The following is a 55,369-nucleotide window of genomic DNA, read 5'->3' on the forward strand; positions in this document are numbered from 1 at the left end:
GTTGCACGAATTGCTCCCGTGGAATTGGAAAGCCGCTCAAAATATCAGGAAAGCAGCCTGACCGCGTCACTCGCCGGATGGTTACGCTGAAGCGCGAATCCAACCACCTGCACGCCTTCGAAAGCGAGGCCGCCTGTCCGGGAAACGGGGACCCGTTTACTGGGCTGGTTTACTGGGCTGGACGACCGGATACGGCGCAGGCCACGCCTTGGGCGATGCTGCGTTGGCAATGATCGGCCAGGGCCTTGCGGTTGGGAAAGCCGTCGATCGTCACCGGCGGGTGGAACTCCACCTCCACCGTCATGCCCCCCAGTTGGAAGACCTGCCAGAGATGGGGGGCGAGGTCCATGTCGCCGTACCAGGCGTAGAAGGGGCGGAAGGCCACTCCCATCGGGATGCCGTCCAGGCGGGTTGGGGTGACGCTGATCGGTTGGACGGTCAGGGGCTGGTCGCCGATCCGCCGGGAGGCCACGGCGAACAGGGCCGATTTGAAGGGCAGGGTGCGGTTGCCGTCGCTCGACGTGCCTTCCGGGAACAGGATCAGGCTGTCGCCCGCCTCCAGACGGTCGCCGATGTCGTCGCGCTGCCTGCCCACGCTGGACCGCGCCCTGCGTTCCACGAACACCGTGCGTGACAGCTTGGCGAGCAACCCGAAAAAGGGCCAGCCCGCGACCTCCGACTTGGCGACGAAGGAGGCGGGCAGCAAGGCCCCCAACACCGTGATGTCGAGGTAGGAGGAGTGGTTGGACACGAACAGCACGGGGCCGCTGCCCATCCGCTCGCCCCGGACCACCAACTCCAACCCCAGCAGGCGGGCGCACAGGCGGTGATAGAGGATGGGCAGGCGGCGGGAGAGCGGCGAGCGCAGCCCCACCGCCACCCCCTGGACCGGGATCAACAGCAAGGTCAGCAGGAGGTACAGCGTCAGGCGCAGCGCGCCACGCCCCACTGATCCCAACGCGCGCGCGGTGTCGTCCGTCGTCATGCTGTGTGTTCGCCGTTCTCTGTTCACCACATCGGGGCGCGCGTCGGATGAGTGGGGCCGCATCGGAGGGGCGACGCACCCTCAACCGGGCTGGCTCAACCGGGCTGGCTGTCGCGGTTGCGCCGCTCGTAATGCTTGAAATATTTGTCGGTGATGAGGTCGGTCTTCACCACGATGCAGACGTCCGTGGTGTTGAACTGATGGTCGATCACCCCGCCGTCGCCGACGAAACCGCCCAGCCGCAGATAGCCCTTGATGAGCGGCGGCAGCACGTTCAGCGCCCGGCGCGGATCGATCCGGTCCTTTTCCATCAAATTCATCGACACATAGCGGTCGGGCAACGCGGTGGCGCGCAACTCCGGCGGGGCCAGATGATGGTGATGCAGATAGGCCAGCGGTTCGGCCAGAGCCGCCGGGTCGGTGCCGGGCAGGCTGGCGCAACCGAACATCAGGGCGATGTCGTGCTGGAAGACGTAAGACGCGATGCCCCGCCACAGCAACTGCATGCTGCCGCGCGTGCGGTATCCGGCGTCCACACAGGACCGGCCCAGTTCCAGAACCTCACCGGGGTAACTGGCCAGGGGGCTGATGTCGTATTCGTCGCTGGAGTAGAAGCGCCCGACCTGTTCGGCCGCAGGGCGGCGGATCAGCCGATAGGTGCCGACCACCATCTCCGGCCCATTGCCGCGCGCGTGGTCGATCACCAGAAGATGGTCGCACAGCGCGTCGAACGGATCGAAGTCGCGCAGGCGCGCCTTCATCGCGTCGGACGGGATGGCCGCCATTTCGTCGTAAAACACGCGGTAGCGCAGCGCCTGCGCCCAGTCGATTTCAGCGGCGGTCTCGGCCAGCCGCACTTCCAGGGATCCCATCCGAAGATCGGAGGATTCGCCCTGGTCCACGCTCGTATCAGCCATATCGAGGATTCGCTGCTGTGGTTCGCGAGGATGCTGCGCGCCATCGATTCCCATCACCAGGAGCAAGTGACCGGTCACAGGGAAGCGGGCGCACAGACAGCGCAAGCCATATCACAGAGCGGCGGGCGATGGTCAACCGACATTGTCCGGCGGGCACCATTGCCCCGTCAGGCAAACCCGGAAAACCATCGGCCTGAGCGATGGCTCAGGCGGCCCCGCGACGGGCGCGCGTGCCCAGGCCGATCTGCTTGGCCAGGGAGCTGCGTTGGCGGGCGTAGTTCGGAGCGACCATCGGATAGTCGACCGGCAGCCCCCAGCGGTCGCGGTATTCTTCCGGCGACATGTTGTAGGCGGTCTTCAGATGGCGCTTGAGCATTTTCAGCTTTTTGCCGTCTTCCAGACACACGATGTAATCGGGCGTCACCGACTTCTTGATGGGAACGGCGGGCTGCGGGCGCTCTTCCGTCACCACCGGCTCGGTGCCAACGGTGGCCAACGACTTGTAGACCTGTTCGATCAAGGTCGGAAGATCGGTCAAGGCCACTGTATTGTTCGAGACATGCGCGGCAACGATCTCTGTGGTCAGAGACAACAGCGCGTTGGAAGGGGACCCGGTGGTCATGTAAGCTTGCTCCAGAACATTCGTTCCTCTCCATATAAAGAGGTTTTTCGTAAGGTGCAATATCCATCCTTTGCTGTCAAAGAGGAAGATGTGAGCGAAAAAATCCCTGCTGACTTGTTTATCGACATCACGACCCAGGTCTGTCCGTTGACCTTCGTCAAAACCAAGTTGACGGTCGAACGAATGGCGGTTGGGCAGACCCTTGAAGTCCGCCTGAACGCTGGCGAACCCTTGGAAAACGTCCCCCGTTCCTTGGCTGAACTGGGGCACAGCATTTTGTCTCTGGAGCGGGAGAACGCGGTGGAACCGACCAGCATCCACCGCCTGCGGGTGCGCAAGAATTGACGCCTACACCCCTGGGATGGTGCGGCGCATCACCACAGCGGCCACGGCTCCGCTGGGACGTGTGTAGTAACCAGGGCGTCGCCCGACCGGCTCGAAACCATTGGCCATGTAAAGAGTCCGCGCCGGGCTGTTGTCTTCGGCGACTTCGAGAAAAAGCGCCTCGGCCCCCTGGTCTTGCGCGGTGCCAAGGACGGCCATGACCAGACGGCGGCCGACGCCACCGCGCCGGTCGGCGGGCAGGACGCCGATGGTCAGAATCTCTCCCTCGCCCGCCGCGACCCGGGCCAGAGCGAAGCCGACCGGCTCCTCCCCGCGCAGGGCCAGCAGAGCAAAACCCTCCGGCGGGCTGCACAGGCTGGCGATGGCGGCGGCGTCCCACGGCTCGTCGGGGAAGCACAGCGCGTGCAGGGCGGCCAGCGTCTCGGCGTGCAGCGGCCCGGCGGTTTGCAGATGAACGGCCTCGTCGGTCGTCATGCCTTGGCCTTGGGCAGGCTGACGTCGGGCGGGCGCAGATAGAAGGGATCCACCGGGTGGCCCGGCTCCCGCTCCGCGCCCAGCCGGGCGACCACGGCGGCGTCCGGCACGCCGTCGCCGCTGGCGACGGCCAGGTCGGTGCGCACCGCCAACGCCGCCCGCAGCAGCCCGGCCCCGTCGCCGGCCAGCAGCAGCGGCCCGGTCGGCCACAGGCCATCCAGCCAAGCAGGCACGTCCGCCGGTTCCAGCATCGCCGCGTCGCCGATGGGGGAGCGGTCGGGGGCGAAGAGCTGGAGGTAGGGTTCGGCCCGGCGGCTGTCCACCGCGACCAGAACCGCGCGCCCGGCGCGTTCGTCCTCCGGCAGCCCGTGCAGGATCGCTTCAAAGCTGGTGACGCCGACCACCGGGCATCCATAGGCCACGGCGAAGCCGCGCGCCGCCGCCAGCGCGATGCGCAGGCCGGTGAAGGCCCCCGGCCCGACCGTCACCGCGATGCGGTCCAGATCGGCGAAGGCAACCCCGGCGTCCGTCATCACCGCGTGGGCCATCGGCACCAGGGCTTCGGCCTGTCCGCGCGCCATCGGCGGGTTGCGGCGCGCGACGACGCGCCCGTCCTCCGGCCCCTCGTCCCGCCACAGCGCGGCGGAGCAGCCCGACGTCGCCGTGTCCAACCCCAAAATCTTCATCGCCCCGCCTTGCCCGTGCTAGACAGCACTCTCCATCCCCTCTGTTCGCAGTCAAACGGCGTTCCAAACCATGCTGATCGAGATCGCGCCCCCGGCGTACGACGTCGAACTGAACCTTCTTTACGCCACGGCGGACAATTTGTCCGGCGCGCCGATCTACCGCAACCCGGTGTGCCTGCTGCACCCGGACGCTGCGGCCCGTCTGAAGACCGCCATCGCGCTGGCGCGGGGCATCGGCTGCCGCTTTCGCGTCTACGATGCCTTCCGCCCCGCCGAGGCGCAATGGAGGCTTTGGTATGCCTTTCCCGATCCCGCCTACATCACCGATCCGCGCCTGGGATCCAGCCACACGCGTGGCGTCGCCATCGACCTGACCCTGATCGATTCGACCGGCCAGCCGCTGGACATGGGAACCGGGTTCGACGCGATGATCGAACGCTCCCACCACGGCTGCACCGATCTGACCCTGGAGCAGCAGCGCAACCGCGCCCTGTTGCTGGGGGTGATGAGCGCGGCGGGGTGGGACCATTTCGCTACGGAATGGTGGCACTATCAGTTGCCCGACCCGGAGCGCTACCCGCTGTTGACCGACGCCGCCATCGGCGGCCGGATGATGTAACGCCATCGGCGGCCGGATGATGGGATCGTCGGGGGGGGCACCGCGTTCGGGTGGTGGGCAAGGGAGCGGGCGGGTTGTTGCACGCGCGCATCGCAACCCACCCCTTTTGTGGATGGGCATGGTTGTTGCCTTGTTCCGGTGCGGCGGACTGTGGCACACCACCTGCGTTGATCGGGGCTGTGCCCGATTCTGTTTGACCATGGGCTGACATGCCGTTCCGCCGCGCCGCTCGGGTGCTCGTCACCGCCGCTCTGACCGTCTGGACCTCCCTGGTTCCGGCGTCGCGCATGGCTGTGGCGGTGGAAGCATCCGCGAGCAACAGCGCGGTCGTCTTCGCCTATGACCGCTTTGGCGAGGATCAGAATCCGTCCCTCAGCATCCGTCTGGACCAGTTCGAGTCGCATCTCGATGAGCTGACCGACGGGGATTACGCGGTTCTGCCGCTGCCCAGCATTCTGGAGGCGCTGCGGTCGGGCAAGCCTTTGCCGGATCGCGCCGTCGCCATCACCATCGACGAGGCCAGCCGGTCCGCCTACACCGAGGCGTGGCCCCGGCTGAAGGCCGCCGGTCTGCCCTTCACCCTGTTCGTCGCCACCGATGCGGTGGATCGCGGGTCGCCCGCGCACATGACCTGGGCCGAGATCCGCCAGATGGCGGCGGCGGGCGTGACCATCGGCGGCCTGGGCGGCTCCACCCAATCGCTGGTTCCCCGCACGGCGGCGGAGGTCGCGGCGGAGCTGCGCCGCATGTCCGACCGCTTCCAGGCGGAGCTGGGGCAGCGTCCCACCCTGTTCGCCTACCCGCAGGGGGAATATTCGCTGGCGGTGCGCAAAATGGTGGCCGAGCAGGGCTTCGTCGCCGCCTTTGGCCAGCAATCGGGGGTGCTGCACCCACAAGCCGACCTGTTCGGCCTGCCGCGCTTCCTGATGAACGAGGCCTATGGCAGCGTCGACCGCTTCCAACTGGCGGCCAACGCGTTGCCGTTGCCCGTGTCGGACCTGACGCCGGACGACCCGCTGTTGACCGTCAACCCGCCGCCGCTGGGCTTCACCATCGCCGACAGCGTGGGCGACACCGCCAAGCTGGCCTGTTTTGCCGCAGGCCAGGGCCGCACCGCGCTGGAGCGGATCTTCGACGACCGGATCGAGGTGCGGATCAAGGACCCGTTCCCGCCGGGCCGCGCGCGCGTCAACTGCACGCTGCCCGCGCCGGATGGCCGGTGGCGCTGGCTGGGCATGCAGTTCCTGATTCCCGAGTGATTGTGCGCGCCTGTTCCGTGATGGCGTGTGCCCCGTCGCGGCGGGACCGGGCTTGTGACCCGGCTCCGCGCGTTTCGGGGGCGGCCCGTCACTGGACCGCGCGGACCTCGACCACTTCGGGAATGTAGTGGCGCAGCATGTTCTCGATGCCGTGCTTCAGCGTGGCGGTGGAGCTGGGGCAGCCGGAGCAGGCCCCCTTCATCGCCAGATAGACCACGCCCTTGTCAAAGCCCTGGAAGGTGATGTCGCCGCCGTCCTGCGCCACCGACGGGCGGACGCGGGTGTCCAGCAGCTCCTTGATCTGTTCGACGATCTCGTCGTCGTCGCTGTTGGCGCTGGCGGCGTGACCGTCCCCGGCGTCGGACAGCAGAACCGGGCGGTCGGCGGTGAAATGTTCCATGATGACGCCGAGGATCGACGGCTTCAGCAGAAACCATTCCTTGGCGTCGGTCTTGGTGATGGTGACGAAATCCGCGCCCAGGAACACGCCGACCACGCCGTCGATCTCCAACAGGCGCTGGGCCAGCGGCGAGCGGGCGGCGTCCGCCGCGCTGGTGAAATCGGCGGTGCCGCGTCCGAGCACGTCACGCCCCGGCAGGAACTTGAGAGTCGCCGGGTTGGGCGTCTGCTCGGTTTGAATGAACATGGTGCTATCCTCCATCGACGCCGCACGGGACCTAGCGGCGTTCCAGAAATTTGGGCAGAATCCCCGCCGGGATCAAGCACCGGATTGGTCCGATTTCCGCATTCCCGACCCTCATGTGGTGCCGATGACCGCCGATCCGTCCCCCCATCCGCCTCTCTTCCCCGATTGCCCGCCCCACCTGCTGTACGACAAGGGGCACGATGTCGGCGCGATTCTGGGCTGGCTGCTGCAAGAGGGTCGGCAATGCACCGAGGCGGAAACGCTGGTGGACGAGTTCGGGCGGCGTCTGAACGCCATCGGCGTGCCGCTGGCGCGCAGCGTGCTGGTGCTGCAACTGCTGCACCCGCAAATCCGCTCGATGATCCACATCTGGCGCGACGACGGTGAACCGGTGGAGACTGTGCTCTCCAACCACGGCGACGAGCAGACCGAAACCTATCTGAAAAGCCCCTTCGCCACGCTGGTGGAGGATGGGGCGCAGGGGTTGCGCTTTCGCCTGGACCGGATGAGCGCGCCGTGGCCCTACCCGATTTTGGAGGATCTGGCGGCGCAGGGGATGACCGATTACGCGGCGATGGCGGTGCTGTTCACGGGTGGGCGGCGCAACGCCATCAGCTTTGCCACCGGACGGCCCGGCGGCTTTTCGGTGGCCGATCTGGCGCTGCTCGACGCGGTGCTGCCCGCCCTGGGGGCGGTGCTGGAAACGCTGGCGCTGCGCCATCTGGCGGCGACGGTGCTCGACACCTATGTCGGGCGCAAGACCGGGGCGCGCATCCTGTCGGGCGACATCCGGCGCGGGACCGGGGCGAACGTCCGCGCCGTGCTGTGGTACTGCGATTTGCGCGGCTTCACCCCGCTGGCCGACCGTTTGCCGCGCGAGGAGTTGATCGCCCTGCTGAACGGCTATTTCGAGTCGATGGGCGACGCGGTGGAGCGCCACGGCGGCGAGATCCTGAAATTCATCGGTGACGCCATGCTGGCGATCTTTCCGCTGACGGAGGCGGACGAACGCGGGACCGCCGCCGCGAACCGGGCGCTGGCCGCCGCCACCGACGCGCTGGCGACGATGAGCGCCCAGAACGCCGAGCGCGCCGCCTGGGGCCAACCCACCCTGCGCTGCGGCGTGGCCCTGCATGTGGGGGAGGTGATGTACGGCAACATCGGGTCGACCGAGCGGCTGGACTTCACCGTCATCGGTCCGGCGGTCAATCTGGTCAGCCGGATCGAAGGGTTGTGCGGGCGGCTCGACCGCACCGTGCTGACGTCCGCCGACTTCGCCGCCCTGGTCCCGCCCGACGCCCCGCACCGGCTGGAGTGCATCGGAACCCACACGGTCAAGGGGCTGGTGGAGCCGGTCGAGGTGTTCGAGCTTCAACTGCGCCCCTGGGTGGCCGCCGGGGCGACGCCCCCCATCACATGATGGCTTTCGTCAGGTGATGGCCTCCAACGCGTCGTTGCTCAGGCCGCCGGGGACGATGGTCAAGGGGATGCGCAGGCGGGACAGGCCGCGCCCGGTGTAATAGGAGATGAGCGGCCCCGGCCCTTCCGGGTCGGTGTCGGCGGCCAGGACCAGGATGGAGATGCTCGGCTCCTCCGCGATCAGGGCCAGCACCTCTTCATGGCGTTTGCCCTCGCGCACATAGAGGACGGGGAGGGAGCCGGTGAGCCGCACCACCTCGCGCGCCAGCTTTTGCAGCGTGCGTTCGGCCTCCTCCCGCTTTTCCTCGCGGATGAGGTTTTCCATGGCCAACCAGTGCTGCATCTCCTCCTTCTCGATCACGGCGAGCAGGGCAACCCGTCCGCCGGATTTGCGGGCGCGCAGGCAGGCGTAGCGCAAGGCCACCTTCAGTTCGGGGCTGTCGTCCACGACGACCAGGAAGATGCGGACCGGCGGAACGGCGTCGCCCGGCGGCGTGGTGTGGCCCGTGGTGTGGCTGGTGTCGGTCATCGCGGTCTCTCCCTTTCCTCGCCCGGTGCCCGGGGTTGCCCTTTGGTTACACGCGGCGGAAGGCGGCCCCGGCCGTCCAACCCGCCGCCACCGCCCCCAGCACCGCCAGCACGCCATAGGTGATCGGGCGGTGCCGCGCCATGTCATAGACCTCGGCGCTGAAGCCGATCTTGGACACCACCAGCGGCGTGGTCTGGGCGCTGACCACCTCGCCGTTGCGGATCAACAGGGCTTCGACGTTGTACAGCCCGGTCGGCACGTTGGCCGGAAAATACAGGTTGGTGCGGAACAGCCGGTCGCCGAGAAAGGACACGGTCCCGGTGGTGGGGGTGTAGACCCCGGCGCGTTGCTTGTTGCGGATCAATGCCTCGCGAAACTCCGCCTGCTCCCGGCTGTCCAACGCGCTGTCCTGCGGGGCCAGCGTCAGTTGCGGCACGCCGATCTGTTGGCGTTCCAGCAAGGTCCTGCTGACGATCTGGTCGAGCGGGCGGCTGGTCGCCACGCTGTAGAAGCTGGGGGCCTGGGAGAAATGGACGGTGCGGGTGTTCATCCACATGCCCAGCACCCGTTCCTTGCGGCGGACCAGGGCGGGCATCTTTGGGCCGGTGACGACGATGGCGACGTCGCCCGCCCCGTCGGTGGTCCCGAACAGCACGACCTCCGTCCCGGTGAAACCGGTGGTGATGGCGATCAGATGGCTCGACAGGTCGGCGACGAGCTGTTGCGCCCAGACGGTCGTCGCCAGCGTCACCGCCAGGACCCCGGCCAGCGCCAGCCCGGCCACCCCGCCCAGGCCCCGCGCCACCCACAAGCGCCCAGCCCCCAAACGCGGCACCCGCATCACACCACCCCCATGGTCAGGCTGTGGACGTCCAGCGGCGGGGCGAACAGATCCCAGGCCAGCTTCAGCGCCACGGCGACGACGATGGTGGCCAGCATCAGCCGGGCCTGTTCGCCGGGGATGCGGCTGCCGATCCGCGTGCCGAACTGCGCGCCGATCACGCCGCCGACCAGCAGCAGCAGGGCCAGCATGGCGTCCACCGTGTGGTTGGTCGCCGCTTGCAGCAGGGTGGCCGCCGCCGTGGTGAAGATGATCTGGAACAGCGAGGTTCCGGCCACCAGCCCGGCGGGCATGTTCAGCAGATAGATCATCGCCGGAACCAGCAGGAAGCCGCCGCCGATGCCCATGATCGCCACCAGAATCCCGCCGACCACGCCGATTCCCGCCGGCAGCAGGGCGGAGATGTAGAGCTTGGAGCGGTGGAACCGCATCTTGAAGGGCAGGCCGTGCAGCCAGATGTGGCGGTGCAGCTTGCCGCGTTTGGCGGTGGGGGCGCGGCGGCGGATGATGGCGCGGGCGCTTTCCAGCATCATCATCCCGCCGATGGTCCCGAGAAAGAAGACGTAGGACAGGCTGATGGCGATGTCGATCTGGCCCAGCCGCTGAAGCACGCCGAAGATCCACACCCCCAGCGCGGTGCCGATGACGCCGCCGATCAGCATCACCACCCCCAGCTTGACGTCCACGTTGCCGCGCCGCCAATGGGCCAGCACACCCGACACGCTGGCCGCCACCAGCTGGTTGGCCTGGGTCCCGACCGCCACCGCCGGGGGGACGCCGATGAAGATCAGCAGCGGCGTCATCAGAAAACCGCCGCCCACCCCGAACATGCCGGACAGAAAGCCGACCAGCCCGCCCATGCCCAGCACGAGGAGCGCGTTGACCGACATTTCGGCGATCGGCAGATAGACTTGCATGGTGGGGGCAGCCGCCGCAGCACAGGGGCCGTCAGCTTACCCGAGCGACCGCAGCGGCGAAAGCGTTGGCGAACCGTGGCAGGGCAATCGCTTGAAGCATCGCGAGCCTGGCCGGAACACGAATGGACAGGGATTTCTTGGCAAAGCTTGCTCCGGTGGGAGCGAGGCTTCAGGCGATTGCCCTGGGGCGGTGGCCTGCGTCTATTGGCGGTCGTCCAGCGGTCGTCAGTGAACGGTCGGGCTTTGGGTGGCGGCCTGGGTGGCGGCGGCCTGGACGGTCCCGGTGAACAGGCTGCGGGTGTAGCCGCCCTTTTCCGGGAACATGCGTTCGGCCTCGCGCTTGGCCGAATCGATGTCCGGGGCGTAGACCAGCAGAAGGTTGGTGTAGTGCCAGGCCGGGCTGACCGGTCGCCCGGCGGCGCGCGCGGCCAGACTGTCGAACATCACCTCGCCGTGGAAGGGGCGCACGCTCGACCCCGGTTGCCCGACGGTGTGAAGGAAGGTGGGCGGGGTGCGTTCCAGCGCCGCGATGTCGCGTTTGAGCTGGTGCAGCCGGTCCTCCTGCTTGCCGGTCTGCTGCTTGACCCTTTCCACCCGCGCGTTCAATTCGTTGAAGGTTTCCTTTTCCGCCAGCCATTTGTCGTGCAGTGGGGCCAGTTCCCGCCGCAACTGGTTGACGCCGATGATGCCGGTCCAGCCGCGCCGGATGCCCCAAAAAGCCAATTGCGCCATCACCCCCAAGGCGAAGGCCCCCGGCAGCAGGCCGATCAGTGTGTTGTACATGGCGTCCCTTTTCTAAACCGCAGCGTTTGGCCGGGCGTCAATCTGGCACAGCGCTTGCTGCACCCGCGTCCACACGCAGGAAGGGCAGCAAGGATCATGCCGAACGCGATCCTGAAAGAGGCCTTCGCCGCAGTCGGCGGGGCGGACGAGGTGTTGGAGGAACCGTTCCACGGGGCGGCGCTGGATTTCGGCGCGCTGCCGCCGTTGACCCGTCGCGAGCGCTGGTCGCTGGCGCTGGCGCGCTTTGGCCTGACCCGGGTGACTCCGCTGTTGCGCGACAAGCTGCGTGTGCGCCGGACGTTGGACGAACTGCCCGCGCGCTTCGGCCCATCGGGCGCTGGTTTGACCCATCCGACCCAGCTTGCCCCTTATCTGGAGTTGCTGACCGCCCTGCCTGAAGAGCTGTGGGACGAGGAAAATCGCCTGGAATCAGCCATCGCCGCCCTGTTGATCGAGTACCGGTTCAAGCATTCCGTCAAACGTGGCCTGATGTGCTATTATTCAAAAATGGCCAAGGTGGCGTTTTCGGACGGCCACAAGAGACAGAAGATTGTCGGAAAGATCGACAGCCCGGATGAGTTGTCACAAGTTTTGACGAATATCCGGGAAAAATACCTGATCTTCATTCGGAATTACGTCTACGCGATTGTGACGCGTGAGGATGTGTTGAAGGGGAAACCCCTGTTTCTCGACCTGCTGACCGCCGTTCTGTTTCTCAGCCGGATCGGGGAGGGTGGGGTGTTGGGCAAGGAACCGGATGGGCGGCGTCTGCCCGACCGGTCCGATCTGCTGTTCATCGCCCTGCGCGATCCGGTCCTGTTGAAAGCGGCGGAGGACATGACGTTTCAAAAGACCTTGTCGCGATCGATCAAGGAGTTTCCAGTGGGGGAGGCGGCGTGATGATGGGGTTTTCCGGTGGTGAGGACCTGTCAAACGGGATCATGGCCATCGGCGTGGTCGGCGTGCTGCTGCTCGCCTGCCTGATGTGGATCGGCGCGTCGGTGTTGCGGTCGCTGCGTCACATCGCGGGCGTGCGGCGGCGCTTTTCCGGGCTGATCAAGCAGCACGCCACGCTGGAGCGCGATTTGTCCGCCATCCAGCAGGCGATCCGCCACGAACAGGACGCCTTGATCAAGGCCGAAGAGGCGCTGGACGGGCGGCGTCAGGAGGTGGCGGCGGCGGAGGAGCGGTTGCGCAAGACGCGCGTGACCTGCGTCAAGGTCTATGAACTGCTGCACGAGCGCTACAGCGAAAAAGACCGCTTGTGGCTGGTCGCCGACGGTGAAAACGGGACCGCCGGGCGCTGGGCCGTCGCGGCCCCCGACGAGAAGACGGCGACGGAGCTGGTGCGCAAAAAGGCCGACAAGCCATCGGTCGAGGGCAAGCTCTGACCCGCGTCGCCGGGCGCTGGCGTGGTGTTGGCGCGGTGGCGGCGTTGCCAAAATGCAAAAAGCATCGTGGGCAAATTGCAAAATGGGACGCAAGACGCGTCGGCTGCCGCGCCGGGTTGCGGTGCGGCGGTGAGGATGGCGTGGGTGTGTTTGGGGGGAAAGAGGAACGAGGTGGTGTCCGCGGCGGGATTCGAACCCACGGCCCCAGGATTCATACCACTTCGGCTTTCGCCGCCGCCGGTACCGGCGTTCGTGGTCTGGACTGTCCCTTCGTCCTAGGCCGACAAAGGCCCTTAGACGCCGCCCGTCCAGTCTCTACACCTTCCCCCGTTGGGCGGGGGCTTGGCTCGGGATTGGCATGACGCGCGCACGCGCCGCAGCGTTCCCCGACTTTGAGCGGATCCACTGCGTTGTTTCCAAGCGCAGCGCCCAATTTGGTTGTTTAGGAATCCTGTGCTCTATCCTGCTGAGCTACGCGGACCTAACCTCGTTCGCCTTCTCTGTACCCTGAACCGGCCGATGGGGCAACACCCGTTGCCACGCGGCAGCGCCACCGTGGGCGGTCCATCGCTGCGGTCAGTCGCTGTAACGCTCCTCGGTCCAGGGATCGGCGTGGTTGTGATAGCCGCGCACCTCCCAGAAGCCGGGATGGTCGTCGGCCAGCAGTTCGATCCGCTTCAGCCATTTGGCGCTTTTCCAGAAATACAGCTTGGGCAGGACGATGCGGACCGGGCCGCCATGCTCCAGGCTGATCGGCTGGCCCTGCCAATGGGTGGCCAGCAACACGCCCTCCTCGGCGAAATCGGACAGGGCGACGTTGGTGGTGTAGCCGTCGAAGGAATGGAAGACGACGAAGCGCGCCGCCACCTGGGGGCGGGCGAGCGCCAGCAGATCACGGGCGCTGACCCCGCGCCAGTCGTTGTCGTAGCGCGACCAGGTGGTGACGCAATGGATGTCCGACCGGGCGCTGGTCTGCGGTGCGGCCTGAAGATCGGTCCAGCGCCAGGACAGCGGCGCGTCGACCAGACCATCGACGGTCAGCGACCAGTTGCCGACGTCCAGCCGGGGGGTGATGCCGAGATCGAGCACCGGCCAATCCTCCACCAGCCGTTGGCCGGGTGGCAGCCGGTCGCGGGCGGGGAGGGCTTCCGCGCCAGTCAGGCCGCGCCCGTCGCGCGCCCATTGCTCCTTGGTGGCGATCAGCTTTGGGCGGATGGCCCCGTCCTGCTCCGGGGGCGGGCTGGGGCGGTCGGCGTTGGGATCGGTCATGGTCGGGCCTGTTCGGGTGGCGGGGGTTCGGGTGGCGGGGGTTCGGGTGGCGGGGGTGGGCCATGTCCACCGAACACAAACCCACCGATCATAAAAAGGATTCGGGCAACGGGTTGGCAAGCGGGAACGGGGGGGCTACCTTCGCAGAACTCCAATATGACAGTTCCTGGTGATGGTTTGATGGATCGGTTTGCACCGCACGCCGCGCGTCGGCGCGGGTTGGCCCGCCTGCTGGCGGCGCTGGCAGTTTTCACGCTGATGTGGGGCGGGCCTGTGACCGCCGCCGCCCCGGCGGGTGGGGCGGCCCCCGCCGCTCCGGTTGCCGCCCCCGCCAGCCCCGCCCCGGCGGCGGTGGCGGCCGGGGAGCCGACGATCCAGCAGCTTGAGGCCATGGTCTCCACCCTGGAGAACCCGGAGGCGCGGGCCAAGCTGGTCGAGCAGCTCCGCGCCCTGGTCGCCGCGCAAAAGGGCCTGACCCCGGCGAAAGCGGCGGAGGCCGAAGCCTCGCTGCCGCAGACGCTCGGCGCGCGGGTGCTGGGCTTCCTGGCCGATCACATGGATCTGGTCAGCCGTCAACTGATCCAGGTCGGCAACCTGTTCGCCGATCTGCCCTCGGCGGTGGCCTGGGCCGACCGCCAGATGTCCGATTCCTCGGCGCGCGACCGCTGGGCGCAGATCGGCTATGAACTGCTGCTGATCTTGGGCGTCGGCGGTTCCCTGGCGTGGGCGACGCTGTGGGCGGTCGGGCGTCCGCACCGGGCGCTGGCCGCCCGCCCGGTCCCGTCGGCGCTGATGCGGGTCCCGCTGCTGCTGGGCCGCGCGCTGCTGGAGCTGGTTCCGGTCGCCGTCTTCGTCGTCATCGCCTACACCGTGCTGTCGGTGACGGAGCCGGGGACGCGGGTGCGGCTGTCGGTGCTGGCCATCGTCAACGCGTCGGTCATCGTGCAGATCCTGCTGATCCTGGTCGGGCTGCTGGTGGCGCCCGGCGCGCCCAATTTGCGGCTGATCCGGGCGGGAGAGGCCGGGGCGTGGCGCGCCTATGTCTGGAGCCGCCGCCTGATCGCCGCCGCCGTCTATGGCTATTTCCTGGCCGAGGCCGCCTATGTGCTGGGGCTGCCGCTGGGGGCCTATGGCGCGCTGCTGAAGCTGCTGGGCGTGCTGATCGCCGGGATGCTGGTCGTCCTGATCCTGCAAAACCGGGCGGGGGTGGCCGCCTGGATGCACGGCAACCCGTTGTCGGGCGACGGCGACCCCGACGCCACGGCGGTGCGAGAGGCCGAGGGGCAGGGGGCCGTCCTGCGTTCGGCCCGGCGGCGCTTCGCCGATGTCTGGCACGTGCTGGCCATCGCCTATGTCAGCGTCACGCTGGGCGTGTGGGTGCTGAACGTCTATGGCGGGTTCGAGTATCTGGCCCGCGCCACCGCCGTCACCATCCTGTCGGTGGTGGTCGCCCGCCTGCTGGTGACGGGGTTGAACCGGGCGTTGCGCCGAGGCCTGACCGCCAACCGCGACCTGCGCGGCAGCCTGCCGCAACTGTACGAGCGCGCCTTTTTCTACCTGCCGATCCTGCAACGGGTGGGCAAGAGCATCATCTGGCTGGTGGCGCTGGGGGTGGTTCTGGATGGCTGGGGCATCGACGCGCAGGGCTGGGTCGACACCGCGCTGGGCCGCCGCATCATCGGCAGCGCCCTGACCATCGCCATCCTGCTGTCCGGGGCCGTGCTGGCGTGGGAGGTGGTGAGCGCGCTGATCGAGCATTTCCTGACCTCCACCGACCAGGACGGGACCCGGATCGAACGCAGCGCCCGCGTGCGCACCCTGCTGCCGCTGCTGCGCAACGCCTTCCTGATCCTGCTGGTGACGATGGTGTCGCTCATCAGCCTGTCGGAGCTGGGGGTCAACATCGCCCCCCTGCTGGCCGGTGCCGGTGTGGTCGGTCTGGCCATCGGTTTCGGTTCGCAAAGTCTGGTCAAGGACATCATCACCGGCCTGTTCATCCTGTTCGAGGACACGGTGTCGGTCGGTGATTCGGTGGATGTCGGCGGCGGCCACGCCGGAACGGTGGAGGCGATCTCCATCCGCTCCATCCGGCTGCGCGACAGCGCCGGGGCGGTGCATTCCGTGCCGTTCAGCGCCGTGACCACGGTCAAGAACATGAGCAAGGATTTCTCCATCGCCCAGTTCAACGTCTCCGTCTCCAACCGCGAGGATCCCGAGCGGGTCATCGCCGCCCTGAAGCAGGTGGGGGCCGAGGTGCAGGAGGACCGCCGCCTGGGTCCGGACATCCTGACCCCGCTGGAGGTGATGGGCGTGGACAAGCTGTCGGACACCGGCATCAACATCCTGGCCCAGTTCAAGACCCGACCGACCAAGCAATCGGCCATCATCCGCGCCTTCAACCTGCGCATGAAGAAGCGGTTCGACGAGATGGGCATCACCATGCCGACCCAGTCGATGCAATTGGTTGTCGGCCAGACCGCCCACGACCGCGCCATGGCCGAGGCGTTGAGCCAAGGCTCGTAAAGAGCCGGGGTGTCAAAGAACCGGGATGCCAAAGAACCGGGGCATCAGGGCGGCGGGCGTGTGGCCCGCCGTTCCGGTTCACACCGGCCCTGCTCCCAGGCCAGCAGGGCTTGTTTCAGGGGAACGCCGTAGCGGTAGCGGTGGATGACCCCGGATTTCTGCACCGCGCGGTGGCAGGGGACCAGCACGCAGACCGGGTTGCGCCCGCCCGCCGCTCCCACCGCCCGCAAGGCCGCCGGGTTGCCGACGGCGTGCGCCACGGCTTCATAGGACGCGACCGCCCCCGGCGGGATGCGCATCAACGCCCGCCAGACGGCGATCTGAAAGGCGGTTCCCTTCAGCAGCAGGGGCGGCGGCGGGGCGGTGGGCGCGTCGAACAGGCGGTCGGCCAACGGGCGGGTGGCCTGCGGATCGCTGACCCGCCGGGCGTCGGGCCAGGCGGCGGCCAACTCGGTCAGGCCGTCGCGCCCATCCTCCGCCCGTTCGAACCCCAGCCAGCACAGGCCCCGATCGCTGTCCGCCAGCAGGACGCGGCCAAAGGGGCTGTCGTGCCAACCCCAGCGGATCACCAACCCATCGCCCAGCGCGCGGGCGGCCTCCGGCGACAGGGGGGTGAGGTCCGGCGGTTGGCCGACCGCTTCGGGCAGGCGCGACAGCGGCGGAACGGGGGCGGTCGGCAGAAGTGTCACGATGGGGGCGCTCAACCGGCGGGTGCTGGCGGGCAGGGCGGGCGACGCCACGCCCGCAGCGCGTCGTCCAGCGCGGTGGCGAAGGCGGCGCGCTCGTCCGGCGACAGGAAGGAGCCGACGCCCACCGACCGGCCATGCGAGGACAGCGTGACCTCGCCCCCCGGCTCGTCGGGGTGGCTGTGGTGCACGCGCAGCCAATAGGGGTGAAAACGGGTCTGCCAGACCCGCGCCCGCGCGTCCACCCGCTTCACCATCAGGTCGGCGTCGGTCAAGCGGACCTGTTCGTATTGGTTCGCCGCGCGGGTGTTGATGCGCAGGGCCAGCCACAGGGCCAGCACGTCCAGCCCGCAAAAGGGAATCACCGGCCACGCCCCCAGCGCCCAGAACACCCCGCCGATCACCAGATTGGCGACGACGACCACGGCCATCAGCGCCCGGCGGCCACCGCGCCCAAGGCTGCGGTGCGGGTGAAGGATCGCGTCGAACAACACGCGGGACGCACCGCCGTCTGGGTCGTCGCTGGGCATCGGCTGAGCATAGCGCAGGGGATGGCGCGGGAGAACCGGGAGGTGAGGGAGCCGGGACGTGAAACGCCCACCCCAGGAGGGTCAGGCCGCTTCCGACACCAGAGGAACCGCGCCGCCGTGCAGAACCCAGGGCATGGCGATCTCGCACCCTTCATCCGCCCAATCGGGCAGCACGAAGATTCGGACCTGATCGTCGGCCCCGGCGGCGATCATGGTGTCGGCCATGGTCGAGGCCCATTGCCAATCGGTCAGCACGATGGCGCTGCGCAGATGGCCGCAGGATTTGGCCAGACGCACCAGCTCCACCACCCGTTCGGGGCGGAAATTCTCCGCCTGGAAATGATCGAACTCGATCAGGCTGGTCCAGCTTTTCCCGCGCAGGGCGTTGAAGTGACCGGCGATTTCAGCGATGGCGGCGTCGCGCTGGGTGATCGACAAATCGCCCTGCATCCGCACATGCAGCCCCCATTTGGTCGGGGTGACGGAGTAAGTGCCCATGATGATCTCTCCACCTTGTCTTTCGGCCCGCTGCGGTGCGAATCGTTGATCGGCACGGCTCCGGTTGGATCGTCTGTGCGGACGGGGACGGAAAACACCGCCACACCGATGCCATCAAAGACGATCAAGGAAAGACATACGTCTGCGGTATGAATACCAAAGTTCATCAGTGTCTGAAAGAATGAATTGTTAAGAAAATGCGACAATTTCATTCTTATATTGAGAGGCGTTTTTCAAAATGCAAATTCCGACTCGCAGTTTGCGAGGATGACGGAAGCCGTTCTCGTGCGGTCTCCGCAGGCCGGGAGGGGACGCCATGGCGGGGCTGGCCGGAGCCGGTGACTTGCGGCTATGCTGGACGCCATGAAGCCCGCATCCGTTCAGGAATTTTTCCGCCGCCTGTCCGCCGCCAACCCGGAACCCCGGAGCGAGCTGGAGTATGTCAACCCCTACACCCTGCTGGTCGCCGTCGCGCTGTCGGCCCAGGCGACCGATACCGGGGTGAACAAGGCCACCGGCCCGCTGTTCGCCCGCGTCACCACCCCCCAGGCCATGGTCGATCTGGGGGAAGAGGGGTTGCGCGGTTACATCAAGACCATCGGCCTGTTCAACACCAAGGCCAAGAACGTCATCCGCCTGTCGGAACTGCTGCTGGAGCGCCATGGCGGCGAGGTGCCACAGGATCGCGACGCGCTGGAAGCCCTGCCCGGCGTCGGGCGCAAGACCGCCAACGTCGTGATGAACGTCGCGTTCGGGGCCGAAACCATCGCCGTGGACACGCACATCTTCCGGGTCGGCAACCGCACCGGGATGGCCCCCGGCAAGACGCCGGACGCGGTGGAGGCCAAATTGCTGAAGGTGGTCCCCAAGCCATACCGGCGGCACGCCCACCATTGGCTGATCCTGCACGGGCGCTATGTGTGCAAGGCCCGCAAGCCCGACTGTCCGGCCTGCCCGGTGGCCGACCTGTGCGGCTTCAAGGAGAAGACTCCGGCCTGAGTGTGGATGCGCAAAAGGCCCGGCGCGGGGAAACCCGACCGGGCCTTTTGCGTGGTGTCCGCGCCGCGACTCGGGCGCGAGGGGGCGATCAGAGATCGCTGGTCTTGGGGGCGTCGGCGTAAAGCGCGATGCTGCCCGTCAGCTGGCCGCCCGGCTCGACCGTCAGCTCGCCATACTTGACCGATCCGTTGATCCGGCCGGTGGAGCGCACGACCAGACGGCCGCGCACGGCGATGTCGCCCTCGAACCGGCCGCCGATGTCAGCCTCGTCGATCTCGACCGATCCCTTGAACAGGCCGCCGTTGGCGACCTCGATGGAGCGGCCTTCGCGCAGCTTGGCCTCCACCGTGCCTTCGACGATCAGCACGTCGCAGGAGCCGATCTCACCCGACAGCGAGATGTCGCGGCCAACCGTGAGGCGGCGCTGGTCCGGCAGGGCCGGGGTCATCGGCGGCAGCGGGGCGGCGGGGGCGATGCCCTGCGGCGCGGGTTGGCGCGAGGTCAGGCCGGTTGAATCGACGACGCGGCGCGGCACGTCGGTCTTGAAACCGGCACCCGGAAGAGACGGAGCGGTCGGGGGCTTCGGGCTGCTGGTGTTCATCTCGGTTCCCTTGGCGGAAGGCGTCGAATCGGACGGGGTCGGGCGGGCGAAGCTCGGCACCGCGTAGGCTGGGGGTGGCGTGTCCGCCGTGGCGTTCAGCGAGGCCAGCGGCGACAGGGTGGTCCCCGCATCGTCCGGCCTGGCCGCCGGACCGCTGGCGTGGGCCGCTGCGGCGCTGTCGGGTTTGGGTGCGGCGGGCGGAGTCTTGCGTCCGAACAGCATGAACGATGATCCCCAATCAGGAAAGGCGGGTGGGCTGGACGGCATCGCCGCGCGGCAACAGGCGGCAACGGGCGGTGTGCCGACGGATCGTCCGGTGGCGACCGCGCCGCTTGCGGCGTAACACGGTCATCCGACCCGCCGCAAGGGGCCTGTCATCGATTGGAACACATGAACCATAAAGGCGCTGGCGACCACAGGAACCAGAAGATTGACCAGCGGGATGGTGGACAGGACGGTGATCACCACCCCGGCGGCGAATGGCCTGAACGGGCGGGCGCGGCGCAGCAACCGCGCCTCCCGCCAATCCATCCGGCGGTTGGCCACCAGCTCGAAATACTCGCGGCCCAGCAGATAGCCGTTCAGGGTGTAGAAGACCAGGATGTTCAGCCCCGGCAGGGCGATGTAGAGCGGCAGCACCAGCAGGTTGGCGGCGATCACCACGGCCAGAAACCGCAGCGCCGTCAGCACCTCCGCCGTCCAGCGCGACCGGCGCGGCGGTGGCAGATGGGGGTAGTGGCGCGCCTCCACCCGGTCCACCACCGTGTCCAGGAACAGGCTGGACACGGTGCCGACGGTGGCGGGAAACAGCAGCCAGGCCAGCAGCAGCACGACCAACCCACCCAGCAGATCCAACACGCCATCGACCCAGGCGTTGCCGGTCAACGGCGTGTGGTACAGCGCCCACCACACCGTGACCGTCAGCAGGCCATAGGCGGTGGCGGCACCACCCACCCCGATCCACACCACCCTGCGCGTGCGGGGATCGGACAATTGACCAAAGGCCAGGGACAGGGCGTGCAGCATGCGGGGTCCTGAGGATCGGGACGGGAACGGATCGCCTGACAGGTCGGGAGCGGCGGCGTTCTGTCAAGGGGGCAGGCGCGTCTGTCGCTGTGGTTGAATTGTGCGTGTCGGATCGGCCATGCTAGGGAGCACAAGGCCGAAGGCGCTGGGCGGCAGACATTGGCAGAGCAGATATAAACATAGCAGGTATAGGCAGGGCGGACGGAGGCAGGGACGGCATGCGGGTTCCCCGGCGCAGCGTGGCCTTTCGCATTCTGGCGGGATTGACGGTGATCGGCGGCTTGGCCGCCGTGACCAGCGTCGTCTCCGTGTCGTTGTTCTCCCGCTTTCACGAGGGGTTCGAGCAGATCGCCACGGCCAAGGTGCCGGGGCTGGTCGCGTCGTCCCAATTGGCCCAGCAGAGCGGCACGGTGGCCGCCATCGCCCCGGCGCTGGTCGCCGTCCAGGATCAGGCCGCGCGCGAGGCGGTGATGGCCCGGCTGGGCGACCAGATCGTGCTGCTGGAAGAGCTGATGGCCCGCCTGCTGTCGCGCGGCCAGGGCGAGGGCGTCACCGACCTGAGCGAGCTGGAACGCCGCAAGAACGAGCTGGTCGCCAATCTGCTGAACCTGAACGCGCAGGTCGACGCCCAACTGGCCCAGACCGCCGATCTCAACGCCCGCGCCCTGACGCTGACCGATCTGTCGGCCCGGCTGCACGCGGCGGCGGACGCGGCGGAGGCGGCGGACGCGGCGGAGCGCGACGCCGTTCTGCGATGGCAGCGCGACGCGGCGGAAACCGTGACGATCCTGCTGGCCGCGCTGCGGGCCGACCATGAAACCCGGCTGGACCGGTTGCGGGGCGACGCCCAGGTCGCGCTTGACCGTGCGGGCATGAGCCTCGCCGTTCTGCCGCCGATGGCGGTGGCGCGGTTGATGCCGCTTCAGCGGGAGCTGTCGGCCCTCGCCATCGCCAGCGGGCCGGTGTTCGGCGCGCGCGCCAACGAGCTGGCCTTGCAGCGCGCCATCAAGGGAGCGACGGCACGCAATCAAACCGTGTCGGACCGGCTGGTCGCCACGGTGTCCGATTATTTCCTGATGGTGGAGCGCGACATCGCCCGCCGCTCCGCCGATTTCGAACGGGTGATTGGTGACGGCAAACGGGCGATCATCGCCATGGCGATCCTGTCGATCCTGGGGGCGGCGGCGATCTTCGTCTACATGCACCGCAACGTCGTGCGGCGGCTGCGCGCGCTCCAGGCCGCGATGATGGCGTATGAGGCGGGAACCGCCGTGGTCGTTCCCGCCCAGGGCGACGACGAGATCGGCGAGATGGCCCGCGCGCTGGCCTATTTCGTTGGCGCGATCAGCGCGCGGGAAAGCGCGCTCAGCGACAGCGAACGGCGGTTGCGCGCGATCCTGGAGCAAAGCCCGGTCGGTGTGTCGATCGGGCGCGGCGACGGCCGGGTCGTGTTCGCCAACGCGCGCGCCGCCGAACTGGCGGGCGTGGCCCCGGAGGTTTTCGTCGGCGGTCCGCACCGGCTGGCCGCCCCCGATCCGGCGGTCCCGCTCCGCCGACCAGCGGCGCAGGGCGGAGGCGGCGTTGAGGGAAGCGGTGCCGAGGATGGGCGCGCCAGCGATGGCGACGTCGTCGCCCGCGACGTGGAGGTGGCGGTGGACCGCCCCGACGGCAGCCGGGTCTGGGCCTTGCAGACCTTGCAGCGCACCGCCTTCGAAGGGCAACCGGCGGTGCTGGCCTGGAGCTATGACATCACCGAGCGCAAGCGGGCGGAGGAGGCGTTGCGCGCCGCCAAGGAGCAGGCCGAGATCGCCGCGCGGTCCAAATCCGAATTCCTGGCGACGATGAGCCACGAGATCCGCACGCCGATGAACGGGGTTCTGGGCATGCTGGAGCTGACGGCGCTGACGCCGCTGGACGCCGAACAGCGCACGCTCGTCACCACCATGCGCGACAGCGCCACCTCGCTGCTGCGGATCATCGACGACATCCTGGACCTGTCGAAGATCGAGGCCGGCAAGCTTGACCTGGAGGAGCAGGACCTGCAACCGGCGGAGCTGGTGGAGGGGGTGGCCGATCTGCTGGCCCCGCAGGCCCACCAGAAGGCGCTGGCCCTGATCTGCGACATCGACGGCACGGTGCCGCCGCTGGTGCGTGGCGACTCGGGCCGCCTGCGGCAAATCCTGTTCAACCTGACCGGCAACGCCATCAAATTCACCGACCGGGGCCGCGTGGTGCTGCGGGTGTCCGCCCGTCCTTCGGAGCGGGGTGGGGAGGGTGGCTCGCGTGTCCATCTGCGATTCGAGGTGGAGGACAGCGGCATCGGCATCGGCCCCGAAGGGCAGGCCCGGCTGTTCCAGCCCTTCAGCCAGGCCGACAGCTCCACCACCCGGCGGTTCGGCGGCACCGGGCTGGGGCTGGCGATCTGCACCCGGCTGGTCGAGATGATGGGGGGGCGGATCGGCGTCGAATCGGCACCGGGCCGGGGGTCCAGATTCTGGTTCACGGTCGATCTGCCGACGATTCCGGCGGTGTCGGTCGAGCAGGCGGCGGCGTTGCGCGGGCTGTCGGTGCTGGTGGTCGACGACGACGAGGTGCAACGCGCGGTCCTCGCCCGCTATCTGGCCCAGGGCGGGGCCGAGGTCACGTCCGCCGGGTCGGTGGCCGACGCGGTCGGGCGGCTGCTGCGTCCGGGGCTGGATGCGCTGGTGACGACCGCCCCGCTGGCCGAGCGCATCGCCCCCATGGTCGCCGTGCGCGGCGCTGCGGTGCCGCGCCTGCTGGTGGGCGACGCGTCGGGCGGGCTGGGCAACGGCGCGATCACGCCGGGCGGCGGCTTGACGCAACCGGTGCACCGATCCGCCTTGATCAACGCGGCGCTGGTGCTGACCGGGCGCGGCGCGGGACTGGTTCCCCCCGTCGGGCTGACGCTGGGGCGCTATCCGGCGCTGCCCGACCGACCGGCCCCGGAAGCCCCCCCCCACCCGGCCCCGGCGGCGGGCGATGGCCTGATCCTGGTGGCGGAGGACAACCCGACCAACCAGCAGGTCGTTCTGCGGCAGTTGCGCCGTCTGGGCTTCCCGGTCGAATTGGCGGAGGACGGGGCGTCGGCGCTGGCGGCGTGGCGGCGCGGCGGCTTCCGCCTGCTGATCACCGATTGCCACATGCCGCGCATGGACGGGTACGAACTGGCGCGCAGCATCCGCGCGGAAGAGGCGGCGGCGGGCGACGGACGGCGGTTGCCCATCGTGGCGATGACCGCCAACGCGCTGTCGGGTGAGCGGGAGCGCTGTGCGGCGGCCGGAATGGACGATTATCTGGCCAAGCCGGTCAGCCTGACGCAACTGGCCTCCGCCCTGAACCGCTGGCTGACCGCGCCCTGCGCGCCATCCGTGGCGAACGCGCCCGTGGTGACGGAACCATGCGCGGCGGCCCCGTCTCCACCGGTTCCCGATCTTCCCGTGCTCGACCTCGACCATCTGCGGGACACCTTCGGGTCGCTCGATGGCGGGACGCTCGACATGATGGATTACTTCCTCGACACCACCCGGCCGACGCTGGAGCAGGCCCAGGCGGCGTTGGGCCAAGCGACCTTGAAGGGGGCGACCTTGAAGGAGGCGACCTTGAAGGAGGGGGCCTTGGAGGAGGCGCGCGCCGCCGCCCATTCCGCTGCCGGGGCCGCGCGCACCGCCGGGGCCAAGCGGCTCGCCACCCACTGCACCGCGCTGGAGCGCGCCGTCATCGACGGGCGGCTGGACGATGCCCAGCGCGCCGCGACCGCGCTGATGCCCGCCTTTGCCGAGGTGGAACAGGCGATCCGGGACCTGCGTCGCGCCGCCGCCGCCCCTGAGACCGCGTCGGCGGTGTGAGTGGCCCCAGCCCGTGGCTTGCTCTAGTCTCTCCGGATCGGTGGGGTGTGGGGGGATCGGGCGTGGCGGTGTGGACGGGCTGGTTCTGGAGCAAGGCGGCGCGGCGGCGCGCGGCGGCGGAGGCGGACGCCCAGCGCGCCGCGCTCGACCGTCTGACGGAGGACCGCGACCGGCTGGCGGCGTGGCTGGACAGCGCGCCGTGGCCCTGGTGCGCCTGGGACGCGGCGGGGGTGGGGACGCTCTCCGCCGAGGCGGTCGCGCTGCTGGGAATCGACCATCCCGACGCGCTTGTCCGCAGCGTCGGGGATCCGGAGTTGGCCGGGGCGCTGGCCGCGCTGAGGCGGGACGGGATCCCCTTCCGCCGCGTGGTCCCGATGGCCGATGGCCGGACCCTGGCCCTGACCGGACGGCGCGGCGGCGCGGGGGCGGCGCGCTGCGATGTGGTGTGGATCGAGGATGTGAGCGCCCTGACCGCCGCCACCGCCGCCGCGCAGGCTGAGGAGATCGCCCGCCGCACCGCCGAGGCCACGCTGGCGGACGCCCGCGCCGCGCTCGACACGTTGCCGATTCCCGTCTGGATGCGCGATGGCGCTCTCGCTTTGTGCTGGTGCAACCGCGCTTACGCGCGCGCGGTCGACGCCGATCCGGCGACCGTGCTGGAACGCCAGATCGAGTTGGTTCCGGGCGGTGGTCGGACGCTGGCGGCGCGGGCGCGGGCGGGCGGCTTCGCGCAATCGGAGCGGACTCCGCTGGTCATCGGCACCGAACGCCGCATCCTCGACATCACCGAAGCTCCACTGGCGGCGGTGACGGTGGCGGGCGGGGCGCGGCTTCTCGGTCACGCGCTCGACCGGACCGCGTTGGAGGAGGCGCGGGCGGACCTCGACCGCCATCTGGCTGCGCACGCCGAGGTGCTGGAACGGCTGGGCAGCGCCATCGCCATTTTCGGGGCCGACACCCGTCTGAAATTCTTCAACCAGGCCTACGCCCGTCTGTGGAACCTGGATGAGGTGTGGTTGCGTGGCGAACCGACCAACGCCGAACTGCTGGAGGAGCTGCGCAGCCGCCGCCGCCTGCCGGAATACGCCGATTACCAGACCTTCAAGCGCGAACGGCTGACCCGCTACACCCACCTGATGGAACCGGTGGAGGAACTGCTGCATCTGCCCGACGGAACCACCCTGCGCCACATGGCGGCCCCGCACCCGCTGGGCGGCCTGATCACCATCCTGGAGGACGTCACCAACACGCTGGCGCTCCAATCCTCCTACAACACGTTGATGGCGGTGCAGCGGGAGACGTTGGACAATCTGGCCGAGGGCATCGTCGTGTTCGGTGGCGACGGTCGCCTGAAGCTGTTCAACCCGGCGTTCGCCCGGCTGTGGGAACTGCGCGACGAGGATTTGCAGGGGGAACCGCACATCACCGACGTGATCGAGTGGATGCGCCCGCTGCTGCACGCCACCCCCGCCGCGCTCGGCACCGAAGAGGAGGCGGTGGATGCCGAATCGGCGGATGCGGCCCGCGAAGCCGATTGGGAGGCCCTGAAGGACGAGATGATCGGCGCGACGCTGGAACGCGCCGTCCGCTCGGGCCGGGCGGAGCGCAGCGACGGGTCGGTCGTCGAATTCTCCACCCTGCCGCTGCCCGACGGCGCGGTGCTGAACAGCTATCTGGACGTCACCGACGGCGCGCGGCTGGAACAGGCGCTGCGGGCGTCCAACGCCGCGCTGGAGGCCGCCGACCAGTTGAAGGGGGAATTTGTCGCCAGCGTGTCCCACCATCTGCGCACGCCGCTGACCGGCATCGTCGGGCTGGCGGAGAGCCTGGCCGCGCCCGCGTCCGGCGGGTTGAGCGCGGCGCAGGCCGCCTGCGTCCAGGGCGTGCTGGACACCGCCAAGCGGGCGCTGGACCTGATCGGCGACACCGCCGGGCTGACCAGCCTGGGGGTGGGCGTCACCACGCTGGAGCGCGGCACGGTCGACCTTGCCGAACTGCTGGACGGGGTGGCCGGGTTGACGCGGGAATGGGCACGCCGCGCCGGTCTGCGGCTGGAATTGCACGCCCCGGCCCGGCTGGGCAGCGTCGAGGGCGACGGCAAGCGGTTGAAACAGGCGCTGTTCACCCTGGTGGTCGCCGCCATCCGCCACCCGCCGCCCGACCGCCGCATCCGCCTGTCCGGGCAGCGCACCGAGGACCGGGTGATCCTGGCGGTCAGCGCCGCCGCCCGACCGCCGGGCGACGCCGCCCCGGCGGCGACGGTGGTGTCGGCGCTGTCGTTGGCCCGCAACGTCGCCGAACTGCATGGCGGGCGGTTGGAGCCGGGAAGCGGCGGCGGGCGCGGCGATCCGGTCCGCTGCGTTCTGCCGCTGCGCGCGCCGGTGAACGGGGTGCGCGGGTAGGCGGGGAAGGCGGCGCGAGGGCGGGAGCGGTCAGCGCGGCAGCGTCACCGTCACCCGCAAACCGCCCTCCGCCCGGTTGTCCAGCGCGATGTCGCCGCCATGGCCGCGAATGATGGTGCGGGCGGTGGACAGGCCCAGTCCCACCCCGCCGGTGTCGCGGGAGCGGGAGCGTTCCAGCCGGTAGAAGGGGGCGAAGACCTTTTCGAACTCCTCCGCCGGGATGCCGGGGCCGTCGTCGTCGATGATGATGCGGGCCTGTCCATCCTCCATCGCCAGCCGGACGACGAAGCCGCCGCCATAGGCGATGGCGTTGTCCATCAGGTTGGCGAAGGCGCGGCGCAGCGCCACCGGGCGGCCTTCGGCCACCGCGTGGGCCGGGCCGTCGTAACGGGCGTCGTGCCCGGAATCGACGCGGTCGTCGCACAGGCTTTGCAGCAGATCGGCCAGATCGAGCCGCCCGCGCGGCTCGCGCTTGGCGTCGTCGCGGGCAAAGGCCATGGTGGCGGCGATCATCGCCTCCATCTCGTCCAGGTCGGCCAGCATCCGGCGTTGCATCTCCGGGTCGTCCACCAGCTCGGCGCGCAGGCGCAGGCGGGTCAGCGGCGTGCGCAGATCGTGGCTGATGGCGGCCAGCATCTGGGTGCGGTCGGCGACGAAGCGGGCCAGCCGCCCCTGCATCCGGTTGAAGGCGCGGGTGGCGGCGCGCAGCTCGCGCGGGCCGGTTTCGGGCAGCGGTTCGGCCTCGTCCCCCACGCCCAGCCGTTCGGCGGCGCTGGCAAAGCCGGCCAGCGGCGCGGTGAAGCGGCGGGCGGCCAGCAGCGACAGCGCCAGGATGACCGCGACCACCCCGCCCATCCACAGGGCAAAGCGCAGCAGCCGGAACGGCCCGTCGAGCGGATCCCCGCCGGAGAAGCTCAACCACGAGCCATCGGCCAATTGCACCGACAGCCGCACATGCGGCCCCCAACGCCGGTCATCGCCGTCGCCGCCGGGAAAGGGCGGCGGGGCCAGCGGCGGGCGGCGCAGGTCGGGCGGCAACCCGCCCGGCGGGCCACCGGGGGGGCCGCCATCCGGCGGGCCGCGCCGCTCCACCTCAACCACAATCGCGCGGGCGGGCGGGCCGAGCGACTCGCGCAAATGCCGCCGCAACCCCTCCCACCGTCCGCCGCCCACCTCCTGGCGGCTCGACGGGCGGTCGCGCCGCCACTCCACCCGCAACACCGGGTCGTCCAGCGCCCCGATCAAACGGTCGCGGTCGGCCAGCGGGGTGCTTTCCACCAGTTGGACGATGGCGGTGACGCGCTGAACCAGCACGCCCGGCCCGTGGATCGGCGGCCCTTCGCTGCGGTCGGTCAGATAGATCAGCGCGCTGACCGCCTGGGTCAGCAGCAGCGCCAGCACCAGCGTCAGCGCCATGCGGGCGGCGATGCTGTCGGGGGCGGCCAGACGGCGCAGGCGCTTGCGGGTCGGCGTGGCCGGGGCGGAGGGGGACAGGCTGGGCGCGGCCATGGTTCACCGCCCCGCCGTGACGCTGGGGGTGAAGAGATAGCCGCCGCCGCGCACCGTCTTGATCAGGGTGGGTTCCGCCGGATCGGGTTCGATCTTGCGGCGCAGGCGGCTGACCTGGACATCGACCGACCGGTCGAACGGAACCGCCGAGCGGCCACGCGCCAGATCGAGAAGCTGGTCGCGGTTCAGCACCCGCTGCGGGTGTTCGGCAAAGGCGACGAGCAGGTCGTATTCCCCGGCGGACAATTGCACCAGCACGCCGTCGGCCGAGCGCAGCTCGCGCTTGGTCACGTCCAGCGACCAGCCTTCGAAGCACAGCACGGTTCCGGCGGACCCGCCCCCGGCCACCGGCGGCGCGGCGGCGCGGCGCAGCACCGCCTTGATCCGGGCCAGCAATTCGCGCGGGCTGAAGGGTTTGGCCAGATAATCGTCGGCCCCCATCTCCAGCCCGACGATGCGGTCGGTCTCCTCCCCCATCGCGGTCAGCATGATGACGGGGGTCTGCGCCGTGGCCGGGGCGGCGCGCAGGCGGCGGCACAGCGACAACCCATCCTCCCCCGGCATCATCAGGTCCAGGATGATGAGGTCGACGCGCGCGCCGTCCAGCGTGCGCAGCATCTCCGCCCCGTCCTTGACCCCGGTAACACGGAAGCCGTGCTTGGTCAGGAACTGGGCGACGAGGGTGCGGATTTCGCGGTCGTCATCGACGACCAGAAGATGGGGGATGCGTTCCATGCCGCCATGATCGGACGGGGCCGCGCGGGGGTGAAGGGGAAATGTGTAACGGACGGTTACGGGCCGACCGGCGGTTACACTCCGTTACCAAATGACCGGTTTGCGGACACGCTGCGGCAACGTCGGGGGTGCAGTGTTGGGTCATCGGGAACGCAGCACCCCTGACGGCTTCCCTTCCCAACCGGGTCCCGCCGCCGTTCCCACCGCTGTTCAATCCTGTTCAGGAGTTTCCATCATGAAACGCGCCCTTCTGACCTCCGCCGTGCTGATCGCGGGCCTTGGCCTGGCTCTGCCGGTCTTCGCCCAGCCCGATCGCGGTCCGGGCATGGGCGGTCCGGATCGTCACTTTGGCCGGATGTGCGAGGACCAGGACGCCCATCTGGCGGGCAAGCTGGCCTTCGCCGAAAAGAAGCTGCGGATCACCGACCAGCAGCGCGCCGCCTGGACCAAATTCACCGACGCCGCCCGCGCCAGCCTGAAGCCGGTGCAGGATCTGTGCGCCAAGGTCAAGGACCAGCCGAAGGATCAGCCGGTGGCGTTGCCCCAGCGGCTGGAACGGATGGAAAGCATGATGCAGGCCCATCTGCAGCAGGTGCAGAGCGTCCGTCCGGCCCTGACCGATCTGTACGCCCAGTTGACGCCCGACCAGCAGAAGGCCGCCGATCATCTGCTGGCCCCCCATGGCGGTCCGGGCATGCGTGGCGGCCATGGCGGCCATGGCGGCCCCGGCATGGGGCCCGGCCCGCGCCCCGGCGGCCCTGGCGACAAGCCGGTGGACGCGAAATAACGCGCAGGAGAGCGATGGCCTCCTCCGTATCACCCTTCGCAACAGAGGAGAACCGACACACGCAGCCCTGTTGAGCGGCGGCTGATCCCCAGCCCCCCAAAAAGCCGCCGCCCAGACGCAGGCCGCCGGACCCCCATCCGGCGGCCTGTCTGTTTTGAACCGGAGTCCGTCACCATTTTGGTGTTGGAAAGACGTCGTCATCGTCGTCGCTGAGGGGCGGCGGCGGTGGAAGCAGCGACAGGGATGCCGCTCGCAGCGGATGGGGCAGAGTGTTGAAGAATGCGTCATCCAGCGGGAATTGTGGAAGCTTTTCCAGCAAGAGGTCCCGCATCAGGTGGGCCTGAGTGACGTCGCGCTGCACTTTCACCGGATCCCGCAACGGACGCGTGGACAGCCATATTTTGTGAACCATCCAGATTCGGGGATCTGGCGCGGCGATTGGTGCTGGGTATCCATTCACGTCAACCACCAGGGCGTCGACGCGCGGTGCGTTGACCAGCCATTGCAAGCCTTCGATTGGGGATGGAACAAGGTCGCCATCGCCAAGTTGCGCTCCGGCTTCTTCCTTCCACGCCGGGTTTGGTTGTGGGCGTATCAAATCCAGCATGAAGCCGTTGCTGTTGGCCATCCGATACGGATTTCCGGGAAGGATTTCAAAGCTTGGGTCGATGCGCTTGACCAATCCGGCGACGGAGCGCTCCGCCTTGTCGGGGATCATGATCCGCAACCGACGGCGGGCGTCGATCAGCAAATCAATGTCTCCCGTGGCCAGCGCGTCGCCGGCAACGGTAACGGCGGCGAGGGCTTCATAGGCGAACAAAGCGTTCGTGCCCACGATCCTGATGTGCCCAAGAATCTGCGTGTCATCAAGCTTGCGCAGGATTTGTGCAACAATGCGCGGAACACGACCAAGGCCGGACGCTTTCGCCAAGGCGGCTTGGACATCAAGAGCTTTTGTCTGTCCGGCCAACCGCTCCTTGATCTTTTTGCGCCCATCCAGGAACGACGCATAAATTGTTTCTGTTTGCGGGCTTCGGACGCCCAAACCCTTTTCTACGGAGCCGATTTTGCGGAACAGATAGTCGGTTCCGTTTTTCTCCCGCCATCGCATGGAGCCTGCATAGTGCCCGGATTGCGATTGAGAGAGGCGATACGCCTCATACACCTGACGAAGATCGACGAACAGTTTGCGCTGAATATCGGTTAATTCATTGAAATAAAACAATTTCCCACTCCATACGCCAATTTTGGTGTGAGGAGTGGGAAATATAGAAATATCAACGGATTGGATCAATAGCGCTTTGGGAGGCGGTACCGTCGCCGATTCAGGCCCCCGGTACGCCCTTGGAGGTCGAGTATTCGAAATGCAGCGCTTCGCCCGGATGGACCATCGGGTGGATGGCGTGGGCGGCCTGGGCCGCTTCGGAGAAGCCGCAGAGGATCAGCTTCAGCTTGCCGGGGTAGGTGGCGATGTCGCCGATGGCGAAGATGCCGGGGGCGCTGGTGGCGCAGCCGGGCAGCGACACGGCGATGTGGCTGCGTTCCAGGTTCAGGCCCCAATCGGCGATGGGACCCAGATTCATCGACAGGCCGAAGAAGGCGAGCATGGCGTCGGCGGGAACCGCCTTTTCCTCGCCGTCCAGGGTGGCGACGCGCACGGCGGTCAATTGGCCGTCGGCCCCCTCCAACCCGGCGAGCTGGTAGGGCACCACCATCTCGATCTTGCCCTCGCGCGCCAGCGCGTCCAGCCGGGCCACGCTTTCCGGCGCGGCGCGGAACTTGGCGCGGCGGTGGACCAGCGACACCTTTTCGGCGACCTCCGACAGCGACAGCGCCCAATCGACCGCCGAATCGCCGCCCCCGGCGATGACCACGCGCTTTCCGGCGAAATCCTGGCGACGGCGAACCATGTAGAAGACCGAGGTGCCTTCAAAGCCCTCCAACCCGTCGAGCGGCGGGCGGTTGGGACCGAAGGCCCCGCAACCGGCGGCGATGATGACCGCCTTGGCGTCGATCTGAACGCCCTTGTTGGTTTCGACCAGCCAGCGGCCTTCGTCGGTGCGGGTCAGCTTTTCGACCTGCTGGCCCAGATGATAGGTGGGGGCGAAGGGGGCGGCCTGTTCGGCCAGCCGGTCGATCAGCGCGGCGGCCTCGATCGCCGGGTGGGCGGGAATGTCGTAGATCGGCTTTTCCGGGTACAGCGCGGTGCACTGCCCGCCAACCATGTCGAGCGCGTCCACGACGTGGCAGCGCATTTTCAACATGCCGCATTCAAACACGGCGAACAGCCCGACGGGACCGGCGCCGACGATGACGACATCGGTGCGGTGGACACTCTGCGACATGAAAGCCACTTCCTTGACATCGGATGGGGAACGACAAAGGTCATCCATTGTCCGATTTTCCGGCGCGGTCAACCCCAACCGACTCCGCAAGGCTGGCGCGCTTGGCTTGCGGGGCGGCGGGACCCTTCGGGGAACCCCCGATTGCGGAGAGTTGCGTGCTCTGACGCAATTGGTTGGTTGTGCGGAACCACCGCTTTGCCGGACAATAATGGTCGCGGGGCGCGCGGGGCCGATGAGGCGACAAAAGCCCCCTGGTGGGCTGGAGGCCGTGGATGAGGGAGCTTCGTTGTCTGGTCTTCACCGAGCAGGAGGTGGTCAAGGCGATCCTCGACCGTCGCCGCCGCGTGAACGAGCCGTTGCCGACCGGGACCGTGGACAAAGTGACCTATGAGGACGGCGACAACGTCGAAACCAAGCTGGCGATCACCCACGACGACGGCACCCGCGAAACCCTGACCCTGCCGGAGACGGAGGTGGCGGCGGCGCTCGTCGCTCATTGCATGAACCGGCGCATTCCCCTGCCGGTGGCGTCGGACAAGATGCTCTACATCATCAACGGGGCGCTGACCCTGATGATCACGATGAATTTCAACAAATCGCCGCGTCTGGTGGTGACGCACGCCGCGACGGTGGAGGGGGCGGGCGGGTCCAGCGGGCCGGAATTGCGCCCGGCCCCCCGGCGGCGGCGGATCGGCGGCTGAGGGCCGCGCTTGAGTGTTGCGGCGGGCGGGCGCTTCGCACAGTATCCGCCTCATGCAGGACACCCCCTTCACCCATTCCCTGATCGTGCCGGACGAGGCGGCCACCGCGCGGTTGGCCGCAAGGTTGGGCGCGCGGCTGCGTCCGGGCGATCTGGTGGCGCTGCGCGGCGATCTGGGGGCCGGGAAGTCTGCCTTTTCCCGCGCCCTGATCCGCAGCGTGACGGTCCCCGACGCCGAAGTGCCGTCGCCCACCTTCACCCTGGTACAGACCTACGACACCGACATCGGGCCGCTCTGGCATTTCGACCTCTACCGCCTGTCCGACGCCGACGAGGTGATCGAGCTGGGGTGGGACGACTCGCGGGCCGAGGCGGTGGCGCTGGTGGAATGGCCGGATCGGCTGGGACCGCTGCTGCCCGCCGACCGGGTCGAACTGGCCCTGACCATCGTCGGACCGACCGAACGTCGGGCGGAACTGACCGGTTTTGGCGCGCTGGCCGCAAGGCTGGCCGCCGCCGACTGGACGCTGTGATGGCCGCAACGCCCTCAACGCTCCCAACGCCGCCAAACGCCGGCCCTGGCATGGCGAGCCGGGAGGCGGCGATCGTCCGCTTTCTGGCGGCCCAGGGCTTGGCCGACGCCGCCCGCACCCCCTTGGCCGGTGACGCCTCGGCCCGCCGGTACGAGCGGTTGACCCGGCCCGACGGCTCCAGCCTCATCCTGGTCGACACCCCGGTTCCGGCGGAGGATCTGACCCCCTTCATCGCCATCGGCGCGGTACTGGACCGCATCGGCCTGTCGGTTCCCATCGTGCGCGCGGCGAACGAGCGGGAAGGTCTGGCGATTCAGGATGATTTCGGAACCGATACGTTTTTCCGCCTGCTGGCCGACGGCGCGGACCCCGAACCGCTCTACGCCCTGGCGACCGACGCCCTGATCGCCCTGCACCAGCGCTGGCCGGACGGGGAGGGGGAACGGCTGGGGCTGCCGGTCTATGACCCGGCGCTGTTCGTCGAACAGACGTTGCTGTTCGCCGACGCCTATTGTCCGGTGGTCTTGAAACGATCCCTTTCGGAAAAAGACCGTTCCGATCTCGCAACGGTGTGGCGGGCGGTGCTGGAGCCGGTGTGCGCCGGACCGCGTTCGCTGCTGCTGCGGGATTACCACGTCGACAACCTGATGCGGCTGCCGCGCGACGGCGTGCGGGCGGCGGGGCTGATCGACTTCCAGGCGGCCGGGCTGGGGCCGACCGCCTATGATCTGGTGTCGCTGCTGGAGGACGCCCGCCGCGACGTGCCCGACGCGCTGGCGGTGGCGATGACCGACCGCTACCTCGCCGCCTTTCCGACCTTGGATCCGGCGGCGCTTCGCCGCTCCATGGCGATTTTGGGGGCGGTGCGCCACACCCGGATCGTCGCCATCTTCGTCCGTCTGGCGCTGGCGCAGGGCCGCCGCGCCTATCTTGCCCATCTGCCGCGCGTCTGGCGGCTGTTGGACCGCCATCTGGCCCGGCCGGAGTTGGCCCCGGTCGCCGACTGGTTCGACCGTTGCCTGCCGCCCGGGACCCGCGCTGACTTTGTCGTTCCGGAGACGACCTGACATGAGCCTTCCCGTTTCGGTTCCCACCACCGCCATGGTTCTGGCCGCTGGCCTGGGGCTGCGCATGCGCCCGTTGACGCTGGACCGGCCCAAGCCCTTGATCCCGATTCTGGGCAAGCCACTGCTCGACCACGCGCTGGACCGGCTGGCCGACGCCGGGGTGGAGCGGGCGGTGGTCAACAACCATTATTTGGGCGGCATGATCGTCGATCATCTGGCCGACCGCCGGACGCCCGCCATCGTCCATTCCCCGGAAGACAGGCAGCTGGAAACCGGCGGCGGCATCAAACAGGCGCTGCCGCTGCTGGGGACTGCGCCGATCCTGACGGTGAACGCCGACATCCTGTGGCTGGACGGCCCGACCCCGGCGCTGCGGCGGCTGGCCCGCTTCTGGGATCCCGAGCGGATGGACGCGCTGCTGCTGATGATGGCGACGACCAAATCGGCGGGCTATGACGGGCCGGGCGACTATCACATGGATCCGCTGGGCCGCCTGACCCGGCGGGCGGAGCGCGAGTTGGCCCCCTTCGTCTTCGCCGGGGTGCAGATCGTCAAGCCGGAGCTGTTCGCGCGGGACACGCCCGACGGGGCCTTCTCCACCAACCGGATTTGGGACCGGGCGCAGGAGGCCGGGCGGCTCTACGGCATCGCCCATGATGGGCTGTGGTACCACATCGGCACCCCTGACGGGCTGACGGAGTGCGAAGAGCTGCTGGCCATCGGCGGCGTGCGCGCCGTTGCGCATTGATGGTCCCCACCGTGACGCCGCAGCCCAAGGTCTACAGCATCCCGTCCGGCGCGCCCTTCGTCGATCATCTGGCCGAGGGCATCGTCGCGCGGGCGGGGGACGACCCGCTGGCGCTGAGCGCGGTGACGGTGCTGCTGCCGACCCGCCGCGCCTGCCGGTCGCTGCAACAGGCCTTTCTGCGGCGGTCGGGCGGCGCGCCGATGCTGCTGCCGCGCTTCAGCCCGCTGGGGGAGTTGGACGCGGGCGATCTGAGCCTGACCGACGAGGAACTGCCGGGCGTTCCGCTCGACCTGCCCGGGGCCATGTCGGCCCTGAACCGGCAAATGACGCTCGCCCGCCTGATTCTGGGGGCGGAGGGCATGGCGGCGACCACCGCGCAGGCGGTGCGGCTGGGGGCCGATCTGGGCCGCCTGATCGACGCGGTGTGGACCGAACGGGTGGGATTCGACCGGCTCGAGTCGCTGGTCCCCGCCGATTACGCCGAACATTGGCAAACCACGCTGAAATTCCTGACCATCGTGACGGAGGTCTGGCCCGCCATCCTCGCCGCGACCAACGAATGCGACCCGGCCCGCCGCCGGAATCTGGCGCTGGAAACGCAGGCCGCGCTGTGGCGCGCGGCCCCGCCGACCGGGCTGGTGATCGCCGCCGGGTCCACCGGCTCGATCCCCGCCGCCACCGATCTGCTGTCGGTCATCGCCCGGCTGCCGCAGGGGGCGGTGGTGCTGCCCGGCTTGGACCAGCGCGCCGATGACGCGGTGTGGCAGGCCATCGAGACCGACGAGTCCCACCCGCAGCACGGGCTGTCCCACCTGATCGGCGCGCTGGGGGTGACGCGGGCGGCGGTGCGGCCCTGGACCGACGCGCCGGAACCGCGCGGTGCCCGCGCCCGCCTGATCGCCGAATCCCTGCGCCCCGCCGCGACGACCGACGGCTGGCGGCATCTGGAGGAGTCCGACGCCGCGCCGATGGGGGTGGAGGCGTTGGACGGGCTGACCCGCATCGACGCCGCCACATCGGAGGAAGAGGCGCAGGCCATCGCCCTGCTGATGCGCCAGGCGCTGGAAACCCCGGAAAAGACGGCGGCGCTGATCACGCTGGACCGCAATCTGGCCCGCCGGGTCGCCATGGCGCTGACGCGCTGGGGCATCGCCGTCAACGATTCGGGCGGGCAGCCCTTGGCCCACACCGCCGTCGGCACCTATCTGCGCATGACGGCGGAACTGGCGGCCAGCCGCGTCCACCCGCTGGCGCTGCTGGCGCTGGCCAAGCACCCGATGGCGGCGGGCGGGCGCGACTCGGCGGATTTCCGCGCCGCCGCCCGCGCGCTGGAGCGCATCGCCCTGCGCGGCCCCCGCCCGGCGGAGGGATTCGCCGGGGTGCGCGCCGCGCTGGCCACGGCGGCCCGCTTCGACCACGAGGAGCAACCGGCGATCCTGGGGGCGTGGCTCGACGATCTCGAACAGCGCGCCGCCCCCTTCTTGGCGGCGATGCGCGGCGACACGCCGTTGGCCGACCTGCTGCGCGCCCACATCGCCTTTGCCGAAAGCCTGGCCGACGACGACGAGTCGGAAGGACCGCAACGGCTGTGGCGGCAGGAGGATGGCGAGGAGGCCGCCCGCTTCGTCCATGATCTGCTCGACGCGGCGGACGGCTTTCCCGCCCTGCCGCCGGGCGATTACCCGGCGCTGCTCGACGCGCTGATGAGCGCGCGGGCGGTGCGTCCGCGCTTTGGCCTGCACCCGCGCCTGTTCATCCTGGGACCGATGGAAGCCCGGCTCCAGCACCTCGACCTGACGATTCTCGGCGGGCTGAACGAAGGGACATGGCCGCCCAGCCCGGCGGCGGATCCCTGGATGTCGCGACCGATGCGCCGCGATTTCGGCCTGCCCAGCCCGGAACGGCTGGTCGGCATGTCGGCCCACGACTTCGCCCACGCCTGCGGCGCGCCCGAGGTGGTGTTGACCCGCGCCGCGCGGGTGGACGGCACGCCGACGGTCCCGTCGCGCTGGCTGCTGCGGCTGGAAACCGTGTTGAAGGCGCTGTCTCTCAGCGGAACCATCGAGGAGCGCGGCGGCTGCTGGCTGACCTGGGCGCGGCGGCTGGACGAGCCGGACCGCGTGCAGCCCATCGCCGCCCCCGAACCGCGCCCGCCGCTGGCCGCCCGCCCGCGCCGCCTGTCGGTGACGGCGGTGGAAAGCTGGATGCGCGACCCCTACACCATCTACGCCCGCTATGTTCTGGGCCTGAGCAAGCTCGACCCCATCGCCGCCGATCCGGGGGCCGCCGACCGGGGCCAGATCATCCACGCCGCGCTCGACCGCTTCGTCCGCGCCTTCCCCGACGCGCTGCCGCCCGACGCGCTGTCGCGCCTGCTGGAGATGGGGGGCGAGGCGTTCGGCCCGCTGCTGCGCAGCCACCCCGACGTCTGGGCCTTCTGGTGGCCGCGATTCGAGCGGGTGGCCGCGTGGTTCGTCACACTGGAGCGCGACCGTCGCCCGCATTGGCGCACGCTGGCGACCGAGGTGACGGGCAGCCTGAGCCTGACCGGGCCGGGCGGCCCCTTCACCCTGACCGCCAAGGCCGACCGCATCGACCGGGGGCCGGACGGGCTGGTGGTGATCGATTACAAGACCGGGACCCCACCCTCCACCCGCGAAATCGCCCTGGGCTTCGCCCCGCAATTGCCGTTGGAAGCGGCGATGGCCGAGGCGGGCGGCTTCCGTGACCTCGGGGCCGGGCCGGTGGCGGAGCTGGCCTTCTGGCGGCTGTCGGGCGGCGACCCGCCGGGCGAGGTCAAGCCGGTGAAGGGTGACCCCGCCGCGCTGGCCGCCGAGGCGCGCGCCGGGTTGGAGGCGCTGATCGCGCGCTTCGACGATCCGGCGACCCCCTACCGCTCCCGCCCGCGTCCGGCGATGGCCCCGCGCTACACCGACTTTGCCCACCTCGCCCGCGTTCAGGAATGGTCGCTGGGCGGCGAGGCGGAGGAGTGACGGGGCCGGGCGGGTCGGGCAGCGCTCAGGCGGCGGTCGTGGGGGGTGGTGCGTCGGGAGCTTCGATCAAGCGGACGATCACGTCCACCCGCGCGATCCGGGTTCCGTCCGGCGCGCTGGGCAGCGAGCGCAGCATCAGATGGTCGGCGGGGATGTCCACCAGACGCCCCGCGTCCTCGAGAAAGAAGTGGTGGTGGTCGCTGGTGTTGGTGTCGAAATAGGATTTTCCCGCCTCCACCACCACCTCGCGCAGCAGACCGGCGGCGGTGAACTGGTTCAGCGTGTTGTAGACGGTGGCCAGCGACACGGCCAGATCGGCGGCGATCGCCTCGCCGTGCAGTTGTTCGGCGGTGACGTGGCGGTCATGGCCTTCGAACAGCAGGCGGGCCAGCCCCAGACGCTGGCGGGTCGGGCGCAGTCCAAGACCGTTCAAACGATCCAGAAGCGGTCTGTAGGGGCGGGTGGCGGTTGTCATGGGCAATGGCCCCCCACTGAACGGGTTGGGGTCGGGCGTTTCGACGTCATGCGCCCGTTTGTGTTCGAAGCATTCTAAAACCGATGGGCCGTGCGGCGCAATCACGGCGCGGCGCACGGCCCATCGGGGATGGCCCTGAATCGTGGACGGGCGATCAGTAGCCCGAGGCGATCCGTTCGATCAACTGCTTCACCGTGGGGATGAACCCGTTGGCGTAGTAGGGATCGGAGGCGAAGCGGTAGGCGTTGTGACCGGCGAACATCAGCTGGTTTTCGCAGTCGTCGGTGTGGCTGACCGCCTGAAGCGTCTTTTGAATGCAGAAGGATCGCGGATCGGCCTTCTTGCCGGTGGTCCCGGCCTCGTTCTGCATCCAGTTGGAGAAGCCGCAGGCCGACAGGCAGCCCATGCAATCGACCTGATCGCGCAGGATCTGCTCGGACTGCTGTGGGGTGACGAACACCAGCGTGCTGTCGGGCGTCTTCAGGCCGACGGTGAAGCCCTGGCTCAGCCAGCCTTCGGCGCGGACCTTGTCGGTGTCGGTGACGTAGACCGGGCGGCCGCGCGGGCCGACCGGGAATTCCGCCGAATGCTCGCCCACCGGTTTGGGCAGATAGGCGATCTGCCGCTCCGACCGCGCCATCAGGTCGAGCAGGAACGGGTTCTTGACCGCCGACGAATAGAAGCCGGTCGGCGAGAAGCGGTTCAGGAACACGTCGCCGGGCTTCAGCTCCAGCAGGCGCTTTTTCCAGGCCGCCGAAATCGGGCTTTCCTGGGTCAGCAGCGGACGGGTGCCGTATTGGAAGGCGATCGGGCCGAGATCGGGGTTGTCGATCCAGTCTTCCCATTCCGACAACCACCAGACGCCGCCCGCCATCACGATGGGGGTGTCGGTCAGGCCGAAGCTGTTCATCATCTGGCGCAGGGCCAGGACGCGGGGGAACGGATCCTCCGGTTTCTGCGGGTCTTCGGAGTTGGACAGGCCGTTGTGGCCACCGGCCAGCCACGGATCCTCGTAGACCACGCCGCCCAGATGATCGCGGAACTTGTTGTAGGCGCGCAGCCACAGCGCGCGGAAGGCGCGGGCCGACGACACGATGGGGTAGTAGTGGACGCCGTAGCGCACGGCGATCTCGGCCACCTTGTAGGGCATGCCCGCGCCGCAGGTGACGCCGTGGATCAGGCCCTGCGCCCCGTCCAGCACGCCGTGCAGGATGTGTTCGGCCCCGCCCATTTCCCACAGGACGTTCATGTGGATGCGGCCCTGGCCGTTCGACGCCTCGTGCGCCATGCGGGCCTGGGCGATGCCGCCCTGGATGCCGAAGGCGATCAGCTCGTCGTGGCGCTCGCGCCGGGTCTTGCCCTTGTAGATCTGCGGCAGAAGGTTGCCGTTCTCGTCGTAGCTGTCGGCATTGACCCCGGAAAAGGTGCCAATCCCACCGGCCGCCGCCCAGGCGCCGGAGCTTTCGCCGTTGGAGACGGCAATCCCCTTGCCACCCTCAACGAGCGGCAGAACCTCCCGACCGGACATCGGCAACGGCTTCAACGCCTTCAACGAACCCTCCAAAAACCGAACGCGCCCGAACCAGGACGCCGGATCAACAGGCGAACACCCGACGGCAAAACACCCCGCCAAAGACCGGACGGTGTCCGACAGGGTGCGCCAAGCGGTTCTATATATGAGGAATCGAGCCTTGCTTCGAGCGGATTCGAATCCCCACGCAAAAAACGTTCACGATTCCCGGTTGACGCGAACGGAAGAACCGGACAGTTCAGCGGCCATGCGGCCCGGCGCATCGGTAAAGATAGCGCTGACGCCCCAGTCGAACAGGATCCTGGCCCGTTCGGAGTCGTTGACGGTGTAGGTCAGCACCGGCCGCCCGGTGGCGCGGTAGCGGGCGATGGTGTCCGGCGTCTGCCATTCGTGGTTGACGTTGAAGCTGGCGGCCCCGACGCGGTCGGCGATGGCGGCCCAATCCTCCGGCTCCTCCCAGATCAGATAGCCGCGCGGGATCTCCGGCCACAGGCGTTGCGCCACCTCCAGGCAGGGGACTTCGAAGCTGGAGAACATCAGCGGTCGGTCGGCGGGCCACAGCGGGCGCAGGGTGTCCACCGCCACGGTGGCGGTCGCGATCTCCTGCCCCGGATAGGGCTTGATCTCCAGATTGAGGCCCAGGCCCAGCTCGACGATCAGGGCGATGGCCTCTTCCAGCGTCGGCAGTGGCTCGCCCGCGAATTTCGGATCGAACCAGGTCCCGGCGTCCAGCGCGCGCAGGTCGGCGGCGTCGCGCAGCGGCACCGGACCGGTCCCGCTGGTGGTGCGGTCGAGCGTCTCGTCGTGGATGATGACCGGGCGCTGGTCGCGCGACAGCATGACGTCCAGCTCGACCCATTGCGCGCCCTGGCGGGCGGCTTCGCGGATCGAGGCGAGCGTGTTCTCCGGCGCGCTTTCCTTGGCGCCGCGATGGCCGATCAGGCGGGGAAGAGTCGACAGCATGGGTCCCACGGGAGTAAGAGCGATCCCTTTCCTAATGACGCAATCCGCCGAGGCGGGAAAGAGGAATGACGGTGGTGCGCAGCGTTTCCGATCTGGTGGCCGCCGGGCTGATGACGCCCGAGGCGGGCAAGGCGGTGGAGTCGGTGGCCGAACGCTACGCCGTGGCGATCACCCCCTATCTGCGCGACCAGTTGCAGGGCCGTTCTGCGGATGACCCCGCCGCTGACCCGTTGGCCGCGCAGTATATTCCCTCGCCCGCCGAGGCCTACACCGCGCCGGAGGAGCGCGCCGATCCCATCGGCGATGTGGCCCGCAGCCCGGTCAAGGGCATTGTCCACCGCTACCCCGACCGGGTGCTGCTGAAGCCGCTGCACGCCTGTGCGGTCTATTGTCGCTTCTGCTTCCGCCGCGAGATGGTCGGCCCTGGTGGCGAGGCGTTGAGCGGCGAGGAGCTGGACGCCGCGCTGGACTACATCCGGGGTCAGGAGTCGGTGTGGGAGGTCGTCGTCACCGGCGGCGATCCCTTCCTGCTGTCGCCGCGCCGCTTGCGCACCATCGCGCAGGCGTTGTCGGCGATGCCGCAGGTGGGCGTTCTGCGCCTGCACACCCGCATCCCCGCCGCCGATCCCGACCGCGTGACCGATGAACTGATCGACGCCCTGCGCGCGCCCGATCTGGCAACCTGGGTGGCGGTCCACATCAACCACGCCGACGAGCTGACAGCACCGGTGCGCGCCGCGCTGGGACGGCTGGTTGACGCCGGGATCCCGCTGCTGGGCCAGACCGTGTTGCTGGCCGGGGTGAACGACAACCCGGCGGCGTTGGAGGCGCTGTTTCGCGGTCTGGTGCGGGAGCGGGTCAAGCCCTATTACCTGCATCATCCCGATCTGGCCGCCGGAACCAGCCATTTCCGGGGCACGCTGGCCCAGGGGCGGGCGCTGGTCAAAAGCCTGCGCGGGCGGGTGTCGGGCCTGTGCCAGCCCACCTATGTGCTGGACATTCCCGGCGGCCACGGCAAGGCCCCCGCCGCCCCGGCCTGGATCGCGGAGACCGACGAGGACGGCGTGTACGCAGTGGAGGATTTCACCGGCCAGACCCACCGCTATCGCGGCTGAGCCTCAGCGCGGCCACTGAGCCACCGTGCCGAACAGCGGGTCGGGGTTGATGAGCGCGTTGTGGACGCCGACGACGGAGGCAAAGCCGGTCCACAGAATCAGCGGCAGCCAGATCGCGGCGATGGAGGGAGCGTCCTTCAGCACCAGCGCGATCGACAGGATGGTCAGCAGGAAAAACCCGACCGTCCAACCCGCCGCCAGAATCGGGCTGCCCAGGGTGAAATAGACCGCGCTGAAGGTGGCGTAGATCACCCAGGTGACGGCCTGAAGCCCGATCAACGCCCGCCGGTGGCGGATCGGCCGCGCCGGGTCGATCAGGCGCAGCCCGCCCCAGATCTGAAAGACGTTCAGCGTGAACCACATCACCGGAAACACCCAACCCGGTGGCTGGATCGGTGACGGCTGATGCCCGGCGAAGGGCTGTGCCCCGCGTTCGACAAAGCCCCAGATGTTGACCACCACCCAAAACAGCAGCGGCGGCCACCACCGTTGGCGGAGCGGAACGGTGGTGGGCTGGGCGGCGGCGGGTCTGTGCGTCGTGTCGGTCATGCAGCGGCAGATAGGGCGAAGGCCAAGCGGATCAAGCTCTGGCGGATCAAGACCCGCGCGCTCACCCTCATTCGCTGGACGACAGGATCTTCGTGTTGGCCTCGGCCAGTTCGATGGCTTCGGTCAGCAGACCCAGGATGCGGATGTTGTGGGCCAGGATGCGGGCGATCTCCGGGCGGGGATCGGCGGCGTAGCCCTGCATCCGTTCGATCACGTCGGCGCGGACGGTCTTGAGAATCTGTTCGGTGGTGGAGCCGCCGGGGTTGGCGGCGGAGCGCAGCAGGACGGTCATGGCGGTTCCCTCCCCTGTGGACGGGCGGGATCGCGCGCGGCGAGGTCCCTTGCCCTTTGCCATCAAGGTGGACCGATGGGCGGGCGGGATCAAGGCGATCCGGTCCCGCGCCGTGCGGTTGGCTTACGCCCGCGCCCGCAGATAGGGCGTCAACCGCCATTCGGTGTGTTTGATGAAGCGCGACGCCAGGAAGTTCAGAAGCAGATAGATTGCCCCGGCGAGGATGAAGATCTCGAACACCGCGTAGGTCTGCGAGATGATCTTGCGTGACACGCCGGTGATCTCCAGCATGGTGATGGTGCTGGCGAGCGAGCTGGCCTTGACCATCAGGATCATTTCGTTGCCATAGGCGGGCAGCATCTGGCGGATCGCCATCGGCAGCACGATGCGGCGGAAGGCCAGAACCCGCGACATGCCGCAGGCCCGCGCCGCCTCCACCTGCCCGGCCGGGACCGACAGGATCGCCCCGCGCAGGATCTCGCTGGTGTAGGCCCCGGTGTTCAGCGTCAGCGCCAGGATGGCGCACCACATCGGCTCGCGCAGCATCGGCCACAGGATGCTGTCGCGCACCGCCTCGAACTGTCCCAGCCCGTAATAGATCAGGAAGATCTGCACCAGCAGCGGCGTGCCGCGAAAGACGAAGACGTACCCGGCGGTCAGCGTTTCCGCCACCCGGTTGCCCGACAGGCGCAGCAGCGCGGTGGCAAAGGCCACCCCGGCCCCGAACAGCAGCGAGGCGAAGACCAGCGTCAGCGTCAGCGGCAGCGCCCCCAGCAGGCGGGGCAGGCTGTCCCACATCAATTCCCAATCCATGGGTCAGGCCCTCCGCACGCCGCGATTCGCCCGCCGTTCCGCCCGCTCGAACGCCGCCGTCGACACGGTGGTCAGCAGCAGATAGAGGACGGCGGCGGTGCTGTAGAACAGGAAGGGTTGCCGGGTGGAGCCGGAGGCGACGTGCGCCACCCGCATGATCTCGGCCAGCGCGGTGACGGAAATCAACGCGGTGTCCTTCAACGTCAATTGCCAGACATTGCCCAGCCCGGGCAGGGCGTAGCGCAGGGTCTGCGGGACCAGGACGCGGCGCAGGATCAACCAGCGGCTCATCCCGCAGGCGCGCGCCGCCTCGATCTGGCCGACCGGAACGGCCTGGACCGCGCCGCGAATGACCTCGGTCGAATAGGCCCCGGAAATCAGGCCGACCGCCGCCACGCCGATGGAAAAGGCGTCGATCTCGATGTAGCCCTCGTAGCCGAAGATCCCGGCCACCGCCATGATCGCCCCGCTGCCGCCGAAGAACAGCAGATAGATGACCAGCAGTTCGGGAACGCCGCGCACGATGGTGGTGTAGACCTCGGCGATGCCGTTCAGGATCAGGCTGTGGCTCAGCTTGGCCGCCGCCCCCGCCGAACCGAACAGGATGCCCAGGGTGAAGGAGGACACGGACACGGCGATGGTCATCGCCAACCCGCTCAAAAGCTGTCCGCCCCAGCCATTCGGGCCAAATGAAAGAAGTTCCAGCATGGGCCGCTCAAGATAGGACGTGCGGGCAGAAAGGGACGGCCCCTCCCCCACCGGCGTGGGGGAGGGGCCGGTTTCCTCACTTGATGGCGATGTCGTAGCCGAAATGCTTGGTGCTCAACTTGGTGACGGTGCCGTCCTTGGTGGCGTCGGCGATCGCCTTGTTGAACTTGTCCTTCAGGTCCTTGTCGGCCTTGCGCAGGCCGACGCCGACGCCGTCGCCCAGCACGCCGCGCGAGAAGGCCGGGCCGAACAGAACCATGCCCTTGGCCGCGTCGGCCTCCAGCACGGCGCTGACCGCCGAACGGTCGCCGAAGATGGCGTCCACACGACCGGCGGCCATGTCGATGCCCGCGTTGTCGAGCTTGTCATAGGTGCGGACCGCGACCGACGGCAGCAGCTTTTCCATGAAGTTGGCCTGGATGGTCGAGGTCTGGACACCGACCGTCTTGCCCTTCAGCACTTCGCCCAGCTTGGCGACCGCCGCCTTGTTCTCCGGCGTGTCCTTGGTCAGATCGACGCGCTCGGCCCCGAACTTGGCGGCGGCCAGCGGCGAAGCCTTGGGAATGCCGAACATCGACGGTTCGGTGCCATAGGCGTTGGAGAACTCGATCACCTTCTTGCGTTCGGCGGTGATCGACATGGCGGCCATGATGGCGTCGTATTTGCCCTGCTGGAGTGCCGGAATGATGCCGTCCCAATCCTGGGCGACGACCTCGCATTCGGCCCCCATCCGCTTGCACAGATCCTGGGCGAGGTCGATTTCAAAGCCGACCAGCTTGCCCGACGGATCGGTGGCGTTCCACGGGGCGTAGGCGCCTTCGGTGGCGATGCGGATTTTCTTCCAATCCTTGGCGTCGGCCGAACCGCCAGCCACCGCCATCAGGGCGCCCAGCGCCAAAGCCGCAACGATCTTCTTCACGGTTACTCTCCTCTGTTCAGCAGTGCCCTTGTTTCATCGGGCATGGTTGGTTCAAACGGGTCCGCTTGATTCGCTGTGACCCAGGGCGGCGGACGCTGCCCCATAGGACAAGCCTGACCATTTCGTCAGAAGTTTCAAGAGAAACCGCTTATCAGGCGGCCCCGGACAGGTGGCGGGCCAGGAATTGGCGGACCCGGTCGGAGTCGGGGTTGGTCAGCACCTTGTCGGGCGCTCCTTCCTCCTCGATGCGGCCCTGGTGCAGGAACACCACCTTCGACGCCACCTCGCGGGCGAAGCCCATCTCGTGCGTCACCAGGATCATGGTGTTGCCCTCGTCCGCCAATTGACGGATGACGCGCAGCACTTCGCCCACCAGTTCGGGGTCGAGCGCGGAGGTCGGCTCGTCGAACAGCATCACCTTGGGCTGCATCGCCAGCGCCCGCGCGATGGCGGCGCGCTGCTGCTGCCCGCCCGACAGTTGAACGGGATAGGAATCGGCCTTGGCCAGGATGCCGACCTTGTCCAGCAGCATGCGGGCGCGGTCGACGGCCTCGGCCCGTGGTACGCCCAGCACATGGACCGGCGCCTCGATGACGTTCTCCAGGATCGTCATGTGGGTCCACAGGTTGAAGCTCTGGAACACCATGCCCAGCCGGGTGCGGATGCGCTCCACCTGCCGGGCGTCGGCGGGCACGGTGGACCGGCCGTTGCGTATCTTTTTCAGCCCGATGGTCTCGCCGCCGATGGTCACGCGGCCCTCGTCGGGGATCTCCAGCATGTTGATGCAGCGGAGCAGGGTGCTTTTCCCTGACCCGGACGAGCCGATCATGGTGATGACGTCGCCCACCCGCGCGGTCAGCGACACGCCCTTCAGGACTTCCAGCTCGCCAAACCGTTTGTGGAGATCCTCGACGACGACGGCGGCGGGGGCGGTGTCACTGACAGGCGGGTGTCGATGCATGCGGGAAACCGGATCGGTTGTGGTGTTACCAATGCAATACAGGCTAGACCGGGGCGCATGGGTTCCGCAACGCGGATTTCACAGTTTTCCCGGCCCTTACCATAGAAACAGCACGATCAACTGCGGGGCCAGGATGCGCAGGAACATCACCAGCGGGTAAACGGTGGCGTAGGCGAGCGACGGCGCTTCCGACGGCGACAGCGCGTTGGCGAAGGCCAGTGCGGGCGGATCGGTCATCCCGCCGGCCAGCAGGCCGCAGACGGTCAGGTAATTCAGCCCGAACAGCGCGCGGGCGGCCAGCCCGACGATCAGCAGCGGAATCAGGGTGATCGCCGCCCCGCAGGCGATCCACAGCGCGCCGTCGCCGTGCAGCAGCGTGTCGAGGAAACGGTCGCCGGATAGGAAGCCGACCACCGCCAGGAACAGCACGATCCCGATCTCGCGCAGGGCCAGATTGGCCGCCGGGGGCATGAACCACACCAGCGGCCCGGCGTGGCCCAGCCGCGCCAGCGCGATGGCCACGACCAGCGGCCCACCGGCCAAACCCAGCTTCAGCGGGGCGGGCATCCCCGGCACATAGACGGGAATCGACCCCAGCAGCACGCCCAGCGCGATGCCGATGAAGACCGGGATGAAATCCACCTGTTGCAGGCGGCGCGGCGCGTTGCCGACCAGATGGGCGACGCGGTGCAGATCGTCGGGCTTGCCGATGGCGGTGACGATGTCGCCGAATTGCAGGGACAGCGACGGCGACGGGACCAGCTCCACCCCCGCCCGGTTCACCCGGCTGACCACCACGTCATAGGCGTCGGCGAGGTTGAGCTGGCCGATGGTCTTGCCCAACACCGCGTTGGCGGTCACGACCAGCCGGTCCCACCGCACATCGGTCCCCTTGGTGGTCAGCGGCACGTCGGAAACGTCGCCCAGAAAGGCGCGAAGCTGCTCCAGCTTCGGGCGCGGGCCGACCAGATGGAAGACGTCGCCCGGCTGGATCGTGGTGTCGGGGTGCGGCACGCACAGCCGCCCGCCGCGCATCATCCGCGACGCGACGATGCCCAGATCGCCGAACAGGTGGATGTCGCGCAGGGCGTTGCCGAACACCGTCGGGTTGCGCACGGCCACGTCCAGCGTGTCGATGACCGTCACCTCCGCCCGGCGGCGGTCGTCGAAGATCCTGGCCTCAGCCACCGGATCCAGGCGAAACACCGCGCGCACCGTCATCATGGCGATCAGGATGCCGACGATGCCGAAGGGATAGGCAACGGCGTAGCCGAGACTCGGCGTTTCCAGCGCGGCGGCGGGTGCCCCGACCTCCGCCAGAATCTGTTGCGCCGCGCCGAGCGAGGGCGTGTTGGTCACGGCCCCCGACAGCAGCCCCAGCACGGCGGGCAGGGGCAGCCCGACCACGAGATGCAGGACCACCGCCACCGCCACCCCGCCCGCCACCAGCGCCGCCGCCAGCAGGTTGAGCGTCAACCCCGACCGCTTCAGCGCGGCGAAGAAGCCCGGCCCGACCTGGACCCCGATGGTGTAGACGAACAGGATCAGACCGAATTCCCGCAGGAAATGCAGGACGTGGGTGTCGAGCTTCACGCCCAGCGACGCGGCGATCTGGCCACCGGCCAGCCCGGCGAACAGCACCCCGCCGATGCCCAGCCCCACCCCCTTGATCTTGATCTGCCCCAGCGCCAGACCGGCGGCGGCGATCAGGCTGAGGGTCAGCATGATCCGCGCGATGTCGGGCAGACCGTTGAACAGCGACAGCAGGGTGGGCATGCGGACTCCGTCGGAAACCAGAAACCGGACATGGGCGGGAACCGCCCATCATCGCGGCCATCCTGCGCGGGCCATCGGGGGAAGTCCTTGATTCAGAACAATGCCCCAAAAAAATCACACCGGTGGCCCCGCTGCCCCATTTCACCCAAATTTTGCCACTTTCTTGGATTACCTATGAAGCCAACCAAACGGCAGCCGTCCGCTGCATTATTGGGCGTCCCCCCTAACGCCACCCGCAACGGACAGGTCGCCGGACGACCGAGCAGTCACCAGTCAGACCCCGACTGGACGCGCGGCCATCGTGAGAACCCCCTCGCGGTGGCCGTTTCTTTTTTCCGGTCGCCGCTCCGCCCTGTGCTATAGCAGCGGCGCTCCGCTTGTCCCGCCCACTGTGCACCGACCCGACCGCCATGCCCGATTTCGCTGGATTCGCGCTGACCTGCCTGCGCGGCGACCGTCTGGTGTTCACCGGCCTGGATTTCCATCTGGCCCCCGGCGGGGCGCTGGTGCTGCTCGGCCCCAACGGCAGCGGCAAATCCAGTTTGCTGCGGGTGATGGGCGGCCTGCTCAAACCCTTTCGCGGCGAGTTGCGGTGGGGCGACGCGCGGGTGTCCGACGATCCCGACGCCCACCGCGCCAACGTCCAATATGTCGGCCATCTCGACGCGGTGAAGCCGGTGTTGAGCGCGGCGGAAAACCTGGCCTTCTGGGCGGCGATGGCCGGGGCGGCCGACCCGATGGCGCGGGCGCGCCAGGCGCTGGACCGGCTGGGGGTGCCGCACATCGCCGACGTGCCGGGCCGCTGCCTGTCCGCCGGGCAGAAGCGCCGCTTGAATCTGGCCCGCCTGCTGGCCGCACCGGCCCCGCTGTGGCTGCTGGACGAGCCGACCGTCGCGCTCGACCGCGCCGCCATCGCCCTGTTCGAAGGGATGATCGCCGACCACCGGGCGGCGGGCGGCATGGTGGCGCTGTCCACCCACACCGACATCGCGACTCCGGGCGGAACCGACCTGCACCTTGACCGTTTCGCCCCCGACTCCGGTCACGACGACGATGATTTTCTGGATGAGGACGGGGAGGAGGACGCGCCATGACCCGTTTTCTGCGTCTGGTGGGCCGCGATCTGCGGCTGGCGTTGCGCCAGGGATCGGACGCCACCATCGCCGTGATGTTCTTTGTGCTGTGCGTGGTGCTGTTCCCCTTCGGTGTCGGGCCGGAGCCGAACATCCTTGCCCGCATCGCCGCCGGGGTGATCTGGGTCGCGGCCCTGCTGGCGTCCCTGCTGTCGCTGGAGCGGCTGTTCCAGACCGATTACGAGGATGGGTCGCTGGAGCTGCTCTCCCTCACCGCCCTGCCGCTGGAGGCGGTGGTGCTGGCCAAGACGCTGGCCCATTGGCTGGTGACGGGGGTCCCGCTGATCGCCGCCGCCCCGCTGCTGGCGGTGCTGCTGAACATGGACGCGGCGGGCTTTGGTGTGCTGGTGCTGACGCTGGCCATCGGCACGCCGATCCTCAGCCTGATCGGGGCGATCGGGGCGGCGCTGACGCTGGGGGCGCGGCGCGGCGGGGTGCTGCTGTCGCTGCTGATCCTGCCGCTCTACATCCCCGTGCTGATTTTCGGTGCGGGGGCCATCGACGCCGCCATCAACAACCTGACGCCGCGCCCGCACCTGCTGTTGCTGGCCGGAATCTTCGCCGCCGCCCTGCCGCTCGCCCCCTGGGCCGGTGCCGCCGCCCTGCGGCAAGCGGTGGAGTGACAGAGCGGCGGTTTTCGGATTCAGGATTTCGGCAGCAACGCTTCGATGGCCTTGCGGACCTTGGCCGATTCGGGGTCGGTCACGGTGGAGAACCAGGAGGCCAGCGTGCCGTCCGGGGCGATCAGGTATTTGTGGAAGTTCCAGCGCGGCTTGGCGAGCATGCCCAGCTCGTCCCCGGCCCAGCGGTAGAAGGGGTGGGCCTTGTCACCCGACACCACGGTCTTGTCGGCCAGCGGGAAGTCGATCTTGTAATTGACCTCGCAGAAATCCTTGATCGTCGCGGCGCTGCCCGGCTCCTGACCGCCGAAATCGTCGGACGGCACGCCGACCACCACCAGCCCACGGGCGCGGTAGCTCTGCCACAGCGCTTCCAACCCCTTGTATTGTGGGGTGAAGCCGCATTGGGAGGCCGTGTTCACCACCAGGATGGCCTTGCCCTTGAACTGCGACAGCGGCAGCGGTTGGCCATCGATGCCCTGAAAGGTGAAATCATAGGCGCTGGCGGCCATGGCGGACAGGCTCCCGGAGACGAGAAGGACGGCGGACAGGGTGGCGGTGCGGAGAACGGCGGCGATTCGGGCGATCATGGCGGTGGTCCGTTTGCGGTCCTGGCCCGGCGCGGCGGCGTTGGGACGGGCCGTGCGGATCCTGTTGGCTGTTTGTACGCAGCTCCCCGGGTGTTGGATCACCTGGGGGCAAATTGGGTGTAATGTCGGCCCGCCGTTGCCTCCCCTTTGGATTTGAGAGGATCCCCCCATGGTTGGTTTTGGCCCGTCCTGCGCCCTGCTGGCCGCCTTGCTGTTCGGGGTGAGCACGCCGCTGGCCAAGCTGCTGATTGCCGATCTGTCGCCCTGGATGCTCGCGGGCGTGCTCTATCTCGGTTCGGGGCTGGGGCTGGCGGCCTTTCGTCTGGCCCGCCGCCTGAGCGGTGCGGCCGCGCGGGCGGAACGCGGGGTGTCTGGCGGGGAGTGGGGGTGGTTGCTGGCGGCGGTGGCGGCGGGCGGCGTGGCCGGGCCGGTGCTGCTGATGGTCGGGTTGACCGGAACCGCCGCGTCCACCGCGTCGCTGCTGCTCAATCTGGAAAGCGTGCTGACGGCGCTGCTGGCCTGGCTGGCCTTTCGCGAGGCGGCGGACCGCCGTCTGGTCCTGGGCATGGCGGCCATCGTCGCCGGGGCGGTGGCGCTGTCCTGGCCGGGGGAGGGGCCGGGGGAGGGTGTGGCCGCTGTGTCCGGCGGCTGGGGGGCGCTCGCGATTGCCGGGGCGTGCCTGATGTGGGCGCTCGACAACAACCTGACGCGCAAGGTGTCGTTGGCCGATCCGGTCGACATCGCCATGATCAAGGGTCTGGTGGCCGGAAGCGTCAACGTCGCCTTGGCCCTGGCCCTGGGGGACCGTCTGCCGCCGCCCGCCCTGATGGCGACGGCGATGGCGGTGGGGCTGTTGGGCTATGGCGTCAGTCTGGCGCTGTTCGTGCTGGCCCTGCGCTGGATCGGCGCGGCGCGGACCGGGGCTTATTTCTCGACCGCGCCCTTCGTCGGCGCGCTGTTGTCCCTGCCGCTGTTCGGCGAGCCGGTGACGGTCCGTCTGCTGGTTGCGGCGGGCTTGATGGGATTCGGCCTGTGGCTGCATCTGACCGAGGCGCACGACCATGAGCACGAGCATGGCCCGCTGGAGCACGACCACCCGCACCGCCACGACGCGCACCATCAGCACGACCACGCCGGGCTGTCGCTGCCGCCGCTGCCCGCCGATGGCGTGCACAGCCACCCGCACCACCACACGCCGCTGCGCCACAGCCACCCGCATTACCCCGACGCCCATCACGGCCACGCGCATTGAGCGGGTGGGAGGGCACCGAAGAAACGACGAAGGCGGAAACGACAAAAGCCGCCCAAAAGGCGGCTTTGCGTCGAAAATCATGTTTTGGAAGGATGGCGCGCCCGAAGAGATTCGAACTCCTGACCCTCAGATTCGTAGTCTGATGCTCTATCCAGCTGAGCTACGGGCGCATCCTTGATAACCACACCGTTCCGCGCGACCGCGATGCGATGCTGTTCCCATGCCCCAACGCGATGATTTCAGGTGGCGCGCCCGAAGAGATTCGAACTCCTGACCCTCAGATTCGTAGTCTGATGCTCTATCCAGCTGAGCTACGGGCGCAGTACCTGAAACAACGTGCTGAGTTGTGTGTTGCCACACGTCCCGAAACCGGCGGAGGCCGTCGGCGTCGAGGCGCGCAACCTACTCAATCGGTTCGGGGTCCGCAAGCTCTTTTTTTGCCCAGTCCTGCGGAATGTTGCGGTGTTTTTCGCCAAGCCGCCCGGATTGCCCGTTCCGCCCGCCTGCGATATACAGGGAGCTTCTGTTTTTGGAGTGTCCAACCCGTGGCCGAAGCCCCCTTCAACAAGCATTTCCCGGTGTCCTGGGAAGAGATGCACCGCAACGCCAAGGCGCTGGCCTGGCGGCTGATCGACAAAGGCCCGTGGAAGGGCATCATCGCCATCACGCGCGGTGGCCTGGTTCCCGCCGCGATCATCGCGCGCGAGCTGGAAATCCGCCTGATCGACACCGTGTGCGTGTCCAGCTACGACCACCAGAACCAGCGCGAGGCCCGTGTCCTGAAGGGGACCGAGGGGGCCAACGCGGGCGAGGGCGAGGGCTGGCTCATCATCGACGATCTGGTGGACACCGGAAAGACGGCGGTGATCGTGCGCAAGATGCTGCCCAAGGCGCATTTCGCCACCGTCTACGCCAAGCCCGCCGGGCGTCCGCTGGTCGACACCTTCATCACCGAGGTCAGCCAGGACACCTGGATTCACTTCCCCTGGGACATCGAGCTGCAATTCTCCCAGCCGATCGCCAAGCAGCGCGGCAACGGCTGATCCCGGTCGCGCGGCGGTGGCCGGATCGGGGGGATGGCTCCGCCACACCCGTGTTTCCCGGCGACGGGGTGCAACCCTGATCGACGGCCACCGTCCGCTGCGCTAGGATCACCGACTTTGCTTGTCTCGGCCCGTTTTCCGTGCCCCGCCTTTCCGCGTCTGGCGGAGGGCGCGGTGCCGGTCTTTTCCCCGCGCAACCCCCCTTTTCCCGCGTGACGCCCCGCGTATGACCGACTCCTCCCCCGATCCGTTGCGCAGCAAGATCAACGAGTTGGTCAACCGCTTGCCATCCAGCCTCGTCTACAGCCTGTTGAGCGAGATCGAGGGGATGGACGCCGAGCCGACCGACCGTGTCCAGTTGGTCCGTCAATACGTCATCGAGTTCCTGAACCGGCAGCGCACCAACCGTGCCCGCCGCCTGTTCACCAACCTGTTTGAAGAGTTCCTGATCGACGACGACACGCTCTATCACTCCGGGGTGACGATCCCCGGCATGGTCCAGCGGGTGGACGCCGGTGCCCTGTGGGAGGTGTTGAGCCGCGACGCCTTTCCCCTGCTGGCGGTGGAGGCGCAGGAGCTGTTGGACGAGATGGCGCGCGGCGAGGTCATCGACCGGGTGCTGCGCTCCCCCATCGCCATGACGCTGCGCGAGCGGATGCGGGTGGCGGCGGTCAAGCATCTGGACACTCTGCTGGCCGCCAAGAAAACCACCGACGAGCTGCTGGCCGCCCTGTCCCGCAACCGGCCCCGCCGCACCCGGCTGATGTCGGGGTTCCTGGAAAAGACTCCGCCGGTGGAGATCGGCACCCTGCGGCTGATGCACGCCATCCTGACCGGGGCGGAGGGACCGATCAAGCTGGTGGCCGAGCGGTTGGAGGATTTCGCCACCGACCCGCAGGCCCCCGAATCCGAACGCGACCGCAAGGCCGACCAGTTGATGGACGCGACCGAGGGGCTGCGCGAGCGCTGCGGCGACGAGGTGGCGAATCTGCTGCCGCTGTCGGTCCTGTCGGTTCACCGCAATTACGGCGTCATCGCGCTGTACATCCGCCAGAGCGGCGTTGATCCGGGGCGCGGCGACGCGGTGACGGCGGCGCTGACCGGTCATTTCATCGGCGTCACCCGCGCGCTGACGGCGGCGCTGACCGTCATCCTGAAGCTGAACGACCGGGTCCCCGGTTCGGCCATCCGCCCCAGCGCCAAGGAAAAGGCCCGGTTGGAGGCGCTGACCGAACGGTTGACCGCGCTGACCCACGCCGTGACCGCCGCCGGTCTGATGGAGGACCGCCGCAGCGAACCGGCCTTCCGCAACGCCTGGGGCAACGCCAGCAAGATCATCAACGCGCGGGTCGCGGCGGTGGCGCTGGAGCGCTCCGGTCAGGCGGCGTCCGCCCGCCGCCAGCCGGTGGCCGATCACGCCGATGTGGTGTGGCTGAACCAACTGCTGTGGCGCTGGCAGGCGATGACGCGGGAGTTCGGCTTTGAAACCTTCGAGCTGACCAAATGGCGCGACACCCTGCTGGAGGAGATGCGCGCCAACGTCGAAAAGGCGATGAAGTTCGAGGAGCATGAATCGCTCGACGAGCGGATGGAGCATCTGCTGCGCATCAACGCCATCAGCAGCGTGTTCGGCCAGCGCATCAGCGCCTGGATCCCCACCTCCAGCCAGAACATGACGACGCTGCTGTCGCACCGGCTGGTGCGGGCGCACGACCGGGGGACGGAGGAGCAGGCGATCATCGACAATCTGGTCGCCACCGCCCGCGCCGAGGTCGGCAAGTCGCGCTATTGGAAAAGCAACGAGCTGATGGACCTGATCGAGCTGGCCGACAGCGTCCGCGCCACCCGCCGCCGCGACCGGTAGGCGTGCCCCCCCTCCTACAGCAATCCCCCCTTACAGCAACCCGGATGAGCGGTGGCGCGGGTCGAGCCAGTCGCGCAGCCCGTCGCCCAGCAGGGTCAGGCCCAGGACGCTGAGCGCGATGGCCAGACCGGGAAACACCGCCTGCAGGGGCGCGTTGAACAGGTGGGTTTGCGCGTCGCCCAGCATCTTGCCCCAACTGGGGCTGGGCGGCTGGATGCCAAGGCCGAGGTAGCTCAGGGCCGCCTCGTTGACGATGGCGACGGCGAACAGGACGGTGGTCTGCACCACCACCACGCCCAGCGTGTTGGGCAGCACATGCACCAGCGTGACCGACAGCGGGCCGCGCCCCAGCGCCAGCGCGGCGCGCACGAACTCCCGCCGCCACACCGCCAGCGCCGCCCCGCGCGTCACCCGCGCCAGCACGGCGGCGTTGAACAGCCCCAGCGCGACGACGACGTTGACCGCCCCGGCCCCCAGCGCGGCGGTCAGCAGGATGGCCGACAGCACGGCGGGAA

Annotated in this window: 55 protein-coding genes and 2 tRNA genes (1 of these 57 cut by a window edge); 23 read left to right on the plus strand and 34 right to left on the minus strand. The window is 68.6% G+C overall.

Translation table 11 applies throughout. The features are described 5' to 3' along the window. Window positions 1-169 precede the first annotated feature (169 nt). The 3 genes from EJ903_RS16760 to EJ903_RS16770 form a co-directional block, all read right to left on the minus strand. Window positions 170-985 carry a lysophospholipid acyltransferase family protein gene (locus EJ903_RS16760; RefSeq protein WP_126617533.1) on the minus strand — a complete coding sequence of 272 codons (816 nt, stop codon included), beginning with the start codon at window positions 983-985 and terminating at the stop codon, window positions 170-172. Window positions 986-1,080: 95 nt separating this feature from the next. Continuing rightward, window positions 1,081-1,902, minus strand: coding sequence for a GNAT family N-acetyltransferase (locus tag EJ903_RS16765; protein ID WP_126617535.1), 822 nt, complete (start codon window positions 1,900-1,902; stop codon window positions 1,081-1,083). Between the two features lie 205 nt (window positions 1,903-2,107). Then, window positions 2,108-2,524, minus strand: coding sequence for a Ros/MucR family transcriptional regulator (locus EJ903_RS16770; RefSeq protein ID WP_126617537.1), 417 nt, complete (start codon window positions 2,522-2,524; stop codon window positions 2,108-2,110). A gap of 6 nt (window positions 2,525-2,530) precedes the next feature. Between EJ903_RS16770 and EJ903_RS16775 the strand changes: the two genes are divergently transcribed. Then, window positions 2,531-2,869, plus strand: coding sequence for a sulfurtransferase TusA family protein (locus EJ903_RS16775; protein ID WP_377006260.1), 339 nt, complete (start codon window positions 2,531-2,533; stop codon window positions 2,867-2,869). Window positions 2,870-2,872: 3 nt separating this feature from the next. Here the strand turns inward: EJ903_RS16775 and EJ903_RS16780 are convergent, their stop codons facing one another. Together EJ903_RS16780 and tsaB are read right to left on the minus strand one after the other, a co-directional pair. Then, complete coding sequence (locus EJ903_RS16780; RefSeq protein ID WP_126617539.1) at window positions 2,873-3,343, minus strand: GNAT family N-acetyltransferase; 471 nt, start codon at window positions 3,341-3,343, stop codon at window positions 2,873-2,875. Next, window positions 3,340-4,029: a tRNA (adenosine(37)-N6)-threonylcarbamoyltransferase complex dimerization subunit type 1 TsaB gene (gene tsaB / locus EJ903_RS16785; protein ID WP_126617541.1), complete on the minus strand. Its 690-nt coding sequence runs from the start codon at window positions 4,027-4,029 to the stop codon at window positions 3,340-3,342. The genes EJ903_RS16780 and tsaB overlap by 4 nt, the downstream gene beginning before the upstream one ends. 70 nt (window positions 4,030-4,099) lie before the next feature. Here tsaB and ddpX point away from each other — a divergent pair, with 70 nt between their 5' ends. Then, complete coding sequence (gene ddpX, locus EJ903_RS16790; RefSeq protein ID WP_126617550.1) at window positions 4,100-4,648, plus strand: D-alanyl-D-alanine dipeptidase; 549 nt, start codon at window positions 4,100-4,102, stop codon at window positions 4,646-4,648. Window positions 4,649-4,857: 209 nt separating this feature from the next. Next, window positions 4,858-5,907: a polysaccharide deacetylase family protein gene (locus EJ903_RS16795; RefSeq protein ID WP_126617552.1), complete on the plus strand. Its 1,050-nt coding sequence runs from the start codon at window positions 4,858-4,860 to the stop codon at window positions 5,905-5,907. 88 nt (window positions 5,908-5,995) lie between these two features. Here EJ903_RS16795 and EJ903_RS16800 read toward each other — a convergent pair whose 3' ends face one another. Continuing rightward, a complete protein-coding gene (locus EJ903_RS16800) occupies window positions 5,996-6,553 on the minus strand; it encodes a NifU family protein (RefSeq protein ID WP_126617554.1) in 558 nt (185 codons plus the stop codon). A 124-nt stretch (window positions 6,554-6,677) separates the two neighbouring features. Here EJ903_RS16800 and EJ903_RS16805 point away from each other — a divergent pair, with 124 nt between their 5' ends. Beyond that, window positions 6,678-7,973: an adenylate/guanylate cyclase domain-containing protein gene (locus EJ903_RS16805; RefSeq protein WP_126617556.1), complete on the plus strand. Its 1,296-nt coding sequence runs from the start codon at window positions 6,678-6,680 to the stop codon at window positions 7,971-7,973. Window positions 7,974-7,982: 9 nt separating this feature from the next. Here the strand turns inward: EJ903_RS16805 and EJ903_RS16810 are convergent, their stop codons facing one another. From EJ903_RS16810 to EJ903_RS16825, 4 genes are all read right to left on the minus strand, one after another. Continuing rightward, complete coding sequence (locus tag EJ903_RS16810; protein ID WP_126617558.1) at window positions 7,983-8,501, minus strand: universal stress protein; 519 nt, start codon at window positions 8,499-8,501, stop codon at window positions 7,983-7,985. 46 nt (window positions 8,502-8,547) lie between these two features. After that, window positions 8,548-9,342, minus strand: a complete 795-nt coding sequence (locus EJ903_RS16815) for a TIGR02186 family protein (protein ID WP_126617560.1) — start codon at window positions 9,340-9,342, stop codon at window positions 8,548-8,550. After that, window positions 9,342-10,259, minus strand: a complete 918-nt coding sequence (locus tag EJ903_RS16820) for a sulfite exporter TauE/SafE family protein (protein WP_126617562.1) — start codon at window positions 10,257-10,259, stop codon at window positions 9,342-9,344. The genes EJ903_RS16815 and EJ903_RS16820 overlap by 1 nt, the downstream gene beginning before the upstream one ends. A 225-nt stretch (window positions 10,260-10,484) precedes the next feature. Beyond that, window positions 10,485-11,042: a hypothetical protein gene (locus EJ903_RS16825; protein WP_126617564.1), complete on the minus strand. Its 558-nt coding sequence runs from the start codon at window positions 11,040-11,042 to the stop codon at window positions 10,485-10,487. Between the two features lie 96 nt (window positions 11,043-11,138). Between EJ903_RS16825 and EJ903_RS16830 the strand changes: the two genes are divergently transcribed. Next, window positions 11,139-11,942, plus strand: coding sequence for a hypothetical protein (locus EJ903_RS16830; protein ID WP_126617566.1), 804 nt, complete (start codon window positions 11,139-11,141; stop codon window positions 11,940-11,942). Beyond that, window positions 11,942-12,433, plus strand: a complete 492-nt coding sequence (locus EJ903_RS16835; protein ID WP_126617568.1) for a hypothetical protein — start codon at window positions 11,942-11,944, stop codon at window positions 12,431-12,433. Before EJ903_RS16830 ends, EJ903_RS16835 begins: the two co-directional genes overlap by 1 nt. 576 nt (window positions 12,434-13,009) lie before the next feature. On the opposite strand, the gene EJ903_RS16840 is transcribed toward EJ903_RS16835, so the two are convergent. Next, a complete protein-coding gene (locus EJ903_RS16840) occupies window positions 13,010-13,702 on the minus strand; it encodes a sulfite oxidase-like oxidoreductase (RefSeq protein WP_126617570.1) in 693 nt (230 codons plus the stop codon). 180 nt (window positions 13,703-13,882) lie between these two features. Here EJ903_RS16840 and EJ903_RS28020 point away from each other — a divergent pair, with 180 nt between their 5' ends. Next, window positions 13,883-16,225 carry a mechanosensitive ion channel domain-containing protein gene (locus EJ903_RS28020; protein ID WP_174237319.1) on the plus strand — a complete coding sequence of 781 codons (2,343 nt, stop codon included), beginning with the start codon at window positions 13,883-13,885 and terminating at the stop codon, window positions 16,223-16,225. A 44-nt stretch (window positions 16,226-16,269) separates the two neighbouring features. Here the strand turns inward: EJ903_RS28020 and EJ903_RS16850 are convergent, their stop codons facing one another. From EJ903_RS16850 to EJ903_RS16860, 3 genes are all read right to left on the minus strand, one after another. Next, window positions 16,270-16,965, minus strand: coding sequence for a methylated-DNA--[protein]-cysteine S-methyltransferase (locus EJ903_RS16850; RefSeq protein WP_126617574.1), 696 nt, complete (start codon window positions 16,963-16,965; stop codon window positions 16,270-16,272). Further along, the gene (locus EJ903_RS16855; protein WP_126617576.1) at window positions 16,926-17,441 is read right to left on the minus strand and encodes a DUF2244 domain-containing protein; all 516 of its coding nucleotides are present in this window, start codon (window positions 17,439-17,441) and stop codon (window positions 16,926-16,928) included. Before EJ903_RS16855 ends, EJ903_RS16850 begins: the two co-directional genes overlap by 40 nt. 81 nt (window positions 17,442-17,522) lie before the next feature. Next, window positions 17,523-17,939, minus strand: a complete 417-nt coding sequence (locus EJ903_RS16860) for a hypothetical protein (RefSeq protein ID WP_126617578.1) — start codon at window positions 17,937-17,939, stop codon at window positions 17,523-17,525. 363 nt (window positions 17,940-18,302) lie between these two features. On the opposite strand from EJ903_RS16860, the gene nth reads away from it, so the two are divergent. Then, window positions 18,303-18,938, plus strand: coding sequence for an endonuclease III (gene nth / locus EJ903_RS16865; RefSeq protein ID WP_126617580.1), 636 nt, complete (start codon window positions 18,303-18,305; stop codon window positions 18,936-18,938). An 88-nt stretch (window positions 18,939-19,026) separates the two neighbouring features. Here nth and EJ903_RS16870 read toward each other — a convergent pair whose 3' ends face one another. Next, window positions 19,027-19,761, minus strand: coding sequence for a bactofilin family protein (locus tag EJ903_RS16870; RefSeq protein WP_126617582.1), 735 nt, complete (start codon window positions 19,759-19,761; stop codon window positions 19,027-19,029). On the opposite strand from EJ903_RS16870, the gene EJ903_RS28025 reads away from it, so the two are divergent. Then, window positions 19,760-19,882, plus strand: coding sequence for a hypothetical protein (locus tag EJ903_RS28025; RefSeq protein WP_281274764.1), 123 nt, complete (start codon window positions 19,760-19,762; stop codon window positions 19,880-19,882). The genes EJ903_RS16870 and EJ903_RS28025 overlap by 2 nt on opposite strands. Window positions 19,883-19,887: 5 nt before the next feature. Here the strand turns inward: EJ903_RS28025 and EJ903_RS16875 are convergent, their stop codons facing one another. Next, window positions 19,888-20,565, minus strand: coding sequence for an EI24 domain-containing protein (locus EJ903_RS16875; protein ID WP_126617584.1), 678 nt, complete (start codon window positions 20,563-20,565; stop codon window positions 19,888-19,890). Between the two features lie 218 nt (window positions 20,566-20,783). Here EJ903_RS16875 and EJ903_RS28030 point away from each other — a divergent pair, with 218 nt between their 5' ends. Further along, entirely contained in the window at window positions 20,784-24,431 is a 3,648-nt protein-coding gene (locus EJ903_RS28030) for an ATP-binding protein (protein ID WP_126617586.1), read from the plus strand. A 62-nt stretch (window positions 24,432-24,493) separates the two neighbouring features. Then, a complete protein-coding gene (locus tag EJ903_RS16885) occupies window positions 24,494-26,833 on the plus strand; it encodes a PAS domain-containing sensor histidine kinase (RefSeq protein ID WP_246015676.1) in 2,340 nt (779 codons plus the stop codon). A 30-nt stretch (window positions 26,834-26,863) separates the two neighbouring features. Here the strand turns inward: EJ903_RS16885 and EJ903_RS16890 are convergent, their stop codons facing one another. Together EJ903_RS16890 and EJ903_RS16895 are read right to left on the minus strand one after the other, a co-directional pair. Beyond that, entirely contained in the window at window positions 26,864-28,342 is a 1,479-nt protein-coding gene (locus EJ903_RS16890; protein WP_126617590.1) for an ATP-binding protein, read from the minus strand. Between the two features lie 3 nt (window positions 28,343-28,345). Further along, the gene (locus tag EJ903_RS16895) at window positions 28,346-29,077 is read right to left on the minus strand and encodes a response regulator (RefSeq protein ID WP_126617592.1); all 732 of its coding nucleotides are present in this window, start codon (window positions 29,075-29,077) and stop codon (window positions 28,346-28,348) included. Between the two features lie 235 nt (window positions 29,078-29,312). On the opposite strand from EJ903_RS16895, the gene EJ903_RS16900 reads away from it, so the two are divergent. Beyond that, window positions 29,313-29,864 (plus strand): Spy/CpxP family protein refolding chaperone, encoded by a 552-nt coding sequence (locus EJ903_RS16900; protein WP_126617593.1) that lies wholly within the window; start codon window positions 29,313-29,315, stop codon window positions 29,862-29,864. A gap of 169 nt (window positions 29,865-30,033) precedes the next feature. Here the strand turns inward: EJ903_RS16900 and EJ903_RS16905 are convergent, their stop codons facing one another. Further along, window positions 30,034-31,089 (minus strand): GSU2403 family nucleotidyltransferase fold protein, encoded by a 1,056-nt coding sequence (locus EJ903_RS16905; RefSeq protein ID WP_126617595.1) that lies wholly within the window; start codon window positions 31,087-31,089, stop codon window positions 30,034-30,036. A 100-nt stretch (window positions 31,090-31,189) separates the two neighbouring features. Then, window positions 31,190-32,209, minus strand: a complete 1,020-nt coding sequence (locus tag EJ903_RS16910) for an NAD(P)/FAD-dependent oxidoreductase (protein WP_126617597.1) — start codon at window positions 32,207-32,209, stop codon at window positions 31,190-31,192. Between the two features lie 272 nt (window positions 32,210-32,481). On the opposite strand from EJ903_RS16910, the gene EJ903_RS16915 reads away from it, so the two are divergent. From EJ903_RS16915 to addB, 5 genes are read left to right on the plus strand one after another with little or no spacing between them, the layout of a single operon-like run. After that, window positions 32,482-32,910: a hypothetical protein gene (locus EJ903_RS16915; RefSeq protein WP_126617599.1), complete on the plus strand. Its 429-nt coding sequence runs from the start codon at window positions 32,482-32,484 to the stop codon at window positions 32,908-32,910. A gap of 52 nt (window positions 32,911-32,962) precedes the next feature. Next, window positions 32,963-33,442: a tRNA (adenosine(37)-N6)-threonylcarbamoyltransferase complex ATPase subunit type 1 TsaE gene (gene tsaE, locus EJ903_RS16920; RefSeq protein ID WP_126617601.1), complete on the plus strand. Its 480-nt coding sequence runs from the start codon at window positions 32,963-32,965 to the stop codon at window positions 33,440-33,442. Window positions 33,443-33,492: 50 nt separating this feature from the next. Continuing rightward, window positions 33,493-34,509 (plus strand): aminoglycoside phosphotransferase family protein, encoded by a 1,017-nt coding sequence (locus EJ903_RS16925; RefSeq protein ID WP_126617603.1) that lies wholly within the window; start codon window positions 33,493-33,495, stop codon window positions 34,507-34,509. Window position 34,510: 1 nt separating this feature from the next. Beyond that, window positions 34,511-35,257 carry a nucleotidyltransferase family protein gene (locus EJ903_RS16930; RefSeq protein ID WP_126617605.1) on the plus strand — a complete coding sequence of 249 codons (747 nt, stop codon included), beginning with the start codon at window positions 34,511-34,513 and terminating at the stop codon, window positions 35,255-35,257. Continuing rightward, window positions 35,257-38,250 carry a double-strand break repair protein AddB gene (gene addB, locus EJ903_RS16935; protein WP_126617607.1) on the plus strand — a complete coding sequence of 998 codons (2,994 nt, stop codon included), beginning with the start codon at window positions 35,257-35,259 and terminating at the stop codon, window positions 38,248-38,250. The genes EJ903_RS16930 and addB overlap by 1 nt, the downstream gene beginning before the upstream one ends. A gap of 25 nt (window positions 38,251-38,275) precedes the next feature. Here addB and irrA read toward each other — a convergent pair whose 3' ends face one another. From irrA to EJ903_RS16950, 3 genes are all read right to left on the minus strand, one after another. Then, complete coding sequence (gene irrA / locus EJ903_RS16940; RefSeq protein ID WP_126617608.1) at window positions 38,276-38,725, minus strand: iron response transcriptional regulator IrrA; 450 nt, start codon at window positions 38,723-38,725, stop codon at window positions 38,276-38,278. A gap of 154 nt (window positions 38,726-38,879) precedes the next feature. Continuing rightward, window positions 38,880-40,277, minus strand: coding sequence for an NAD(P)H-dependent flavin oxidoreductase (locus EJ903_RS16945; RefSeq protein ID WP_126617609.1), 1,398 nt, complete (start codon window positions 40,275-40,277; stop codon window positions 38,880-38,882). Window positions 40,278-40,454: 177 nt separating this feature from the next. After that, window positions 40,455-41,219, minus strand: coding sequence for a glycerophosphoryl diester phosphodiesterase (locus EJ903_RS16950; RefSeq protein ID WP_126617610.1), 765 nt, complete (start codon window positions 41,217-41,219; stop codon window positions 40,455-40,457). A gap of 65 nt (window positions 41,220-41,284) precedes the next feature. On the opposite strand from EJ903_RS16950, the gene EJ903_RS16955 reads away from it, so the two are divergent. Then, window positions 41,285-42,334: a lysine-2,3-aminomutase-like protein gene (locus EJ903_RS16955; protein ID WP_126617612.1), complete on the plus strand. Its 1,050-nt coding sequence runs from the start codon at window positions 41,285-41,287 to the stop codon at window positions 42,332-42,334. Between the two features lie 3 nt (window positions 42,335-42,337). On the opposite strand, the gene EJ903_RS16960 is transcribed toward EJ903_RS16955, so the two are convergent. The 7 genes from EJ903_RS16960 to EJ903_RS16990 form a co-directional block, all read right to left on the minus strand. Then, a complete protein-coding gene (locus EJ903_RS16960) occupies window positions 42,338-42,883 on the minus strand; it encodes a TspO/MBR family protein (protein WP_126617614.1) in 546 nt (181 codons plus the stop codon). A 67-nt stretch (window positions 42,884-42,950) separates the two neighbouring features. Beyond that, the gene (locus EJ903_RS16965; protein ID WP_126617616.1) at window positions 42,951-43,175 is read right to left on the minus strand and encodes a histidine kinase; all 225 of its coding nucleotides are present in this window, start codon (window positions 43,173-43,175) and stop codon (window positions 42,951-42,953) included. A gap of 123 nt (window positions 43,176-43,298) precedes the next feature. Beyond that, entirely contained in the window at window positions 43,299-43,988 is a 690-nt protein-coding gene (locus EJ903_RS16970) for an ABC transporter permease (protein ID WP_126617618.1), read from the minus strand. A 3-nt stretch (window positions 43,989-43,991) separates the two neighbouring features. Further along, a complete protein-coding gene (locus tag EJ903_RS16975; RefSeq protein ID WP_126617620.1) occupies window positions 43,992-44,696 on the minus strand; it encodes an ABC transporter permease in 705 nt (234 codons plus the stop codon). A 76-nt stretch (window positions 44,697-44,772) separates the two neighbouring features. Then, window positions 44,773-45,615, minus strand: a complete 843-nt coding sequence (locus tag EJ903_RS16980; RefSeq protein ID WP_126617622.1) for a lysine/arginine/ornithine ABC transporter substrate-binding protein — start codon at window positions 45,613-45,615, stop codon at window positions 44,773-44,775. A 151-nt stretch (window positions 45,616-45,766) separates the two neighbouring features. Next, window positions 45,767-46,576 (minus strand): ABC transporter ATP-binding protein, encoded by an 810-nt coding sequence (locus tag EJ903_RS16985; RefSeq protein ID WP_126617624.1) that lies wholly within the window; start codon window positions 46,574-46,576, stop codon window positions 45,767-45,769. A 96-nt stretch (window positions 46,577-46,672) separates the two neighbouring features. Next, window positions 46,673-48,352, minus strand: a complete 1,680-nt coding sequence (locus tag EJ903_RS16990) for a putative transporter (RefSeq protein WP_174237320.1) — start codon at window positions 48,350-48,352, stop codon at window positions 46,673-46,675. Between the two features lie 410 nt (window positions 48,353-48,762). Between EJ903_RS16990 and ccmA the strand changes: the two genes are divergently transcribed. Further along, window positions 48,763-49,446, plus strand: a complete 684-nt coding sequence (ccmA, locus tag EJ903_RS16995; RefSeq protein WP_126617626.1) for a heme ABC exporter ATP-binding protein CcmA — start codon at window positions 48,763-48,765, stop codon at window positions 49,444-49,446. Further along, entirely contained in the window at window positions 49,443-50,108 is a 666-nt protein-coding gene (gene ccmB / locus EJ903_RS17000; RefSeq protein ID WP_126617629.1) for a heme exporter protein CcmB, read from the plus strand. Before ccmA ends, ccmB begins: the two co-directional genes overlap by 4 nt. A gap of 20 nt (window positions 50,109-50,128) precedes the next feature. On the opposite strand, the gene EJ903_RS17005 is transcribed toward ccmB, so the two are convergent. Next, complete coding sequence (locus tag EJ903_RS17005; RefSeq protein WP_126617631.1) at window positions 50,129-50,695, minus strand: glutathione peroxidase; 567 nt, start codon at window positions 50,693-50,695, stop codon at window positions 50,129-50,131. 169 nt (window positions 50,696-50,864) lie between these two features. Between EJ903_RS17005 and EJ903_RS17010 the strand changes: the two genes are divergently transcribed. After that, window positions 50,865-51,947 (plus strand): DMT family transporter, encoded by a 1,083-nt coding sequence (locus EJ903_RS17010; RefSeq protein WP_126617633.1) that lies wholly within the window; start codon window positions 50,865-50,867, stop codon window positions 51,945-51,947. A gap of 93 nt (window positions 51,948-52,040) precedes the next feature. Here the strand turns inward: EJ903_RS17010 and EJ903_RS17015 are convergent. Further along, window positions 52,041-52,117: transfer RNA gene (locus EJ903_RS17015), tRNA-Arg, on the minus strand. A gap of 74 nt (window positions 52,118-52,191) precedes the next feature. Then, a tRNA-Arg gene (locus EJ903_RS17020) sits at window positions 52,192-52,268 on the minus strand. Window positions 52,269-52,492: 224 nt separating this feature from the next. On the opposite strand from EJ903_RS17020, the gene gpt reads away from it, so the two are divergent. Both gpt and EJ903_RS17030 read left to right on the plus strand, forming a co-directional pair. Continuing rightward, window positions 52,493-52,990: a xanthine phosphoribosyltransferase gene (gene gpt, locus EJ903_RS17025; RefSeq protein ID WP_158627946.1), complete on the plus strand. Its 498-nt coding sequence runs from the start codon at window positions 52,493-52,495 to the stop codon at window positions 52,988-52,990. Window positions 52,991-53,216: 226 nt separating this feature from the next. Beyond that, on the plus strand, window positions 53,217-54,854 hold the full coding sequence (locus tag EJ903_RS17030) for a hypothetical protein (RefSeq protein WP_126617637.1): 1,638 nt from the start codon (window positions 53,217-53,219) through the stop codon (window positions 54,852-54,854). A gap of 30 nt (window positions 54,855-54,884) precedes the next feature. Here the strand turns inward: EJ903_RS17030 and EJ903_RS17035 are convergent, their stop codons facing one another. Continuing rightward, window positions 54,885-55,369, minus strand: the 3' portion of a protein-coding gene (locus EJ903_RS17035) for an ABC transporter permease (protein ID WP_126617639.1). It continues 358 nt past the right edge of the window; only the last 485 of its 843 coding nucleotides appear in the window; its start codon lies beyond the right edge, outside the window; the stop codon is at window positions 54,885-54,887.

The organism is Azospirillum griseum, assembly GCF_003966125.1.
Classification (GTDB): domain Bacteria; phylum Pseudomonadota; class Alphaproteobacteria; order Azospirillales; family Azospirillaceae; genus Azospirillum; species Azospirillum griseum.

Bases quoted from the DNA above. Each gene is read 5' to 3' on its own strand.
- EJ903_RS16760 (WP_126617533.1), bottom strand. From the start codon at position 985: ATGACGACGGACGACACCGCGCGCGCGTTGGGATCAGTGGGGCGTGGC.
- EJ903_RS16765 (WP_126617535.1), bottom strand. From the start codon at position 1,902: ATGGCTGATACGAGCGTGGACCAGGGCGAATCCTCCGATCTTCGGATG.
- EJ903_RS16770 (WP_126617537.1), bottom strand. From the start codon at position 2,524: ATGACCACCGGGTCCCCTTCCAACGCGCTGTTGTCTCTGACCACAGAG.
- EJ903_RS16780 (WP_126617539.1), bottom strand. From the start codon at position 3,343: ATGACGACCGACGAGGCCGTTCATCTGCAAACCGCCGGGCCGCTGCAC.
- tsaB (WP_126617541.1), bottom strand. From the start codon at position 4,029: ATGAAGATTTTGGGGTTGGACACGGCGACGTCGGGCTGCTCCGCCGCG.
- ddpX (WP_126617550.1), top strand. From the start codon at position 4,100: ATGCTGATCGAGATCGCGCCCCCGGCGTACGACGTCGAACTGAACCTT.
- EJ903_RS16795 (WP_126617552.1), top strand. From the start codon at position 4,858: ATGCCGTTCCGCCGCGCCGCTCGGGTGCTCGTCACCGCCGCTCTGACC.
- EJ903_RS16800 (WP_126617554.1), bottom strand. From the start codon at position 6,553: ATGTTCATTCAAACCGAGCAGACGCCCAACCCGGCGACTCTCAAGTTC.
- EJ903_RS16805 (WP_126617556.1), top strand. From the start codon at position 6,678: ATGACCGCCGATCCGTCCCCCCATCCGCCTCTCTTCCCCGATTGCCCG.
- EJ903_RS16810 (WP_126617558.1), bottom strand. From the start codon at position 8,501: ATGACCGACACCAGCCACACCACGGGCCACACCACGCCGCCGGGCGAC.
- EJ903_RS16815 (WP_126617560.1), bottom strand. From the start codon at position 9,342: ATGCGGGTGCCGCGTTTGGGGGCTGGGCGCTTGTGGGTGGCGCGGGGC.
- EJ903_RS16820 (WP_126617562.1), bottom strand. From the start codon at position 10,259: ATGCAAGTCTATCTGCCGATCGCCGAAATGTCGGTCAACGCGCTCCTC.
- EJ903_RS16825 (WP_126617564.1), bottom strand. From the start codon at position 11,042: ATGTACAACACACTGATCGGCCTGCTGCCGGGGGCCTTCGCCTTGGGG.
- EJ903_RS16830 (WP_126617566.1), top strand. From the start codon at position 11,139: ATGCCGAACGCGATCCTGAAAGAGGCCTTCGCCGCAGTCGGCGGGGCG.
- EJ903_RS16835 (WP_126617568.1), top strand. From the start codon at position 11,942: ATGATGGGGTTTTCCGGTGGTGAGGACCTGTCAAACGGGATCATGGCC.
- EJ903_RS16840 (WP_126617570.1), bottom strand. From the start codon at position 13,702: ATGACCGATCCCAACGCCGACCGCCCCAGCCCGCCCCCGGAGCAGGAC.
- EJ903_RS28020 (WP_174237319.1), top strand. From the start codon at position 13,883: ATGGATCGGTTTGCACCGCACGCCGCGCGTCGGCGCGGGTTGGCCCGC.
- EJ903_RS16855 (WP_126617576.1), bottom strand. From the start codon at position 17,441: ATGCCCAGCGACGACCCAGACGGCGGTGCGTCCCGCGTGTTGTTCGAC.
- EJ903_RS16860 (WP_126617578.1), bottom strand. From the start codon at position 17,939: ATGGGCACTTACTCCGTCACCCCGACCAAATGGGGGCTGCATGTGCGG.
- nth (WP_126617580.1), top strand. From the start codon at position 18,303: ATGAAGCCCGCATCCGTTCAGGAATTTTTCCGCCGCCTGTCCGCCGCC.
- EJ903_RS28025 (WP_281274764.1), top strand. From the start codon at position 19,760: ATGAACGATGATCCCCAATCAGGAAAGGCGGGTGGGCTGGACGGCATC.
- EJ903_RS16870 (WP_126617582.1), bottom strand. From the start codon at position 19,761: ATGCTGTTCGGACGCAAGACTCCGCCCGCCGCACCCAAACCCGACAGC.
- EJ903_RS16875 (WP_126617584.1), bottom strand. From the start codon at position 20,565: ATGCTGCACGCCCTGTCCCTGGCCTTTGGTCAATTGTCCGATCCCCGC.
- EJ903_RS28030 (WP_126617586.1), top strand. From the start codon at position 20,784: ATGCGGGTTCCCCGGCGCAGCGTGGCCTTTCGCATTCTGGCGGGATTG.
- EJ903_RS16890 (WP_126617590.1), bottom strand. From the start codon at position 28,342: ATGGCCGCGCCCAGCCTGTCCCCCTCCGCCCCGGCCACGCCGACCCGC.
- EJ903_RS16895 (WP_126617592.1), bottom strand. From the start codon at position 29,077: ATGGAACGCATCCCCCATCTTCTGGTCGTCGATGACGACCGCGAAATC.
- EJ903_RS16900 (WP_126617593.1), top strand. From the start codon at position 29,313: ATGAAACGCGCCCTTCTGACCTCCGCCGTGCTGATCGCGGGCCTTGGC.
- EJ903_RS16910 (WP_126617597.1), bottom strand. From the start codon at position 32,209: ATGTCGCAGAGTGTCCACCGCACCGATGTCGTCATCGTCGGCGCCGGT.
- EJ903_RS16915 (WP_126617599.1), top strand. From the start codon at position 32,482: ATGAGGGAGCTTCGTTGTCTGGTCTTCACCGAGCAGGAGGTGGTCAAG.
- tsaE (WP_126617601.1), top strand. From the start codon at position 32,963: ATGCAGGACACCCCCTTCACCCATTCCCTGATCGTGCCGGACGAGGCG.
- EJ903_RS16925 (WP_126617603.1), top strand. From the start codon at position 33,493: ATGGCGAGCCGGGAGGCGGCGATCGTCCGCTTTCTGGCGGCCCAGGGC.
- EJ903_RS16930 (WP_126617605.1), top strand. From the start codon at position 34,511: ATGAGCCTTCCCGTTTCGGTTCCCACCACCGCCATGGTTCTGGCCGCT.
- addB (WP_126617607.1), top strand. From the start codon at position 35,257: ATGGTCCCCACCGTGACGCCGCAGCCCAAGGTCTACAGCATCCCGTCC.
- irrA (WP_126617608.1), bottom strand. From the start codon at position 38,725: ATGACAACCGCCACCCGCCCCTACAGACCGCTTCTGGATCGTTTGAAC.
- EJ903_RS16950 (WP_126617610.1), bottom strand. From the start codon at position 41,219: ATGCTGTCGACTCTTCCCCGCCTGATCGGCCATCGCGGCGCCAAGGAA.
- EJ903_RS16955 (WP_126617612.1), top strand. From the start codon at position 41,285: ATGACGGTGGTGCGCAGCGTTTCCGATCTGGTGGCCGCCGGGCTGATG.
- EJ903_RS16960 (WP_126617614.1), bottom strand. From the start codon at position 42,883: ATGACCGACACGACGCACAGACCCGCCGCCGCCCAGCCCACCACCGTT.
- EJ903_RS16965 (WP_126617616.1), bottom strand. From the start codon at position 43,175: ATGACCGTCCTGCTGCGCTCCGCCGCCAACCCCGGCGGCTCCACCACC.
- EJ903_RS16970 (WP_126617618.1), bottom strand. From the start codon at position 43,988: ATGGATTGGGAATTGATGTGGGACAGCCTGCCCCGCCTGCTGGGGGCG.
- EJ903_RS16975 (WP_126617620.1), bottom strand. From the start codon at position 44,696: ATGCTGGAACTTCTTTCATTTGGCCCGAATGGCTGGGGCGGACAGCTT.
- EJ903_RS16985 (WP_126617624.1), bottom strand. From the start codon at position 46,576: ATGCATCGACACCCGCCTGTCAGTGACACCGCCCCCGCCGCCGTCGTC.
- EJ903_RS16990 (WP_174237320.1), bottom strand. From the start codon at position 48,352: ATGCCCACCCTGCTGTCGCTGTTCAACGGTCTGCCCGACATCGCGCGG.
- ccmA (WP_126617626.1), top strand. From the start codon at position 48,763: ATGCCCGATTTCGCTGGATTCGCGCTGACCTGCCTGCGCGGCGACCGT.
- ccmB (WP_126617629.1), top strand. From the start codon at position 49,443: ATGACCCGTTTTCTGCGTCTGGTGGGCCGCGATCTGCGGCTGGCGTTG.
- EJ903_RS17005 (WP_126617631.1), bottom strand. From the start codon at position 50,695: ATGATCGCCCGAATCGCCGCCGTTCTCCGCACCGCCACCCTGTCCGCC.
- EJ903_RS17010 (WP_126617633.1), top strand. From the start codon at position 50,865: ATGGTTGGTTTTGGCCCGTCCTGCGCCCTGCTGGCCGCCTTGCTGTTC.
- EJ903_RS17030 (WP_126617637.1), top strand. From the start codon at position 53,217: ATGACCGACTCCTCCCCCGATCCGTTGCGCAGCAAGATCAACGAGTTG.